Raw genomic sequence first — 53917 nt, 5'->3', positions numbered from 1 at the left:
GGGTGGCGGGGCGCCCAACTGGGCCTCGCGACAGGGGCGGCGGGGGGCGCGGCGGCCTGGCTGGGCGGGGGCGAGGCGCTGGGCGGGGCGGACGCGGCCGGTGGCGGCGGGGTGCCCGACCTCCCGTACCTCCTGGTGCCGACAGGTGGCGCCGTCCTCGCCTTCTGCCTGGTGCTGACCGTCCTGGACGGCGGCGTCCTCGCGACGGCCGAGAGGGTGCCCGTGCGGGCCGCGTGGCGGGGGCTGCTGGGACGGTCGCTCGTCTCGCACGCGGTGCACGGGCTGGTGGGGCTGATGATGGCGGTGCTGTGGCGGAGCCCGTACGGGTGGCCCGCCGCACTGTTCGCGCTGCTGCCCATGTTCATCACCGGCCGGGTCTTCGCGCAGTACCACCGCGAGCGCGCGGCCCACCAGGCGACGATCAGGGCCCTCGTCCAGGCCGTCGACCTGAAGGACACCTACACCCGTGGGCACAGCGAACGGGTGGGCCGCGCCTCCGTGCTGATCGGTCGTGAACTCGGCATGGACGAGGCGCGGCTGGAGACGCTCCGGTTCGCCGGCACGCTCCACGACGTCGGCAAACTGGGCGTCCCGACGCGGATCCTGCGCAAGGAGGGGCCGCTCACGGCGGAGGAGCGGCGGGTCGTCGAACTGCACCCCGAGTACGGGCACGAGATGGTGCGCGGCATCGGCTTCCTGGGCGAGGCGCGGGCGGCGATCCTCCACCACCACGAGCGGCTCGACGGCACCGGGTACCCGTACGGGCTGCGGGGCCCGGAGATCCCCGAGCTGGCACGGGTGGTCGCGGTGGCGGACGCGTTCGACGCGATGACCTCGACCCGGTCCTACCGGCGGGCCCGGCCCGTGGACGCGGCTCTGGACGAGCTGGCGCGGTGCTCGGGGCCGCAGTTCGACCCGGCGATGGTATGGGCGCTGACGCGGGCGCTGAGCCGCCACGGCTGGCAGACGGCGGTCACGTCCGACGAGCCGTTCGTTCCCCCGCCCCGCCCCCTCCCGCACCGTGGGGAACCGCCCTCCGGACCGCCGGCGACCCGGCCCGCCCGGCCTGCGCGGGCGGGCGCCGTTCCGGGGGTGCCCCCTCCAGAGAAGCGGAACGCGGGCCGGGGGGCGGAGCCACCGGCCCCGGGGAGAGGCGGGGCGGGGGAAGAACCGTGACCTTGATCGGCCCGTTCGTGCGGGGCGCGGCCCTCGCCGCGGGGGCGGGGAGCCTGGGGTGGACCCTGTGGCACGGGGTCACCCAGCCGGGTGTCGCGCTCGCCTTCGGCGTCCTCGTGGCCGTGGGGGAGGTGGCCCGGCGTCCTTCGGGCCGGGAGCCCGCCCCCCTGGGGGCCGCCGCGGCGCTCGCGTACGCGCTGCTCGGGCAGACCGCCGGGCAGCCGGCCGGGCACGGCGTCGCCCAGGTGGTGACCGTCGCCGTGGCGGGAGCGCTCGCCGGTGCCGTACCGCATCTGGCGCGGGGGCGCGGGCCGGGGCCGGACCAGGTGGCCCGCCGGGTGCTCACCACGGCGTTCGCCGCGCTCTGCTGGCAGCCGCTCGCCGCCTCCGGAGCCGTGCCGGCCGCTGCCGCCCAGGGGCCCGGGCACGCCCTGCTCCTGGCGCTGCTGCTCGTCCTGACCGCCCTGTGCGACGCCGTCCTCGCGGCCCTGCTGCACCGCGCCCGCACCGGGCACCCGTACGGGCCGCTGCTCAGGGACGAGCTGCGCGGGCTTCTCGGCATCGGGTCCGCGGTGTGCGCCACCGGCGCGGTCATGGCGCTGTCGGTGGCCGTCGCCGGGCTGTGGGCGCTGCCGGTCCTCGCGCTGCCGCTGCTCGTCACCCAGCTCGCCTTCGGGCGGTACGCCGCGGTGCGCCGCACCTACCGGCAGACCATCGCCTGCCTGGCCCGCGCCACCGAGGTCGCCGGGTACACCCCGCCCGGCCACGCCCACCGCGTCGCCGTCCTCAGCCGGGCCGTGGGCCGTGAGCTGGGACTGCCCCGCGAAGACCTGACCGTCCTGGAGTACGCGGCCCTCATGCACGACATCGGGCAGCTCTCCCTGGTCGATCCGGTACGCGAAGGGGCGACCGCGCTGCTCCCGCCCGAGGAGCAGCGGCGCATCGCCCTGCTCGGCGGTGCCGTGGTCCGGCAGACCGGTGTCCCCGCCGACGTCGCGGTCGTGGTGGAGCGGCAGGCCGACCCGTACCGCGCACAGCCGCCCGCCGCCCGGATCGTCCGCGTGGTCAACGCGTACGACGACCTTTCCGGGGAAACCGCTCAGGGAGGACTCCAGGCCCTGGAGCACCTCCGGCTCGGCACCGCCCGCGACTACCACCCGGCGGTTGTGGAAGCCCTCGGGCGGGTACTCGCCCGCGACGGGTACGTCCGCGTCGCGGGCCGGGTACCGGGGTAGGAGCGGGGTAACCCATGGGTAATGAGCGGGTGTGCGACCGGGCATGGTTGGATGCCAACTGAGAGGGAGTCCGGGGCAGAACCTTCAGCGACCGGCAGACCGGCAGGCGGGAATCGTGAGGATCTTCGGGAAGGTACGGCATCGGCCCTCCGCCTCGTGGCGGCAGGCCACCGACCGCGCGTTCACGCTGATCGGGGACGGGCGGTACGAGGACGCGGGCGCGCTGCTGACCCGTGCGGCGGACCTGGAGCCGTGGCTCTCGGAGTCCTGGTTCAACCTGGCCCTGCTGCACAAGTTCCGGCACGACTGGGAGCAGGCCCGGGCCGCCGGGCTGCGAGCGGTCGCGCTGCTCGACAGGGAGACCGGCGCTCCCGACTGGTGGAACGTCGGCATCGCCGCCACCGCCCTCCAGGACTGGCCGCTGGCCCGCCGCGCCTGGCAGGCGTACGGGCTGAAGGTGCCCGACCGGACCGCCCCGGGCGGCGAGCCCACCGGCATGGACCTCGGCAGCGCCGCCGTACGGCTGTCGCCGGAGGGCGAGGCCGAGGTGGTGTGGGGCCGCCGGCTCGACCCGGCACGGATAGAAGTGCTGTCCATCCCCCTGCCGTCCTCCGGCCGCCGCTGGGGCGAGGTCGTCCTTCACGACGGTGTCCCCAACGGGGAGCGCACCACCGCCACGGGCCACAGCTTCCCCGTGTTCGACGAGATCGAGCTGTGGGCCCCCTCGCCCGTCCCCACCTGGGTCGTCCTCCTGGAAGCCGCCACCGAGGCCGACCGGAACGCCCTGGAACAGCTCGCCGCGGACGCCGGATTCGCCGCCGAGGACTGGTCCTCCTCCGTACGGCTCCTGTGCCGGTCCTGCTCCGAGTCCCGGATGCCCAGCGCCGAGGGCGAGGGCGAGCACCTGGACCCGCACGACCACAGTGAGCCCGGCCACCCGGGGCCGCTCGGCCACCGCACCTCCGGCGACCTGTGGGTTCCGGAGCGGGAGTGCGGCATCGCCGCGCCCGCCGGGCTGGTGCGCGGTCTCCTCGACGGCTGGGTCGCGGACAGCCCGGACAGCCGTGAGTGGCGCGATCTGGAAGAAGTCTGCTGAGCCGGTGAAGCGGGTCGCCGGGGCCCCGTACCCTGTACGGGCACGACCCACACGGTGACTTCTCAGGGAAGGCGCGGACGACGGACATGGCGCAGCAGGAGACTCGGCAGCAGGGCGACGGCACCCTGCCCGTGGACGACGAGGGCTACATCGTCGACACGGAGGACTGCGAGGAGCGCGAGCGGGCCCACCGCGAACGCGGCACGTCCCGTCCCATCACGGTGGTCGGCAACCCGGTGCTGCACAAGGAGTGCAAGGACGTCACCGAGTTCGGGGACGAGCTGGCGCAGCTCGTCGACGACATGTTCGCCAGCCAGCGCACCGCCGAGGGCGTGGGCCTGGCCGCCAACCAGATCGGCGTCGACCTGAAGGTCTTCGTCTACGACTGCCCCGACGACGAGGGCGTCCGGCACACCGGCGTCGTGATCAACCCGGTCCTCCAGGAGCTTCCGGCCGAGCGCCGCGTCCTCGACGACTCCAACGAGGGCTGCCTGTCCGTCCCCACCGCGTACGCGGCGCTGGCCCGCCCCGACTACGCCGAGGTGCACGGGCAGGACGTGCACGGCAACCCGGTCAAGGTGCGCGGCACCGGCTACTTCGCCCGCTGCCTCCAGCACGAGACGGACCACCTGTACGGCTACCTGTACATCGACCGGCTGTCCAAGCGGGACCGCAAGGACGCGCTGCGGCAGATGGCGGAGGGCACGCCGCGCTACGAGACCGTCCCCAACGACTGACGTTCACGGCGCCGGCGGCGCCACGGCCGGCTGAGCACCGCCCAGCCGGCCGCCGCGCCGACCCCGTACCAGAAAAGGTCCGGGGTGTTGAAGGACGTCCCGAGCACCAGGCGGGCCGGGGTGCCGACGACCGGGTGCGCGGCCAGCGCCGCGGGCACCCCGGTCAGCTGGAACAGCTCCACCGCCCAGCTGATGCCCAGCGCCCACCCGGCCGCCGCCCACGGACGCAGCCGGGGCGCCACCAGCACCACCAGCGCCAGCACGAGCACCGTGTACAGAGCGTCGCCCGCGTACTTGGCGACGACACCCGTCGCCGCGGACCTGACACCCAGGCCCGCGGCGACGGTGAGCACGGCGGCGGCACCGGCCGCCGACCGCGTACGGAGCATCCTCAGAAGTCCTCGTCCAGGTCCACCGAACCCTCCACCGCCACCTGGTAGGCAGAGGGGCGGCGCTCGAAGAAGTTCGTCAGCTCCTGGACGCCCTGGAGCTCCATGAAGGCGAACGGGTTCTCGGAGCCGTACACCGGGGCGAAGCCGAGCCGCTGGAGGCGCTGGTCGGCCACGCACTCCAGGTACTGGCGCATGGAGTCGGTGTTCATGCCCGGCAGCCCGTCGCCGCACAGGTCGCGGGCGAACTGCAGCTCGGCCTCCACGGCCTCCTTGAGCATGTCGGTGACCTGCCGGCCAAGCTGCTCGTCGAACAGCTCCGGCTCCTCCTTGCGGACCGTGTCGACCACCTCGAACGCGAAGCTCATGTGCATCGTCTCGTCGCGGAACACCCAGTTGGTGCCGGTGGCCAGGCCGTGCAGCAGACCGCGCGACCGGAACCAGTACACGTACGCGAAGGCGCCGTAGAAGAACAGGCCCTCGATGCAGGCGGCGAAGCAGATCAGGTTGAGCAGGAAGCGGCGGCGGTCGGCCTGGGTCTCCAGCCGGTCCAGCTTCTCCACCGAGTCCATCCACTTGAAGCAGAAGGCTGCCTTCTCGCGGATGGACGGGATGTTCTCGACGGCGGCGAACGCGGCGGCGCGGTCCTCCGGGTCGGGGAGGTAGGTGTCGAGCAGCGTCAGATAGAACTGGACGTGCACGGCCTCCTCGAACAGCTGGCGGGACAGGTACAGCCGCGCCTCGGGCGAGTTGATGTGCTTGTAGAGCGTCAGCACCAGGTTGTTCGCCACGATCGAGTCGCCCGTCGCGAAGAACGCGACCAGGCGGCCGATGAGGTGCTGCTCACCGGGGCTGAGCTTCGCCAGGTCCGCGACGTCCGAGTGGAGGTCGACCTCCTCGACGGTCCAGGTGTTCTTGATCGCGTCCCGGTAGCGCTCGTAGAAGTCGGGGTAGCGCATCGGGCGCAGCGTCAGCTCGAAGCCGGGGTCGAGCAGGTTCTGGGAACTGACACCGCCGGCGCGAAGCGCCGTCGTTGAGGGGTGGTGCTCGGGCGACGGGTGGGCGGTCACTGGCATGCCTCGCAGGACTCGGGGTTCTCAAGGGAGCAGGCGACGGCCTCGGGGTCGGGCGTGCTCTGCTGTACGGGGACGGGGGTGGTGCCGGACGCCGCCCGCGCGATCCTCGTCGCGGGGCGGGACCGCAGGTAGTACGTGGTCTTCAGGCCCTGCTTCCAGGCGTACGCGTACATCGACGACAGCTTGCCGATCGTCGGCGTCTCCATGAACAGGTTCAGCGACTGCGACTGGTCCAGGAACGGGGTGCGGGCGGCCGCCATGTCGATCAGGCCGCGCTGCGGGATCTCCCACGCCGTGCGGTACAGCGCGCGGACGTCCGCCGGGACCCAGGTGAAGCCCTGCACCGAGCCGTTGGACTCGCGCAGCGCCTCCCGGGTCTGCGCGTCCCACACGCCGAGCTCCTTCAGCTCCTTCACCAGGTACGAGTTGACCTGGAGGAACTCCCCGGACAGCGTCTCGCGTTTGAACAGGTTCGACACCTGCGGCTCGATGCACTCGTACACACCGGCGATCGAGGCGATCGTCGCGGTCGGCGCGATGGCCAGCAGCAGCGAGTTGCGCATGCCGACGGCCGCGATCCGCTCGCGCAGCGCCGCCCACCGCTCCGGCCAGGAGAGTTCCGCGTCGTAGTGGTCGGGGTGCAGCACCCCGCGCGCCGCCCGGGTCTGCTCCCAGGCGGGCAGCGGCCCGTTGCGCTCGGCCAGGTCGGCCGACGCCTCGTACGCGGCGAGCATGATGCGCTCCGCGATCCGGGTCGACAGGGCCCGGGCCTCCGCCGAGTCGAAGGGCAGCCGCAGCTTGAAGAAGACGTCCTGGAGGCCCATCGCGCCCAGGCCCACCGGCCGCCAGCGGGCGTTGGAGCGGCCCGCCTGCTCGGTCGGGTAGAAGTTGATGTCGACGACCCGGTCGAGGAAGGTCACGGCGGTACGGACGGTCTCGTCCAGCCGCTTCCAGTCGATGTCACCGTCGGCGACGAACGCGCCGAGGTTCACCGACCCCAGGTTGCAGACCGCGGTCTCCCCGTCGTCCGTGACCTCCAGGATCTCGGTGCACAGGTTCGAGGAGTGGACCGTGTGCCCCGGCTCGGCGGTCTGGTTGGCGGTGCGGTTGGCGGCGTCCTTGAAGGTCATCCAGCCGTTGCCGGTCTGGGCCAGGGTCCGCATCATGCGGCCGTACAGGTCGCGGGCCGGCATCGTCTTGCGGGCCAGGCCCTTCGCCTCGGCGGCCCGGTACGCGGCGTCGAACTCCTCGCCCCACAGGTCGACCAGCTCGGGTACGTCCGACGGGGAGAACAGCGACCACTCGCGGTCCTCGTTGACCCGGCGCATGAACTCGTCCGGGATCCAGTGCGCCAGGTTGAGGTTGTGGGTGCGCCGGGCGTCCTCCCCGGTGTTGTCGCGCAGCTCCAGGAACTCCTCGATGTCCGCGTGCCAGGTCTCCAGGTACACGGCCGCCGCGCCCTTGCGGCGCCCGCCCTGGTTGACGGCGGCGACGGACGCGTCGAGGGTCTTCAGGAACGGCACGATGCCGTTGGAGTGCCCGTTGGTGCCGCGGATCAGCGAACCGCGCGCCCGGATGCGGGAGTACGACAGGCCGATGCCGCCCGCGTGCTTGGACAGCCGCGCGACCTGGTGGTAGCGGTCGTAGATGGAGTCCAGCTCGTCCTGCGGGGAGTCCAGCAGGTAGCAGGAGGACATCTGGGGGTGGCGGGTGCCGGAGTTGAAGAGCGTGGGGGAGGAGGGCAGGTAGTCGAGGCGGCTCATGAGCCCGTACAGCGCCATGACCTCCTCCAGCGCCCGTGCGCTGTCGTCCTCCGCGAGCCCGCAGGCCACGCGCAGCATGAACTGCTGCGGGGTCTCGACGACCTTGCGGGTGAGCGGGTGGCGCAGCAGGTAGCGGGAGTAGAGGGTGCGGAGCCCGAAGTAGCCGAAGCGGTCGTCGCCCACGGGGTCGACGACCCCGTCGAGGCGGTCGCCGTGGAGCTGTACGAACTCCGCCGTGCGGTCCGCGATGAGCCCCTCGCGGTGCCCGACGGCGACCGACGCGGAGAAGCCCGTCGCACCCTGCGAGGCCGCCTCCTCCACGATGGTGCGGGCCAGCAGCCGGGCGGCGAGCCGGGAGTACGCCGGGTCTTCGGAGATCAGCCCGGCGGCGGCCTCGGTGGCGAGGTCCCGCAGCTCCGCCTCGTCCGACCCGGCGTGCCGGCCGCGCAGCGCGGCGGCGGCGACCCGGCCCGGGTCGGTGTCCGGCAGATCGGCGGTGAGGTCGGTGAGGGTCCGGAGGAGTTCGGCGCCGCGGCCCGAAGGGCCTCCGTCGAGGGTGGTGGCGGGAGACGGGCGGGCCGTGCCCGGGGCGTCGCCCTCGGCGTCGACTCCGGTGGTCGCTGAGGCCGGATCCGCTGGCGCGATGGTCACGTGGGGGCTCTCCCTCGCTCGGCTCGGGGCCTGTTGCGGTGCGGGCGGCGGGGGAAGCGGCGGCAGGCATGCGTGACCGCGTCCACCGGCCCATTCCGCGAGGCCCGGACGTCTGGAGCACCCGGGCCGGACGGTCCGGGCGCACTGCGGCAGGTCATCGGACTGCGGGTGCGCGAAAGCACACCGATCACACCGTTGCGGGACAGTTCCGGATTCCCACCGGATTCCCCTGCGCGACAGCGAGGACGAGCATACATGTGGGGGGAGCCTGCTGCGTCGCCCCCCACATGTTGTGCCTTGGTGTCAGAAGGTGACGGTCGGAGGCTCGCTCGTAATGCGTTTCGTATGACACTGGGGCCATGACGCCGAAGGCCATCACCTTCCGACCCGACGCCGACACTCATCGTGAGCTCGAAGCGCTGGCCGCCCTCCGGGACGTGACGGCGTCGGACGCCATAAGAGCGGCGATTCACGAGGCGTACGTCCGTGAGCAGTACCGCGAGGCGGCCGCCGAGCTCGCCGCATGGCGGAACGACCCGGCCTACCAGACGGAACTCGCCGAGGTCCGGGCCGACATGGAGGAGCTCCGTGCGTGGTGACGTCCACCGGCTGAGGGTCCGTGAGGACGCGGTCGGCCATGAAGAGCGCGATACGCGCTATGCGGTCGTGCTCCAGACCGCGGCACTCGCCACGTCGACGCTGATCGTCGCTCCGACCTCGACGAGCGCCGCACCCGGGTTGCTTCACCCGAAGCTCGACATGAACGGCACGGCCACGGTGGTTCTCGTCGAGCAGATGGCGGCCGTCGACCCCACACGGCTGGGCGACTTCGCGGGCCGCGTCGACCCGGAGGAGTGGGTCGACGTCGAGCGGGCGGTCAAGCTGGTGCTGGGCCTGCTCTGAGGGCCCGCGGTGCTGGTCGCCGGGACGGCGGAGGGCCGCCGCACCACGGGTGCGGCGGCCCTCCGGGGTGCGGGGCTCAGTGGCCCGCGGGGACCTTCGGGGCGGGGGACCTCGACGTGTCCGCGTCCGCCGTGTAGTCCGACGCGGTCGTCTCGTCGACGCCCTCCGGGGCCTTCAGGGCGCGGAGGACGAACGTCAGCGCCACCGTCACCGCGAGGTTCAGGACGAACGCGGTCAGGCCGATGTAGCCGATCTCCCCGATACCGGGGATAGCCGCCGAGGACCCGCCGAAGTGCTTCTGCGTCGGGCTCGCCACGTTGTAGGCGGTCCACGTGCCGTACACCATGCCGACCGCCCAGCCGCCGAGCAGCGCCCAGCGGTGGAACCAGCGGGTGAACAGGCCGCCCACCAGCGCCGGGAAGGTCTGGAGGATCCAGATGCCGCCCAGCAGCTGGAAGTTGATCGCGACCGTCTTGTCCAGCGTCAGCACGAACGCCAGCGCGCCCACCTTCACCAGCAGCGACACCAGCTTCGACACCTTGGTCTCCTGCTCCGGTGTGGCGTCCGGCTTCAGGAAGTCCTTGTAGATGTTGCGGGTGAAGAGGTTGGCCGCGGCGATCGACATGATCGCCGCGGGCACCAGCGCGCCGATGCCGATGGCGGCGAACGCCACGCCCGCGAACCAGTCCGGGAACATGTTCTCGAACAGCTGAGGGATCGCCAGCTGGCCGTTCTCCACCTGCACTCCCGCGGCGATCGCCATGAACCCGAGCAGCGCCAGCAGGCCCAGCATCACCGAGTACAGCGGCAGGATCGTGGTGTTGCGGCGGATCACGTCACGGCTGCCGGACGACAGCGTGGCCGTGATCGAGTGCGGGTACATGAACAGCGCCAGCGCCGAGCCGAACGCCAGCGTGGCGTACGTCCACTGGCCTGCCTCGCCCGGCACCAGTGAGCCCTTGCCGCTGCTGGTGAACTTCTCGCTCGCCGCGCCGAAGATCGCGTCGAACCCGCCCAGCTTGACGGGGATGTAGACGATCGCCACCGCGATCACCAGGTAGATCAGCGTGTCCTTGACGAAGGCGATCAGGGCCGGGGCGCGCAGTCCGGACGAGTACGTGTAGGCCGCGAGCACACCGAACGCGATGAGCAGCGGCAGGTCCCGGACGAACCAGTGCGCGGACTCGCCGCCGCCGACGCCCATCACGTCCAGCACGGCCTGGATGCCGACCAGCTGGAGCGCGATGTACGGCATGGTGGCGAGGATGCCGGTGACGGCCACCGCCAGGGACAGCCCCCGGGAGCCCCAGCGTCCGCGCACGAAGTCGGAGGTGGTGACGTACCCGTGCTTGTGCGACACCGACCACAGCCGGGGCAGGAAGGTGAAGATCAGCGGGTAGACGAGGATCGTGTACGGCACGGCGAAGAACCCGGCCGCGCCCGCCGCGTAGATCGCCGCCGGGACCGCGACGAAGGTGTACGCCGTGTAGAGGTCGCCGCCGAGCAGGAACCAGGTGATCCAGGTGCCGAACGACCTCCCGCCGAGGCCCCATTCGTCGAGGCTGTTCTCGTTCGCGGCACGGCGCCAGCGCGCGGCCAGGAAGCCCAGGACCGTCACGAGGAGGAAGAAGAAGAGGAAGACGCCGAGCGCGACGCCGTTCACGCCGTCCTTCACCGCTCCGCACCCCCTTCGCGGGCGGCCTCGCGTGCACGCTGGTCACGGTGCCAGAGGCGGTACGCCAGCATCGTCAGCGCGGTCGAGACGACGACCCACAGCATCTGGTACCAGTAGAAGAACGGGACACCGCCCACCACCGGCTCCACCCGGGCGTACGAACTCACCCAGAGCATCGCCACGAACGGGGTTAACAGGCAGAGGGCGATCACCACCCGGACGGAGGTGACCACCGGCATGGGTGGCTGTTCCTGGTCCTGCGTCACTTCCGACATACGGTGAGCACCGTCCCCTCATGATCAGCCGTTCATGATCAGCCGTGCGATGCGGCGAATCTACGGGGACGGTCCGCTCCAGGGAAGGTGTCGCTCGATAACGTTGTGACTGCGGTGAGTTGCGAGGCGCGCGTGAATCTCAGTCGTCGGCCGGGCGCTTGAGGCGCGCCACGAACTTGTACCGGTCGCCCCGGTACACCGAACGCACCCACTCGACCGGGGCGCCCTGCTCGTCGTACGAGTGCCGGGACAGCATCAGCATCGGCAGCCCCACGTCCGTGCCCAGCAGGCCCGCCTCCCGGGGTGTCGCCAGCGAGGTCTCGATGGTCTCCTCGGCCTCCGCGAGCCGGACGTCGTACACCTCGGCCAGTGCCGTGTAGAGGGAGGTGTACTTGGCCAGCGAGCGGCGCAGCGCCGGGAAGCGCTTGGCCGACAGGTGGGTCGTCTCGATGGCCATCGGCTCCCCGCTGGCGAGCCGCAGCCGCTCGATCCGCAGGACCCGCCCGCCCGGCTGGATGTCGAGCAGGACGGCCAGGGTGTCGTCGGCGGTGACATAGCCGATGTCGAGGAGCTGCGAGGTCGGTTCGAGGCCCTGGGCGCGCATGTCCTCGGTGTACGAGGTGAGCTGCAGGGCCTGGGAGACCTTCGGTTTGGCGACGAACGTGCCCTTGCCCTGGATCCGCTCCAGGCGGCCCTCGACGACCAGTTCCTGGAGGGCCTGGCGGACGGTGGTCCGGGAGGTGTCGAACTCGGTGGCGAGGGTGCGCTCCGGCGGCACGGGCGTGCCGGGCGGCATCGTCTCGGTCATCTCCAGCAGGTGCCGCTTGAGCCGGTAGTACTTGGGTACGCGCGCGGAGCGGGTCGCCGTGCCGCTCTCCGGCGCGGTCGCCGTCGCGGATCCGCTCGCGGACCCGGACCCGCCGCCGGTCCTCTTCGCGGTCTCCGTACCGCCGCTCTGGGTGGCCATGGCCTGCCTTCCCGACTCCTGTGCTGCAGCCGTCACCGGCTCCTCCGTCTTTCGTGGCTCACATGGTGGCACGGACCGGTCACGGGTCGTCGCCCCTCCTCAGGTGTCGGTCCGATAACGGAGCCAACAGCCCCTCTTATACACCCTTGACACCCCCAAAGGTCTAGGCCAAGCTCCCGGTTACTGGTCTAAACCAATCAAGATCAGACCCAGCCCCACGAGCAGTACTCGTCGTTCGTCGTACGTCGCAGGTCGGTCTTCGCGGTGGGCAGGGGGGTTCCAGGCATCCCTGAGGAGGGTGGCGTGAAGCGCAAGCTCATCGCGGCTATCAGTGTCGCGGGCATGATGGTAGGCCTCGCCGCGTGCGGTACGGAGGACGGCAAGAGCGGCTCCACCGACGCCGACGGCAACAAGACGCTGACCGTCTGGGTCATGGACGGATCCGCTCCGGACGCCTGGATCAAGGAAGTCAACAAGGAGTTCGAGGCCAAGCACAAGAACGTCAAGGTCAAGGTCGAGGTCCAGCAGTGGAACGGCATCCAGGAGAAGGTGACCACGGCCCTCTCCGAGGACACCCCGCCGGACGTGCTTGAGCTGGGCAACACCCAGACCGCCGGCTACGCCGCCACCGGCGGGCTCGCCGACCTCACCGAGGACAAGGCGACGTTCGGCTACGACGGCTGGAACAAGGGCATGCTCGCGTCGAACGAGCTCGACGGCAAGCTCTACTCCGCCCCCTGGTACGCCGCCAGCCGCGTCGTGGTCTACGACAAGGCCGCCTACGCGAAGGCCGGGGTGAAGCCGCCGAAGACCCGCGAGGAGTGGATCGACGGCCTGAAGAAGATCAAGGACTCGGACTCCAAGGTCCAGCCGATCTACCTGCCCGGCCAGAGCTGGTACGTCTTCGCCGGCTTCCTGTGGGACGAGGGCGGCGACCTCGCCGTCAAGGACGGCGACCGGTGGAAGGGCACGCTCGCCACGCCCGAGGCCGCGGCCGCCGTCAACTTCTACAAGGAACTGCAGTCCTTCTCCACCGCCCCCAAGGACAAGGACGAGGCCACCCCGCAGCAGTCCACCGACATCGTGCCCAAGGGCGGCGTGGCCTCCTGGATCGGCCTCGGCTGGGAGGCCGGCGGCGCGGCCGCCGCCATCGAGAAGGCCGGCGGCAAGGCCGACTTCGGCTACTTCCCGATCCCGGGCAAGACCGCCGACAAGCCGGGCTCCGTCTTCCTCGGCGGCTCCAACCTCGCGATCGCCGAGCGCTCCCCGAACAAGGAGCTCGCCAAGGAGTGGCTGGCCCTCGCCGCAGGCAAGGACCACATGGCCAAGTACGCCGAGGCCACCGGCGGCGGACTGCTCCCGAACAACGACGCCGCCCAGTTCAAGCCGGAGGCCGGCTCCTTCGCGGAGGCCATGGCCCAGACCGCGCCCGTCGGCCGCATCACCCCGGTGACCCCGGGCTGGGCCAACGTCGAGACCGAGCCCAACCCGATCAAGGACTTCATGACCAAGGTCCTGAAGGGCGAGGACCCGAAGAAGGCCGGCGAGGCCGCGGACAAGATCATCACCGAGCGCGTCAACCAGCAGTAACCGGGGACCCCGCCCCCGGACCCCCGTGACCGAGCCTTCGGTGCTCGCCCTCAAGCTCCCTCGGGCTCTTCGAGCAGGGGACGGCCCCAGGGGCTGACATCAGCCCCTGGGGCGCTTGCGGAGCGGGGGGTCCGGGGCGGCGCCCCCCGATTCGGGACCCCGCACGCCCAAGAACCGCGAGGAAGAAGACCATGACCGTGGACTCCAAGGGAGCGGCGGCCACCGCTCCCCAGGACGCGCCCGGGAGGGCGGCGCAGACCCAGGAACGGACGCCGCCACCACCGACCGGACCGGCGGACACCCCGCGGGCTCCACGCGGAGGGCGCTCCCTGCCCGGCGGACTGCTGCCGTATCTGCTGATCGCACCAGCCGTCCTGTCCATGGCCGTGCTGCTGCTCTATCCGCTGATCCGGAACGTGATCCTCTCCTTCCAGCAGGTCAACCGGAAGGAACTGATCACCCGGACCTCCGAGTGGATCGGTTTCGACAACTACACGGCACTGCTCGGCGACCCGTCCTTCTGGGACGTCGTCGTCCGCAGCGTCGTCTTCACGGCGGTCAACGTCGTCGTGATCATGGGTCTCGGCACCCTGCTCGGGCTGCTGCTCAACCGCCTGGGCAAGAAGATGCGGCTGGTTCTGTCGCTCGCCCTGATCCTCGCCTGGGCCATGCCGATCGTCGCCTCCGTCACGGTCTTCCGGTGGCTGTTCGACGAGCAGTTCGGCGTCTTCAACTGGCTGATGCGCACCCTCGGCTTCGAGGGCTACGAGCAGCACAACTGGTTCGAGACCGGCACCTCCACCCTGGTCATCATCGCGGTCCTGATCATCTGGGGTTCCGTCCCCTTCGTCGCACTCAACATGTACGCGGGCCTCACCACCGTCGGCACCGAGCTGTACGAGGCCGCGAAGATGGACGGCGCCAACGGCTGGCGGACGTTCTGGTCCGTGGTCTTCCCGAACCTCAAGCCGTTCTTCCTGGTGACGACGTTCCTGGAGATCATCTGGGTGTTCAAGGCGTTCGCGCAGGTGTACGCCATGAACCAGGGCGGACCGGACCGCGGCTCCGAGACCCTCCCGGTCTTCGCGTACATCGAGGGCCAGAGCCAGGCCCACTACGGCCTCGCGGCGGCCATCTCCGTCCTCACGATCCTGATGCTGATCGCCGCCATGTCCTTCTACTTCCGCCTGATCCTGAAGCAGGAGGAGCAGCAGTGAGCACCGCCACCCGCCCCGCGAAGGCACAGAAGCTTCACGGGAAGCCGCTGAGGCCCGGCACCGTCCTCGCCAACCTGACCGCCCTCCTCCTGGCGGCGCTCTTCGCCTTCCCCGTGTACTGGATGATCAGCTCCTCGCTGAAGCCCCAGTCGGAGATCCTCACCAGGGACCCGGTGTTCCTCTTCACACCGACCTTCGAGAACTACCCCACCGCGACCGGTGTCGACCTGTTCTGGACGTACGTCGCCAACAGCCTCACGGTCACCGTCGGCGCCGTCCTGCTCGCGCTGCTCGTCGCCCTCGCCGCGAGCTTCGCGATCGCCCGGATGAAGTTCCGGGGGCGCAAGGGGCTCGTCCTCGGCGTGATGATGGCCCAGATGGCCCCGTGGGAGGTCATGGTCATCGTCATGTACATCAGCGTCCGGGACCTCGACCTGCTGAACAGCCTCCCGATGCTGACCGCCATCTACTTCGTGATGGTGCTGCCCTTCACCATCTGGACCCTGCGCGGCTTCATCGCCGCCGTCCCGGTGGAACTGGAGGAGGCCGCCCAGATCGACGGCTGCACCCGCGGCCAGGCCTTCCGCAAGGTGATCTTCCCGCTGCTCGCGCCGGGCCTCATGTCGACCTCGCTCTTCGGCTTCATCACCGCCTGGAACGAGTTCGCGATGGTCCTGATCCTCCACAAGGACAAGGAAGCCCAGACCCTGCCGTTGTGGCTGACCCAGTTCCAGACCGCCTTCGGCAGCGACTGGGGGGCCACCATGGCCGCTTCCACGCTCTTCGCGCTGCCCGTCCTCGTGGTCTTCCTCTTTCTCCAGCGACGGGCCGTCGGCGGCATGACCGCCGGCGCCGTGAAGGGATGACGCCGCACATGACCACCACCCTGCGCGGCAGCACCGACACGCTCACCCGCGACGCGCTCACCGTCCTCCAGCCCGGTTTCCCCGGCACGACTCCGCCCGACTGGCTGCTGCGCCGGATCGGGGAGGGCCTCGCCTCCGTCGGCCTGTTCGGCCGGAACATCGCCTCGCCCGAGCAGCTCACCGCGCTCACCGCCCGGCTGCGGGCCGAGAACGGGGACATGCTGGTCGCCATCGACGAGGAGGGCGGCGACGTCACCCGGCTGGAGGCCCGGCACGGCTCCTCCTTCCCCGGCAACCTCGCCCTCGGCACCGTCGACGACCCAGGCCTGACCCGGGCCGTCGCCCACGAGCTGGGCCGTCGCCTCGCAGCCTGCGGAGTCGACTTCAACTGGGCGCCCTCCGCCGACGCCAACTCCAACCCGGACAACCCGGTCATCGGTGTCCGGTCCTTCGGCGCCGATCCCGCACTGGTCGCCCGGCACACCGTGGCGTACGTCGAGGGGCTCCAGGCCGCCGGTGTCGCCGCCTGCGTCAAGCACTTCCCCGGACACGGCGACACGAATGTGGACTCGCACCTCGCGACCCCCCGCATCGATGTGGACCTGGACACACTGCACGCCCGTGAGCTGGCCTCTTTCCGCGCGGCCATCGCCGCGGGTTCCAAATCGGTGATGAGCGCGCATATCCTTCTGCCCGCGCTCGACCCCGATCGCCCCGCCACCCTCAGCCCGCGGATCCTCACCGGACTGCTGCGCGAGGAGCTGGGCTTCGACGGCCTGATCGTCACCGACGGCATCGAAATGCGGGCCATCGCATCGACGTACGGGATCGAGCGCGGCTCCGTCCTCGCGATCGCGGCGGGCGCCGACGCCATCTGCGTCGGCGGCGGCATGGCCGACGAGGGGACCGTGCTGCGACTGCGCGACGCGCTGGTGACCGCGGTACGGAGCGGCGACCTGCCCGAGGAGCGCCTGGCCGACGCGGCGGCGCGCGTGCGCGCGCTGGCGTCCTGGACCCGGGCGCACCGGGCCGGGGGGGCTCAGACGGGGCCGGGCGCGGCGGTGCAGGAGGGGACCGCGCCCGGCACCGACACGGACACCGGCTCCGGCGGGTACACGGAGATCGGCCTGGTGGCGGCGCGGCGCGCGCTGACGGTCACGCCGGGGGAGAAGCCCTACGAGCCGCTCACCGAGCCTCCGTACGTGGCGTCCTTCGCACCCGTCGCGAACATCGCGGTGGGTGACGAGACACCCTGGGGTGTCGGCCCCGAACTGGCCCGGCTGCTGCCGGGCACCGAGACCGGGACGTACGGCACGGAGGCCGGCGTCGAGGATGTGCTGCGGGCGGCGGGGGAGCGCCGGATCGTGGCCGTCGTGCGCGACGCGCACCGTCACGCCTGGATGAGGGAGGCGCTGGACGGGCTGCTGGCCGCCCGCCCCGACACGATCGTGGTGGAGATGGGCCTGAACCAGGCTCCGCCGCGCGGGGCCCTGCACATCGCGACGCACGGTGCGGCGCGGGTGTGCGGGACGGCGGCGGCGGAGGTCGTCACCGGCGGGTGAGCGCACGGGTACGAGAAGGGGGCCGGCGCCTGGAACGGGCGCCGGCCCCCTTCTCGTACCCCCGGGGTGTTACAGCCCCTGCCAGGCGGGCTTGTGGGCGTACGTGTGACGGAAGTAGTCCGCGAGCTTCAGCTTGGACGCGGCGGCCTCGTCGACGACGACCGTGGCGTGCGGGTGCAACTGGAGCGCGGAGGCGGGGACCAGCGCGGAGACGGGGCCTTCGACGGTCTGGGCGACGGCCTCCGCCTTGCCCTCGCCGGTGGCGAGGAGCACCAGGTGGCGGGCCTCCAGGATGGTGCCGATGCCCTGGGTGACGACGTGGTGCGGGACCTGGTCGATGTCGCCTTCGAAGAAGCGCGCGTTGTCGACGCGGGTCTGCTCGGTGAGCGTCTTGATGCGGGTGCGGGACGCGAGGGACGAGCAGGGCTCGTTGAAGCCGATGTGCCCGTCGGTGCCTATGCCGAGTATCTGGAGGTCCACGCCTCCGGCCTCGGCCAGCGCCGTGTCGTACGCCTCGCAGGCCGCCTGGACGTCCTCGGCGGAGCCGTCCGGGCCCATGAAGGCGTCCTGGCCGAGCCCGAGCGGCTCCACGACCTGGCGCAGCACGGTGGAGCGGTACGACTCGGGGTGCCCGGCGGGCAGCCCGACGTACTCGTCCAGCTGGGCGATCCGGGCGCGCGAGACGTCGACGGCGCCGGAGCGGACCTTCGCGGTGAGGGCGTCGTAGACGGGCAGCGGCGTCGAGCCGGTGGCCACACCGAGCAGGGCGTCGGGCTTGCGGCGCAGGAGGGCCGCGATGGCCTCCGCGATGAGTTCGCCGCCTGCCGTGGCGTCCGGGACGATGACAACTTCCACGCTGGGCCTGCCGATCTGGAGAGTGGTGGTCACGGTGGGGAGGGCGGTGGTGCACGACTCCGCATAGTGGTATAGACCAATCTAGCAGAACGGGGGCCTGAGGCCCACGGCTGGCGAGCGGCTGTGAACCCTGCTCGACTGGCACCATGAACGACGAGGAGCGGGGCCGGATGATGGCCGCCGAGATGGCGGAGCAGCCCGGGGTGCTCCGCCGGATCCTGGACCGGGCCGCGCCGGAGATCCGCGGGGTGGCAGGGCGCATCGCGGAGCGGCGTCCGAGGTTCGTCCTGCTCACCGCGCGGGGCACCTCCGACAACGCGGCGCTGTACGCGAAGTACCTGCTGGAGATCCGGCTGGGCCTGCCCTGCGGGCTGACCTCCATGTCGACGACCACGGCGTACGGGGCGCGGCCGGACCTCACGGACGTCCTGGTCGTCACCGTGAGCCAGTCCGGCGGGTCTCCGGACCTGGTCGCCTCCACGCGGGCGGCGCGGGAAGCCGGGGCGATCACCCTGGCGGTCACCAACAACCCGGACTCGCCGCTCGCCGCGGTCGCGGAGTACCACGCCGACATGCTGGCGGGCCCGGAGAAGGCGCTGCCCGCGACCAAGACGTACACCGCGTCGCTGCTGGCGCTGTACCTCTTCACCGAGGGGCTGCGCGGCGGTGACGGCGCGGACGCGGAGCCGCTGCCTGAGCTGGCGGCACAGATCCTGGCCCGCCGTGAGGAGGTACGGGCACTGGCGGCCCGCTACCGCTTCGCGGAACGCATGGTGATCACGTCGCGCGGCTACGGCTACCCGACGGCGAAGGAGGCCGCGCTGAAGCTGATGGAGACCAGCTACATCCCGGCGCTCTCGTACTCCGGCGCGGACCTGCTGCACGGGCCGCTGGCGATGGTCGACAACGTCTCGCCCGTCATCGCGGTCGTCACGGCCGGCCGTGGCGGAGAGGCGCTCCGCCCGGTCCTGGACCGGCTGCGTGCCCGGGGCGCGGACCTCTTCGTGGTGGGCCCGGAGGCGCGGGTGGCCGAGGCGTCGGCGGGCTTCGTCCTCCCGGTCGAGGGTGTCCCCGAGGAACTCCAGCCGATCCTGGAGATCCTCCCCCTCCAGCTCCTCGCGTACGAGACCGCCATCGCGAGGGGCCAGGACCCGGACGCGCCCAGGGCCCTGGCGAAGGTGACGGAGACCCGCTGACGTCCCGGGCCGGACCCGCCGGCCGTGTTCCGCCCCCCGGCGGCGACGGCGCCCTGCGCGCGGAACCGGAGGCGGTGGCTGAGACGGTGGCGGCCTTCCGGCCGTAAGAGACGGCAGGGCGCGCAAGAGGCGCGGAGAGCGGAGGAGGCGCGGAAGGGCGGCGAAGGGCGCGGAAACCCGCGGGCCGCGGCGCCGGTACGGGACCCTCAACCCGTACGCCGGCACCGCAGCCCGGAGTAGCAACGGCCAGGCGGGTGTGCGGTCCCGCGGCCGTGGTGAGGCACCGGCGCAGTCAGGGCAGAGAGCCCGGTACCTCGGTCCACCCTCCTGTGCGGGGAGGGTGGAAGTCTTGACTTGTCCATTGTGGACTAGACCATTCGGGCCTGTCCATCCACGCGTCCGTATCCGTCCCGGCGGGTGCGCGCGCTGGTCCATCCTCCACCAAGGACCGGCAAAGCACCAGGTACCCGCACGCGGGTACGCTCACAGACGTGCCCTCCATGAACGATCTCGTACGCCAGCACACCGCGCTCAGCGAGTCAGACCTCGAATGGCTCCACCTGCTGGTGTCGGAGTGGCAGCTGCTCTCCGACCTCTCCTTCGCGGACCTCGTCCTGTGGGTCCCCACCCGCGACGGTACCCGCTATGTGTCGGTCGCACAGATGCGCCCCAACACCGGGCCCACCTCCTACCAGGACGACATGGTCGGCCATCTCGTGCCCCGCGGGCGCCGCCCGCTGCTGGACGCCGCCCTGGACGAAGGACGCATCGTACGCGAAGGCGACCCGGAATGGCGCGAGGAGGTCCCCGTACGCGTCGAGTCGATCCCCGTGCGGCGCGAGGGCCGTGTCCTCGGAGTCATCGCCCGCAACACCAACCTGCTCACCGTCCGCACCCCCTCCCGGCTGGAGCTGACCTACCTCCAGTCGGCCTCCGACCTGGCCCAGATGATCGCTGCGGGCAGCTTCCCGTTCCCCGAGCAGCAGGTCGACATGGACGCCTCGCCGCGCGCCGGCGACGGCCTGATCAGGCTCGACGCGGACGGTGTCGTCCAGTACGCCTCGCCCAACGCGCTGTCCGCGTACCACCGTCTCGGTCTCGCCGCCGACCTCGTCGGCCAGCACCTCGGCCAGGCCACCGCCGAGCTCGCCCCTTCCCGCGGCCCCGTCGACGAGGCCCTCGCCAAGCTCGCCAGCGGCTATGCCCCCCGCGAGACCGAGGTCGAGGGAAACGGCGGCGTCATCCAGCTCCGGGTCATCCCGCTCAAGCCCAAGGGCACCCGCATCGGCTCCCTCGTCCTGCTCCGCGACGTCACGGAACTGCGCCGCAGGGAACGCGAGTTGATCACCAAGGACGCCACCATCCGGGAGATCCACCACCGGGTGAAGAACAACCTCCAGACCGTCGCCGCCCTGCTCCGCCTCCAGGCCCGCCGGATGGATTCCGACCGGGGCCGTGAGGCGCTCAACGAGGCCGTCCGCCGCGTCGGCTCCATCGCGATCGTCCATGAGACGCTGTCCCAGAATCTGGACGAGCGGGTCGAGTTCGACGACATCGCGGACCGGGTCATCTCGATGGTGGCGGAGATCTCACCCGGCAAGGTCGCCTGCCGGCGCAACGGCCGCTTCGGCATTCTGGACGCGGAGGTCGCCACACCGCTGTCCATGGTCCTCACCGAGGTGCTCCAGAACGCCCTGGAGCACGCCTTCGCCCCGGGCGAGCACGGCACGGTGGAGGTCACCGCCGTCCGCGGCGACACCCGCGCCCCGGACGCCCGGCTGCTCATCACCGTCCAGGACGACGGCCGCGGACTGCCCGTCGGCTTCGACCCGCAGAGCGCCGGAAACCTCGGCCTGCAGATCGTACGGACCCTGGTGGAAGGGGAGTTGGGCGGTACGTTCGACATGCGCCCGGCGCCGGAGCGCGGCACGCGCGTGGTGCTGGACATCCCCGTACGCCCGCAGAAGTAGGGGCCGTTCACAACAGCAGCGAGCCCCGGGCCGTTTCGTCACGGCCCGGGGCTCGAATGCTGTGGGGTACTGCTACTGCTGCGCGCTGCTGTTCGGGAGGCGCGTTGGCGGTGCTCAGGCGCTGGCGTTGCGTGCCCGGTTACGAGCGGCGCGGCGCTTCATCGCGCGGCGCTCGTCCTCGCTGAGGCCGCCCCAGACACCCGAGTCCTGACCGGTCTCGAGCGCCCACTGCAGGCACTGCTCCATCACGGGGCAGCGACGGCAGACAGCCTTGGCTTCCTCGATCTGCAGCAGCGCAGGACCGGTGTTGCCGATGGGGAAGAACAGCTCGGGGTCTTCCTCACGACAAACGGCGTTGTGACGCCAGTCCATGGCTGCTACCTCTCCTTGGTGTTGCATGCAAGTTGCTTGTGAATGTGAACGCTTTCACGAATCCCTCCGCAAGGGAAGGGCCGACAGCCAGACAGACGTCTGGAGGTGGGTCCTGAGATGAGGAGGGGTTCTGGCTCTCAGTGGAGGCCGGTGTTGCGGGCCGTCCCGATCGCCATGTAGAGATTCGCAAACCTCGGCTGCGGATACAACCCCTTCCGGGAAGTTTTTTTGGATTCCTCGGTGTCGGCTCCGTCACAGCCGTACTTCTTAGGGGTGGACCCCAGCCCATACGTTCGAGATAAAGGGCCGAGGGCCCTTCCACTCACACAATCACACCCAGTGCACGGCGATGGCCTGTGAACTTCACGCTCATTCGAAGGCCGAGGTGGTCTCCGTCCATCTGGAACGGCAATGGGACCTTCGAATGCAAGGTGAACTCGGTCTGGTCATGAAGCGACACCGCGTGCCTGCCGTGCGGGCCGCGTTCCGGCGTCGAGGTGAGCAGCTGTGTCGCGTACCGGGCCACCGCCGCGGTGGACAGCCGCCGGAGTCCGAGCACGTCGAGCGCGGTGTCGAAGGAGGCGCCGGGCGCCGCGTAGACCGGGCGGTTTCCGAGGTACGTCCAGGGCGCGGTGTTGCAGATGATCGACAGGACCAGGTCCTCGACCGGCTCCTGCCCCGGGCGCTCCAGTGTGATCGTCCCGTGCCGCCGGTGCGGGTCACCGAGCAGCTGCCGGAACACCTGACGCAGATACAGCGCATGCGTGGAGCGCTTGCCCAGCTCCCGCTGCTTCTCGACCCGCCCGACGACCCCGGCGTCGAAGCCGAGTCCCGCGCAGAACGTGAACCAGCGGGCGGGCACCCCCTCGTCCTCGGTACCGGGGGCACCGGCGGCCAGCCCCAGGCCGACCGTACGGCTCCGCCGCTCCCGCAGCGCGTCCAGGATCGCGCCGGTCGCCTCCACTGCGTCGTTCGGCAGCCCCAGGGCACGCGCGAACACGTTCGTCGACCCGCCCGGTACGACGGCGAGCCTCGGCAGCCGGTCCGGATCGGGGCCCCCGTGCAGCAGCCCGTTGACGACCTCGTTGACGGTGCCGTCGCCGCCGAGCGCCACCACCAGGTCGATGTCCTCGGACTCGGCGGCCCGCCGGGCCAGGTCCCGGGCGTGCCCCCGGTACTCGGTGGTCACCGCCTCCAGCTTCATCTCGCTGGCCAGCGCGTGGATCAGTACGTCGCGGGTGCGGGCACTCGTGGTGGTGGCTGCCGGGTTGACCACGAGAAGTGCACGCATGACGGCCAGGGTACCTACCGCTTGGTACCGGGCGAAGGGGGCCCTGGTGGCGGGGCCGCTACCCTGCTGGGGTGAGCACCGAGCCGAACCCCACCGACGCGCCCGCCTCCCGCCCGACCTCCGTGACGGCCGCCGCGGCGGTGGCCGGGTCCGAGGCGCTGGCGCTGTTCGCCGGAGGCCTGTACGTCCTGGTGAGCACGCTGACCGGCAGCCCCGACGATGTCACCCAGGCCCTCACGGGCGGGGCGACGCTGCTCGCGCTGGGCGTGATTCCGCTGGTGGCCGCACGGGGGCTGCTGGGCCTGCGGCGCTGGAGCCGAGGGCCGGCGATCATCACGCAGATCATGGCGCTTCCGGTCGCCTGGACCCTTCTGGGCGCGGGCCCCCTCGCCATGGCGGCGGGCGCGGCCCTGGGCCTGGCGGCGGTGGCCGCGCTGGTGCTGCTCCTCCACCCGGCGACGCCGAGGTCCCTGGGCATCACGCCTCCCGGCGCCTGAGGCCCCCGCAGGCCGAGGCGCCGCGTCCGGCGCCCGTCCTCGGGGCGCGGGGCCAGGTCCGGCCCGCGCGCCGCCGCGGCGGGCCCGTGCACCAGCAGAAGGCGACGCCCGTCTGCGGACCGCAGCCGCCGCACCGGCGGGGCGCATTACCCGCAGCCGCCGGTCCGGTCCGCTGACGCGACGGCCCGCAGCCCGCACCGGACGAACCGCCGGGGGCGGGCGCGGCGTCCCGCTACTCCTCCACCAGCAGGCGCTCCCGCAGCTGTGCCAGGGTCCGGGCCAGCAGCCGCGAGACATGCATCTGGGAGATGCCCACCTCCTGGGCGATCTGCGACTGGGTCATGTTGCCGAAGAACCGCAGCAGCAGGATCCGCTTCTCCCGCGGCGGCAGATCCTCCAGCAGCGGCTTCAGGGACTCCCGGTACTCGACCCCCTCCAGGGCCTCGTCCTCCGCGCCCAGCGTGTCCGCCACCGCCGGTGCCTCGTCGTCGGTGTCGGGTACGTCCAGGGACAGCGTGGAGTACGCGTTCGCGGACTCCAGGCCCTCCAGGACCTCCTCCTCCGAGATGCCCAGCTTCTCCGCCAGCTCGTGCACGGTCGGTGACCGCCCATTGAGCTGGGACAGCTCCGCGGTGGCCGTCGTCAGGGACAGCCGCAGCTCCTGGAGCCGCCGCGGCACCCGCACCGCCCAGCCCTTGTCGCGGAAGTGGCGCTTGATCTCGCCCACCACCGTCGGCGTCGCATAGGTGGAGAACTCGACGCCCCGCTCCGGGTCGAACCGGTCCACGGACTTGATCAGCCCGATCGTGGCGACCTGGGTCAGGTCGTCCAGCGGCTCCCCCCGGTTGCGGAAGCGCCGCGCCAGGTGTTCGACGAGCGGCAGATGCATCCGGACCAGCTGGTTCCGCAGCTCGGCCTTCTCGGGTGAGCCGTCCGGAAGCTCCCTCAGCGTGACGAACATCGCCCGCGCGTTGCTCCGGTCCTGCGGATCGGCGGCATGCTGGTGAGCCCGCGAGGCGCCGTCCGCCCGCGGAGTGCGATCCGGCCGTGCACGGCCGTCCGACCGGGGGCCGCCGTCCACCCGCGGACCGTCACCGTCCCGCCGCTGCTCGTTCTCGCTGCCGCTGTCGCTCATCTGCGCCGCCCGCTTCGCCCGCGCCTCGTACGGCGCCTCCGCAAGACCGTCCTCAGGGTGTGGCCGCGCCTGCTGTTCCGGGATGCCCGGGCCCTCCGCCGTGCGGGGCGCCCTGGGGCCGCGCTCCTCGTTCCGCACCGGACCGCCCCCGTCCCTCACGCCGGCCCGGGACCCGCGCCGCGCTGTTTGTACAGGCTGATGGACACGGTCCGGTCCTCCGCGACCGACGAGTCCACCTTGCCGGCCAGCGCCGACAGCACCGTCCACGCGAAGGTGTCGCGCTCAGGCGCCCGCCCGTCGGTCGTCGGCGCGGACACCGTGACCTCCAGGGAGTCGTCGATGAGCCGGAACACACAGCTGAGCACCGAGCCGGACACGGCCTGCTGCAGCAGGATCGCGCACGCCTCGTCGACGGCGATGCGCAGGTCCTCGATCTCGTCGAGGGTGAAGTCCAAACGCGCCGCCAGGCCGGCCGTGGCCGTACGCAGCACGGACAGGTAGGCACCCGCAGCGGGCAGCCGGACTTCCACGAAGTCCTGGGACCCGGGCTCGCCTGCGATCTGGGACACCCTCACCTCCAAGGTGGCACAAACTCTTTCGGGGCCCGGGGGGACGCGGATGATCCTCCGCGGTTCCTCCCCGGAACCGTGCGGTACGCAGGAGTGCGTAGTCGCCGTGACGCTATCGCGATCCATGATGCCGTGTCGCCGGGGCCCCCGATCGAGTGCCCGTCACTCATAGTAGGCATACGGGTACACACGGTGGCTAGGGGTCTGCGGCATCCAATCCGGAGGAACCGGCGGAGGGTTGACGTACCCAGCCGCCGCCCGCTCGAACCGCCCGGATTCCGCCACTTCTCCCATACGGCTCCGGACTCCCCGTGACCACCCCCGCCACGGCGGTGCCCCGGGGGAACGCGCCCTCCTCCGCCAGGCGTACCAGTCCGTACAGCATCTTGGCCACGTATACGCGCTCGACGGCGAGTCCGTGCCGCGCGGCGAAGTCGTCGGCGAACGCCTCCAGCTCGGGCGGCACGCGCGCGAAGCCCCCGAAGTGGAACCGCTCCTCCAGATTCCACGCACCCGCGGGTCCCCCGAAGGCCCCCTCCTGAAGGGCTCGTATCTCCGCGCCCAGGAACCCGCCCCTCAGGGCGGGGAACCCCAGCACCCGCTGCCCCGGCCCCAGACCGGCCGCCAGTCCGGCCAGTGTCCCGCCGGTTCCGCAGGCCACCGCCACCACGTCCGCCCGGCCGCGCAGTTCCCGGCCCAACGCCACGCACCCGCGCACCGCCAGCGCGTTGCTGCCCCCCTCGGGCACCACGACCGTGCCCTGAGGCGCGTCCCGCAGCAGCCGGGCCCGCACCTCGGGGTCGTCCTTCGCCCGGTAGGTCGCCCGGTCCACGAACACCAGCCGCATCCCGTCCGCCGCGCACTGCTCCAGCGAGGGGTTCAGCGGCCGCGCGGCCAGTTCCTCGCCCCGTACGACCCCGATGGTCGCCACGCCCAGCAGCCGCCCCGCGGCGGCCGTGGCCCGCAGGTGGTTGGAGTAGGCGCCGCCGAACGTCAGCAGGGGGAGCCCGGCCGAGGCGGCCAGGTTCGGCGCCAGCTTGCGCCACTTGTTGCCGACCAGGTCGGGGTGGATCAGGTCGTCCCGCTTCAGCAGCAGTCTCAGCCCTCGGCGGGTGAACCGTTCGTCCTCGACGGCCTCCAGCGGCGAGGGCGTCCGCGCCCCGAGATCCCCGGGGCCCCCCGCGTCCCCGGCCGCCCCGAGGTCGTGCGTCTCCTTCATCCGTCCATTGTCCCGCCGGGGATGCCCGGGTGGGCCGTGCCGGGGCCGGGGGTCATCCCCCGGGGGAGCGTGGCAGCCGCTCCTCCACCCGGGCCCGCAGCGCGTCCATGGTGAAGCCGCGCGGATCGACCTTGCCCGGCTGCCACTCCAGGTGGCCGATCACCGAGCGGGCGGTCCACCTGTGGCGGCGGCAGATCGCCGCCGAGACCCGGGCGACCGCGTCCAGCTGGGCCTCCGGCCACGGGTCGGCGCCGTCCCCGGCGTTCTCGCACTCGAAGCCGTAGAAATGCCGGTTACCGTCCGTGTTCGCCTCGTCGTCCGGCGGCGGCGCCTTCTCCGCGATCACCGCGCGCAGGACGTCGTCGTCGCCCCGCCCCGCGTGGTTGGCGCGCCCATGGCCGACCAGGTGCACCCGGCCGTCCTTGGTGATCACGCCGTGGCACAGCGGGCCCGGCAGTCCGGGCCATCCGTCCCGGCAGATCACGACCGTGCGCGAGGAGCCCCGGGTCGCCGTGTGATGGATCATCACCCCGTGGACCGGGCCCCAGTGGCCCACATGGTTCCGGTTGTGGGTGCGCCAGCCGCCGATCTCGACGACCCTGACGCCTTCGTCGCGCAGGGCCTTCAGCAACGTGCCTGCGGAAAGGGGAGTGGCCATGACCGCAGGGTGCCCGCTTCACCACTGTCCGGATTCGGTGTGCGAAGAATTCCGGACACATGAATAACTTTGCGTCGCGAACGTCTGCTCTGCGCCGCGCCTGTTCGAAAAACCTGTGTTCCCTGCCCTGTTTATCTGTTCTTCAGTCCCACTCATTTGTGTAATGGCGGCCTCACGCCAGGTGCTGAAAGCATCCTTCTCGCAGGTGATCACAGTTGAACCGAGAGGGAAGTCCATGTCGGTTGGTTCGGTTGGTTCGGTCGGCGACGAGGTGCGGAGCGCTCAGGCGCCGGCGCAGCAGAGCCTCGGCACCGCGGCGGCGCGGAACCTGGCCACCACCACCAAGTCGGTGCCCCAGATGCAGGAGATCACCTCCCGGTGGCTCCTGAAGATGCTTCCCTGGGTCCAGGTCCAGGGCGGCGCGTACCGGGTGAACCGGCGCCTCGCGTACAGCATCGGAGACGGCCGCGTCACCTTCGTCCAGACCGGCGAACAGGTCCAGGTCATCCCGAACGAGCTGCGCGAACTGCCCGTTCTGCGCACCTACGAGGACGAGGCCGCCCTCACGGAGCTGGCGAACCGCTGCGCCCGGCGCGCCTTCGAGCCCGGCCAGACCGTCACCGAGGCCGGAACGCCCAAGGACCGGGTCTTCCTCCTCGCCCACGGCCGGGTCGAGAAGATCGGCACCGGTCCGTACGGCGACGAGGCCGTCGTCGACGTGCTCGCGGACGGCGCGTACTTCGGGGACACCTCCCTCGTCGACCCCGACGGCACCTGGGAGTACACCCACCGGGCCGCCACGGCCTGCGTGATGCTGGAGCTGACCCGCGCCGACGTGCGCAACCTGGCCGAGCGGGTCGAGGGGCTGGCCGCCCACCTCGCCCATGTCGCTTCCGTCCCGCACCAGCGTGCCAACAACTACGGCGAGAAGGAGATCGACCTCGCCGCCGGCCACAGCGGCGAGCCGGTCATCCCGCACACCTTCGTCGACTACGACCCGGCCCCCCGCGAGTACGAGCTGAGCGTCGCGCAGACCGTGCTGAAGGTGCACACGCGTGTGGCGGACCTCTACAACAAGCCGATGAACCAGACCGAGCAGCAGCTGAGGCTCACGGTCGAGGCGCTGCGCGAGCGCCAGGAGAACGAGCTGATCAACAACCCCGAGTTCGGTCTGCTCTCCAACTGCGACTACGGGCAGCGCCTCCAGCCGCACGACGGCGTCCCCAGCCCGGACGACATGGACGAGCTGCTGTCCCGCCGCCGCGGCAGCAAGCTGTTCCTCGCCCACCCCAAGGCCATCGCCGCTTTCGGGCGCGAGTGCAACCGGCGCGGCCTGGTCCCCGAGAGCATCGACGTCGGCGGCCACCGCATCCCGACCTGGCGCGGCGTGCCGATCTTCCCGAGCAACAAGATCCCGATCAGTGACGCCCGTACCACGTCGATCCTCTGCATGCGTACGGGCGAGGCCGACCAGGGCGTCGTCGGCCTCCACCAGACGGGTCTGCCGGACGAGATCGAGCCCAGCCTGTCCTGCCGGTTCATGGGCATCGACGAGCAGGCGATCATCTCGTACCTCGTGACGGCCTACTACTCCGCCGCGATCCTGGTGCCCGACGCGCTCGGCGTGCTGGAGAACGTCGAGGTCAACCGCTGGCGGTGAGCGGACCGGTACGGGCGGGGGCGCTCTGCACCGGCGCTCCCGCCCGTACCCCTGCCTCCGCGCGCCCGTGTGCGGACCGAGGCCGGGGGAAGCCGGGAGGGGAAGAGGACGAGGCGGAGGAGGAGAACCATGACCATGACCAGCCCGGACAGGACCGGGACAGGGGCAGGGGCCGCCGCGCGACGACAGAACAGCGACGGCCCCGGTGCCGCGGCGCTCCTCGGCCGCACCCGCGCCACCGTCGACCCCGTGCTGCGCTCCGCCGTCGGCGCGCTGCCCGGGCCGCTGCGGCGGATCGCGGCGTACCACTTCGGCTGGCAGCACGCCGACGGCACCCCGGCCGACGGCCCGGCGGGCAAGGCCATCCGCCCCGCGCTGGTGCTCGCCTCGGCCCGCGCCCTGGGCGGCGAACCGGGGGCCGCGGTGCGCGCGGCGGCCGCCGTCGAGCTGACGCACAACTTCACCCTGCTGCACGACGACATCGTCGACGAGGACGCCACCCGGCGGAACCGGCCCACCGCGTGGACGGTCTTCGGGATGCCGGACGCCCTCGTCGCCGGGGACGCGATGCTCGCCCTCGCCCTGCGGGTCCTCGCCGACGACGGCCACCAGCAGGCCACGGCCGCGTCCGCGCGGCTCTCCGGCTGTGTCATCGAGCTGTGCGCCGGCCAGCAGGCCGACTGCGCCTTCGAGAGCCGCGACCCGCTGACCGTGTCCCTGGACGAGTGCCTCACCATGGCCTCCGCGAAGACGGGCGCCCTCCTCGGCTGCGCCTGCGCCCTGGGCGCGCTGTACGCGGACGCGGGGGAGGCGGAGGTCACCGCGCTGGACGCCTTCGGCCGGGAGGCCGGGCTGGCCTTCCAGCTGATCGACGACCTGATCGGCATCTGGGGCGACCCCGAGCGGACCGGCAAACCGGCCGGTGCCGACCTGGCCGCCCACAAGAAGTCCCTCCCGGTCGTCGCCGCGCTGACCTCCGGCACCTCCGAGGGCGAGGAGCTGGCCGAGCTGTACCGGCGGCCGTTCCTGGAGGAGGAGGACGTGCGCCGCGCCGCCGAGGTGGTGGAGCGCGCGGGTGGCCGCGACTGGGCCCAGGCGGAGGCGGGGGATCGCATGGCGCGGGCGCTGCACCACCTGTCCCGCGCGGTACCGGACCTGGCGGCGGCGGGGGACCTGCTGGCGCTGGCGGAGTTCGTGACGCGGCGCAGCAGGTAGGGGGCGTACGCCGGTCCCCGGAGGCCGCACCTCAGGTGCCGGACGGGCGCGGGCCGGACTCGTCCGGCACCTGAGGGCCGCGGCTCCCACGAGTTCGGAGTGCAGGGGCCCGAGAGCGCGGCAGGGGCCGAGGGGGCGCAGCCGTCGGCTCCGGGAAGGGGACGGGGCCGGGGTATCTCACCGCTCAGGCACGGTCCGTCGCACCAGGTCCTCCACCACCCGCTCCAGCTCCGCCTCCCCCAGCACCCCCGGCAACGTCAGGTGCTCGAGCAGCAGTCCCGTCATCGCCAGATACAGCGCCCGCACGGTGTCCGCGTCCCCCGGCAGCCCCGCCTCCAGATGGAACCGGATGTTCCGCTCCAGCTCCCCCCGCACCGCCCGGTTCAGCTCGGCCTGCAGGGCCGGTCGCCGGGTCGCCTCCAGCCGTAGTTCCAGCATCGCCAGGTATCCGGTCCGCTCCTGCGAAACCCGCCGGACCAGCCACTTCATCAGCTCCGCGACCAGCTCCCGGCTGGGCTCCGGCCGCATGGCCGTGTCGATCTGCTCGGCCGCCGGCGTCATCCGTACGGTGATCCGCGACCCTGCTTGGGTGAGCAGGTCGTCGCGGTTCGCGAAGTAGTTGGACGCCGTCCCCGCCGGGACCCCCGCCTGCGCGTCCACCGCCCGGAACGTCAGCCCCCGAGCCCCCTCGCGGGCCAGTACGTCGATGGCGGCGTCGAGCAGCGCCAGCCGCCGCCCGGGATTCCTTGCCATGGGCTCACCTCCTGATCAAGTCACTGGATGAAGTCACATGCGGGGCCGCTGAAACAAGCCACTCGAAAACGCTTGCTCAACCACTACGCATGGAGCACTCTATTCGTAGTGGTTGCCGCAGTCCGGTGGCGCCAGACTCCAGCGAAGGATCGCGTTTGCGCACTCTGACCTACTTCGTCGCCTGCTCGCTCGACGGCTTCATCGGGGACCCGCGAGGGGACGCGTCCCCGATGCTCACGTACGTGGACGAGGATTACCTCGGCTTCCTGGTGGCCGAGTACCCCGACACCCTTCCCACCGCCGCCCGCGCCGCCCTCGGGCTGACCGGCGCGGAGAACCGGCGTTTCGACACCGTCGTCCAGGGCCGCGCCAGCTATCGGCTCGCCCTCGACCAAGGGGTCACCAGCCCGTACGCGCACCTGCGCGAGATCGTCGCCTCCCGCACCCTGACCGAGTCGCCCGACCCGAACGTGGAGATCGTCTCCGGCGACCTCGCAGCCCGGATACGCGCCCTCAAGGCGGAAGGCGGCCCGCTGGGCATCTGGCTGTGCGGCGGCGCCGAGATCGCGGGGCAACTGCGGGACGAGATCGACGAGCTGGTGATCAAGACATACCCGCAGGTGTACGGCTCGGGCATGCCCATGTTCGCGGGCGCCGGATTCGAGGTCTCGGAGTTCGCCCTGGACGAGGTGCGCACGTTCGGCAACGGTGTGCTCGTCCGCACCTACCGCCGCAAGAGGTCATAAGCGGCGAGGCGCAATACCCTGGACGCATGGGCAAGGAAGGACGCCGGGCCGTCCGGAGTCCGCAGGCGACCCAGGAGCCTGTCTGTCCCGCCTGCGGGCAGCCGGTCGGCACGACCATCAAACGACACAAGGTGCTCGGCGCGTGGGTCCCCACCTGGCACCCCCGTCCGTGCCGCAACCCCGACTGCGCGCTTTTCGGCAGGACTCCCAAGGAGCCGGGGGACTGGGAGCACGCCAGGCGAGCCAGGAAGCATCGGCGGCGGGACGCCGGGAAGGCGCCGGACGGCAGGGAAGGCCCGGAGGGGCCGGAGGGGCCGGGAGGACGCGCCGCCGAGGGCGAGCCGGGCAACAGCACCAAGATCGGCTGAAGCCGGGCTCACGGGGTGTCCGGCGGTATGCCGGAGACGGTCGTACCGCTACAGTCCGCGCCATGTCATCGGAAGTCTCTGAGGAAGTCTCCGAAAAGCTCCCCGCGCGGTCCGACGTCGTGACCGACGTCTGGACCGGCTGGTACCGGGACCACCGGGGCGCGGAGGCGATCGTCATCACAGCGGACGGTCGGAGCGTCACCACCCGCGTCAGGGGAGTCGCGTACACGGGTGGGAGCTTCGCTCTGCTGCACGCCGCCGAGGAGAGCGGCGGCCTGCCGCTCACAGGCTGCGTCCTGGAGTGGGATCTGCCGCTCCCCGTCGCCGTCGACGGCGACACCCCCCAACCGGGCACGCTGAGCTGTCTCCTGGGGCTGGGGGAGGCGCTGCCCGACGGGGCGCCCGAGCGGGTGGACCTCCGGCTGACGCTGCACTGGGGAGGCGCCGCCTACGAATCGGGGGTCACCGGCGGTGACTTCGACCGGGCCCTGGGGCGCATCCTGCGCCAGCTGCCGCCGGGTGCGCGCTTCGCCCGGCGGCTGCTCGCCGCGGCCTGAGGCCCCCGCCCCGGTACGACGAGCGGCGCCCCGCGCGGGAAGCGCGGGGCGCCGGCACGTCACCTGCGGCGCGGAAGGCTCAGGAGGCCTTCGCCAGGGCCTGCGTCAGCCCGTAGCGCCACAGGTAGTCGACCCGTGACCGCTCCTGGCTGTTCGGGACGGCGTTCTGGCAGGACGGGCCGGGCCCGCCGCCGGACATGAGTTCGCTGCACGGACCCGAGTAGTGGTCCGGCAGACCCAGGACGTGCCCGGTCTCGTGCGCGGTGACCCGCGTCGAGTTGTAGATCTGGTTCTGCCGGTAGTCGAGGAAGATGTAGCCCCGCCCGTGCCCGTCGGTGCTGGCGTACGAGCCGCGCGAGTCGTTGCCCTCGTAGTACCGGAAGTCCGGGTTGCTGCCCTCCACCAGCCGGACATTGCCGACGGAGCTGTTCCAGATCTGCGTGGAACGGGCTATCTGGGTGCGGAAGCTCGGGGCGTTGGCGGCCGAGTAGGTGACGGTGACCGCCTGCGCGCCCGGGGTGGCGGCCCGCTTCTTCGCCACCGACTCCATGACGGCCTCGAAGAAGGCCCGGTTGGCCTTCGTGTCCTCGGCGGACCCGGCGTACGCCGCGTACCCGGTGGTGACGGCCGGGGCCGCGGGCGGGGCGGCGGACGTGGCCGCGGCGGTGGCGGGGACGGCGGCGAGGGTGGCGGCGAGGCCCATGGCGGCGGCCAGCGCGGCCCGTACGTATCGGGTGGGGGGCTTCACGAAGGTCTCCTTCTGGTGGGGGACCCGTCCCGGGACGGCTGGGTGGGCACGTCCGGGTGACGGGGTGTCGGGAGAGTGCTGGGAGAGAGTGTCCGGGAGCCCCGGGTCCCTGCGGATGATGCCAAGCGGCGATAGCACGACCCCATCACCGCCTCAACTCCCTTCGGACTGACCGAAAACGACGGGGTCGAAGCGACCGGAGAAGCGTCTGGTGCGCCGTGCGGTGACCGCCCTACGCTCGGTGCATGGAGCTGGAGGTGAGGCATCTGCGGGCGCTGTGCGCCATCGCGGACGCGGGCAGCCTGCACAAGGCCGCCCGATGCCTGGGCATGACCCAGCCCTCACTGACCACCCAGCTCCAGCGGATCGAACACGCCCTCGGCGGAGCCCTGTTCACCCGGGACCGCACCGGCTGCCGCCCCACCCCCCTGGGCCGCACCGTGCTGGGCCGTGCCCGGCCTCTGGTCGCGCAGATGGCCCTGCTGGTCACCGAGACCCGCGCCGCCTCCCACGCCGACGGGGCCCGGCTGCGGATCGGATCCACCGCCAGCCGCGCGCTCGCCGGCTGGCTGCGGCGGCTGCGGCAGCGGCTGCCGGGCACGGAGGCGACCCTGCACATGGACGTGTCGGCCAACGCCCTGCTCCAGGCGGTCGCGGCGGGCCAGCTGGACGTCGCGTTCGTGCACGAGGTGGAGGGGTTCCCGCTGCGCGTGCCGTACGGGCTGGTCGGCCGGGTGCTCGTCGCGAGGGAGCCGCAGTTCGTCTCCATGGCGCGGGACCACCCGGCCGCCGCCGCGCCGGTCGTCGACCTCGCGGACCTGGCGGAGGACCGGTGGATCGTCGACCCGACCGTGGACGGCGAGTGGGACGGGCTGCGCCGGGTCCTCGGGGCGGCCGGGATCGACCCGCCCCTGCTGCACGCGGACTACCACACGGCGGCCTCGCTGATCGTCGTGGGCGAGGCGGTCGCACCCTGCCAGCCCACGTCGGGCCCGCGCGACGACATGGCGATCCGGCCGCTGCGGGACGACCCGCTGGCCGTACGGCTGCTGCTGTACCACCGGCCGCCCGGCGACGCGGAGCGCCCGCTGTACGACACCGCGTACGCCGAACTCGCCGCCGCCTACCGCGAAGCGGCCCTGCGCACCACCGCGTACCGCCAGTGGCTCCGGCGCCACGGCAGCCCGCTGCTACCCGCGGGCTGACGTGAGGTGGTCCACCACCCAGTCGGCGGTCGCGGGCAGCCAGTCCGCGCGGGCGTTGCCCACCAGGTGGTCGCCGTGCGGCACGGTCAGCAGCGTGCCGTCCGGCACGGCCGCGGACAGCCCCACCCCGTTCGCGACGCCCGGGACGACGTCCGTACCGCCCTCGACGACCAGCAGCGGACAGCGCAGGCCGCCCGCCACGTCGCGCAGGTCCACACCCCGCGCGAACTCCCGCGCGGCCCCGGCGCTCCCGCACCGCAGGGTCAGCGTGTCCGTCACGAACAGCGGCAGCTCGTCCCAGGTCAGGAAGTACGGCCCGCTGACCGCCACGGCCGCCCGGACCCGCGGATCATGGGCCGCCGAGACCGTGGCGTAGTACCCGCCGAGGCTCATTCCGACGAGCCCGGCGGACCGCGTCTCCAGATCGGGGTGCGCGTCCTCCAGGCTGTCGAGCAGTTCGGCCACCACCACCTGATAGTCGGCCCGCTTGCGGGACGTGGCCGCGCGGACGCCCTGCCCCGGCCCGTCGATCGCGCACACCGCCGCCCCGCGCGCCAGCAGTGCGTCGACGACCCCGTGGAACTCCTCCTTGGAGGAGTCGAGCCCCGGAATCACCACCGCCAACGGAAGCCGCCCCTCCGCCGCCCCCCGCTCGGGCCTGCGCAGCCACCCCGCGAAGGTGTCCCCTTCCACCCGCGCGGCCCCGGGGTCGAGATACCCGAGCGCGCGCCGCATGGTGTCGTCGGCCTCGGCGGCGGTCCGGCCGAGAAGCTCCCGGTCCGGATGGGGGAGCAGCGTCGCGAAGTGGAACCAGCGAGCGGCGGTGCGCAGCGCCTCCCCGGCCGAGAGCCGATGCCCACCGGCGGCGTACCCCTCGGCGGCGCCCACCAGCCCCTCCGCGACCTCACGGAGCGCGGAGGGCCACCGGTACAGGGAGTCGAGCCCTCCGGTCACCCGCTCGTACACGAACGGATCGAGCCCGCCCCCGAAGGCACGGGAGCGGTTGCCGTCGACAAAGGGCCCCAGAACACCGGGCGTTTCAAGGAAGGAGGTCATGGCCTGTGACAACTCCGGCGCACCCGCCGGGATTTCCTCATCGCCCCCGGGGTGAGGGGTGCCACACGGGCGGACTCCGCACACCGCCGGCTGTCCGGTGGACGCAACAGGCGGGGCGAGGCTGCGGCTTCGGCGTGCCGGCCGTGGTGGCGGAGCGGGGCGGGCGGCTTCCGGTGGGCGTCGGCCGCGTCCGCGCAGCCCGTACCGCAACGGCCACCGGGCACCGTTCGGTTCGACCACTGACGCCATACGCCTTCGTGCGGGGGCGGTCGGGGGCTGATGGCCCAGGGGGTACAGGCGGGCGACGCCGTGACGAACGGCTCCCCGGCGGGGCCACGCTCCGCGACCTCGGCCTGGAGCCGCCGGGGCACCGGTCCGTGGAGATCTCGGCCCGTGTCCGCTCCGGCCGGGCCACGGACCACGTCCGTGACTTCCAGGCGGCGCCCCGGGCCGAGACACAGCGCAGGGGCCCGACCGGACCGGCGGTGCCGGTGGTCCGGCCGGGCCCTTGAGGCGCCCGGAAGGCTGAGGAGTCTCAGGCCTTCTTGGTCTCCCAGAAGATGCGGTCGATCTCGGCGATCAGCTCGAGGGCCTTCTCGCCGGTCTTCGGGTCCGTGGACGCCTTGGCGGCCGACAGGGCCTTCAGGGTGTCGTTGACCAGGACGTGCAGCTCCGGGTACTTCTCGAAGTGCGGCGGCTTGAAGTAGTCGCTCCACAGCACCGACACGTGGTGCTTGGCGAGCTCGGCGCGCTGCTCCTTGATGACCGTGGCGCGGGCCTGGAAGTGCGGGTCGTCGTTGGCCGCCATCTTCTCCTGGACGGCCTTGACCGACTCGGCCTCGATGCGGGCCTGGGCCGGGTCGTAGACACCGCAGGGAAGGTCGCAGTGCGCGCTGACCTTCACCTTGGGGGCAAACAGGCGGGAGAGCATGAAGCTGTCCTTCCTCGTGATCGTCTTCTCAGGGGGGACATTACTCGGTGAAGGACGGGTTTTCGCGGGTGGCCCCTGCGGCTTAGGACAAAAGTCCAGGGGGATCATGGGTCTCGTGGAGGAAGAGCACGAAGGGAGACCGGGATGACGGCGGAGGACCGGCGGGCGGTGCGCGGGCCGTTGCTGCCCTTCGGGGCCGCCGAGGTGACCGGGCCCTCCATGCTGCCGACGCTGCGGCACGGGGACCGGCTGCTCGTGCGGTACGGGGCGGTGCCGAAGCCCGGAACGGTGGCCGTGCTGCGCCATCCGTTCCAGCAGGACCTGCTGATCGTCAAGCGGCTCGTGGGGCGGCGGGACGGCGGCTGGTGGGTGCTGGGGGACAACCGGGAGGCCGCCGAGGCCGTGGACAGCAGGGTTTTCGGAGCCGTGCCCGAGGCGATGGTGCTGGGGCGGGTGATCGTGCGGTACCGGGGGATCCGGGCGGGGCGTCAGCGGTCGCTGGGAGCCGTGGTCGCGTGGCTGGCGTCGGCGCCCGTACGGCCCGTGCTCGCGCTCTCCTGGCGTTTGCGGGCCCGGTAGGCCGCCACGTTCGCACGGGTCGCGCAGCGGTCCGAGCAGTAGCGGCGGGAACGGTTCGTGGACGTGTCCAGGTACGCGTTGCGGCAGGGCGCCGCCTGGCACAGGCCCAGCCGGTCGGCGCCCAGTTCCGTCAGGTGGAACGCCAGGCCCATGGCCGCGATCGCCGCGTAGCCGGCCGTCGCGTTCGACGGGTGCTCGGCCAGGTGCATGTGCCAGCGCGGGCGCCCCTCGTCGTCCAGCAGGTCGTGGCCGGAGATCTGCGGGCTCACCGGGAACTCCAGGAGCAGGGAGTTGAGGAGGTCCACCGCCCGTGCGTGGTCGCCCTCGTCGGCCGAGGTGAACACCGCCCGCAGCCGTCCCCGTACCGCGCGGAAGCGGGTCAGGTCGGCGTCCGTGGCCCGGCGGGCCATCTGCGTCATCGGGCCGAACAGTTCACGGACCGCCTCCACCGAGGTGAGCGTGTCCTTGTTGCGCGCCGGTTCCTCGGTGTTCACCAGACGCACGGCGTAGTCCGAGTAATAGGCCAATTCCACTTGTAGTCCTTACCGGGGCGGGCTAGGGTTCGACAGGTCAAGGGTAAGAGATGGATGCGCGATCCGGGTGTTACGGAGGGTGTTATGAGCGAAGCCGTCACCACCACCGACTGGGCCGCCTGGCAGGACAGCTGGGACCGGCAGCAGCAGTGGTACATGCCCGACCGGGAGGAGCGGTTCTCCGTCATGCTCGACATGGTCGAGGCGTGTGCCGGAACCGCCCCCAGGGTGCTCGATCTCGCGTGCGGCACGGGGAGTATCACGAAGCGGCTGCTCGAACGGTTCCCGGACGCCACCAGCGTCGGGGTCGATCTCGACCCCGCTCTGCTGGCCATCGCCGAGGGGTACTTCGCCGGGGACTCCCGGGCGCGGTTCGTACGGGGCGACCTCACCGATCCCGCGTGGACCGCGCGCCTCCCGCACACCTCGTACGACGCCGTCCTCACCGCCACCGCTCTGCACTGGCTCCGGCGCGAACCGCTCGCCGCGCTGTACGGGAGGCTCGCCGGGCTCCTGCGCGAAGGCGGTGTGTTCATGAACGCCGACCGCATGGCCGACGAGACCACGCCCCGCATCAACGCGGCCGAACGCGCCCGGCGGCACGCGGCCATGGACCGTGCCAAGGCCCGCGGAGACGTCCTCGACTGGGCCGAGTGGTGGCAGGTCGCCGCCCAGGACCCGGTGCTCGCCGCGCCCACCGCCGAGCGGTTCGCGATCTACGGTGAGCACGCGGACGGCGAGACCCCCTCGGCGCAGTGGCACGTCCGTACGCTGCTGGGCGCGGGCTTCGCGGAGGCCAGGCCCGTCTGGGCGTCGCCCTCCGACACCCTGGTGCTGGGCCTGCGCTGAGCCCCGTCCGCCGCGTCCAGGCGCGGGAGAGGGGCGGTACGGGTGCGAACCACCCGTACCGCCCCTCCTGCGTGAGATCCCCGAGATCACAGCACCTTGGACAGGAACGCCTTCGTCCGCTCGTGCTGCGGGTCCGTCAGGACGTCCCGCGGGTTGCCGGACTCGACGACCACGCCGCCGTCCATGAACACCAGCGAGTCACCGACCTCGCGGGCGAAGCCCATCTCGTGCGTGACGACCACCATCGTCATGCCCGACTCGGCCAGGTCCCGCATGACGTCCAGGACGTCACCGACCAGCTCCGGGTCCAGCGCCGAGGTGGGCTCGTCGAACAGCATCAGCTTCGGCTCCATCGCCAGCGCCCGGGCGATCGCGACCCGCTGCTGCTGGCCGCCGGAGAGCTGCGACGGGTAGTGCGTGGCCCGGTCGGCCAGACCCACCTTGTTCAGCAGCTCCAGCGCCTGGAGCCTGGCCTCCGACTTGGAGACCCGCTTGACCTGGACCGGCGCCTCCATGACGTTCTCGACGGCCGTCATGTGCGGGAACAGGTTGAAGCGCTGGAACACCATGCCGATGTCCCGCCGCTTCAGCGCGACCTCGCTGTCCTTCAGCTCGTAGAGCTTGTCGCCCTTCTGGCGGTAGCCGACCAGCTCGCCGTCGACGTAGAGCCGTCCGGCGCTGATCTGCTCCAGGTGGTTGATGCAGCGCAGGAACGTCGACTTGCCGGAGCCGGACGGGCCGACGAGGCAGAACACCTCGCCGTTCTGCACCTCGAGGTCGATGCCCCTGAGGATGTGAGCCGGGCCGAAGGACTTGTGGACGCCCTCGGCCTTCACCATGGGGTGGCCGGTCGTGGAACTCATGCGCTTGTCCCTTCGGCCTCGCTGCGCACACGGAAGGTGGTGAGATGTGTCTTGATCCGCTGCAGCGGTGTCTTCGGGAGGGCGCGGTTGGAACCGCGGGCGTAGTACCGCTCCAGGTAGTACTGGCCGATGCTGAAGATCGTGGTCAGCGCCAGGTACCAGAGGGAGACGACGATGTAGCCCTCCATGATGGCCAGCGTACGCGAGCCGAACTCGCGGCCCCGGAGGAACAGCTCGCCGTAGCCGATGGCGAACGCCAGCGACGAGGTCTTCAGCATGTTGATGAACTCGTTGCCGGTCGGCGGGATGATCACCCGCATCGCCTGCGGCAGCACGATCCGCCGCATGGTCTTGCTGCCCTTCATGCCGAGCGCGTGTGCCGCCTCGGTCTGGCCCTGGTCGACCGACTGGATGCCCGCCCGGCAGATCTCGGCCATGTACGCGGCCTCGTTGAGGCCCAGCGCGAGGAGCGCCGCCACGAAGGGCGTCATGACCTCGTTCATCTCGTTCTTGTAGATGAACCCGAGGTTCAGGACCTCGAAGATCAGGGACAGGTTGAACCACAGCAGGATCTGGACGATCACCGGTGTGCCGCGGAAGAACCAGATGTACGCCCAGGCCACCGACGACAGCACCCAGTTCGGGGACAGCCGCATCACGGCGAGGATCGTGCCGAGGACCACACCGATCAGCATCGAGAAGATGGTGATCTTCAGGGTCTCCCAGGCACCCCAGGCGAAGGTGCCGTTGGTGATCTGTTCGCCGACCACGCTCCACTGGATCTGCGCGTTCGCGAACGCGTTCACCAGCAGGGCGACCAGCACCAGGACGACGACGCTGCCGATCCAGCGGCCGTAGTGGCGGACGGGGATGGCCTTGATGGATTCCGGCGCGGCCGGTTCCTTGGAGACGGAGACGGTTCCAGCGTCCTGGGAGTCCCCAGGGGCGGAGTCCCCGCCGCCGGCCTCTGAACCGGCGGCGGAGTCCTTCTTGAGGGGGTCAGTCACGGAGTTGCCTTACGTGGTGAAGGGGTCGAGCGGTGGCGCCTCACTGGCCTGCGTTGACCGTGGCCTTCTCGATGGCGCCGGACTCAGCCTTCCACTTCTTCAGCACCTCGCCGTAGGTGCCGTCGTCGATGATCTTCTGGACGGCGGCCTGGATGGCGTCGCGCAGCTCGGGGTTCTTCTTGCTGACCGCGATGCCGTACGGCGCGGCGTCGATCTGGTCGCCCACGACCTCGAACAGCTTGCCGCCGCCGGCCTCCAGCTCGTTGTACAGCGCCACCGGGAAGTCCGTGATCACGGCGTCGGCGCGCTTGGTCTGGAGCTGGGTGATGGAGTCGGTGTCCTGGTCGGAGATGAACTCCTTGATCTTCTTGTCGCCGCACTTCTTCTGCTGGTCCTTCAGCAGCTCCTCGTTGGCCGTGCCGCGCTGGGCGGCGACGGTGAGGCCGCAGAGGTCGTCGAGGCCGCCGATCTCCTTGGGGTTGCCCTTCTGGGTCAGGATCGCGGAGCCGGCCTTGAAGTAGTTGACGAAGTCCGCGCCGCCCTTGGCGTCCTCGGTGGCGCCCTGCTGGCGCTCCTTGGTGTCCGTCATGGAGGACATGACGACGTCGTGCCGGTTGTTGTTCATGCCCAGGACGAGCTGGTCGAAGGTGGCGTTCTGGAACTTGAACTCCACGCCGAGGACCTTGCCCAGCTCCTTGCCGAGGTCCACGTCCACACCGGCGGGCTGGTTGTTCTCGTCCATGAACTCCATCGGCGCGTACGCGATGTCCGAACCGACCGTGATGACGCCCTTGTCGAGGATCTCCTTCGGCAGCTTGTCGGCCAGAGGAGCGGCGGACGCCTTCGTCCCGGTGTCCTTCTCCTTCGTCCCGGCGTCGTTCGTCTGGTCGCCACACGCGGTGAGCAGCATGGCGCCGGCGACCGCGGTCGCTGCGAGCACGGCGGTCCGGGACGTCCGCAGCGTCCGGGTCTTCGCGGCGATCGAGCGGCGGGTGGTGCTTGCGGTCATGGTCGGTTTCCTCCGGCGGGTGAAAGGAATGCCAATGGGGTCGGGCACGCACCTTCGGGTGTCGCGACCTCGTGTGATTAGGGCATCTTGCCATTCGGACCACCCGTAACAAGGGGCTCAGCATGTCAAAATCGGGTAACGGGTGACCCCCGAACCTCAACGACGCCGTGCCTGTGGGCCGAACCTTCTGCGGAGGCCGGGTGGAAGGGCCGGAAAATCTCCGGTGGATCTCGCCATCCGGACACGATTACGGCCGCAATCCAGACGTACTGCCGACTTGTCCAGATATTCGCCTATGAGTCACGTCACGGTGATGGCGTCTTGTTACCCCGTCGTTGTGCACGCTGCGTGACCGTGTGGCGGCGTCCCGGTGGGGCGCCGCACGCCGCTCCCGTGCCCCGGCGGGGCAGGAACGCGGGAAACCGACTCGTCTGCGGTGGCCTCCTTCAGGTAAGAAGGATCCTTACACCCCTCATCCGGGGCTCAGGGCGCGTTGTGCGGCGCGCCCGCGCGTACGTATCCATCCCTGCCGGGACGGGCCAACCGTTCGGCGCAGGGCACGTAGGCGGTGCCTCCCCACCCCTCCTCAACCAGGAGTGGCAACCCTCAAACGATGAAGACTTAAGGGGTCAACCCAATATGGCAGCGGAGATCGTCAACCCTCGCAGCGACAGCGATACCCGGACCGGCACGGACACCGACGCCGACGGCGGTACGCAGCACGCTTCCGACGAGCCCTTCGATCCGGCGTTCGCCCTCCACCGGGGCGGCAAGATGGCGGTGCAGGCCACCGTCCCCGTCCGTGACAAGGACGACCTGTCCCTCGCGTACACCCCCGGTGTCGCCAAGGTGTGCAGCGCGATCGCGGAGCAGCCCGAACTCGTCCACGACTACACCTGGAAGTCCCAGGTCGTCGCCGTCGTCACGGACGGCACGGCGGTGCTGGGCCTCGGTGACATCGGGCCCGAGGCCTCCCTCCCCGTGATGGAGGGCAAGGCCATCCTGTTCAAGCAGTTCGGCGGCGTGGACGCGGTGCCCATCGCGCTCGCCACCACCGACGCCGACGAGATCGTCGACACCGTCGTCCGGCTCGCCCCGTCCTTCGGCGGCGTGAACCTGGAGGACATCTCGGCGCCCCGGTGCTTCGAGATCGAGCGGAAGCTCCAGGAGCGGCTCGACATCCCGGTCTTCCACGACGACCAGCACGGCACGGCGATCGTCACGCTCGCCGCGCTGCGCAACGCCGCGAAGCTGACCGGCCGGACCCTCGGGGACCTGCGCGCCGTCATCTCCGGCGCGGGCGCGGCCGGTGCGGCCATCGCGCGGTTCCTGCTGGAGGCCGGTATCGGCGACGTGGCGGTCTCGGACCGCAAGGGCATCGTCAGCCGGGACCGGGACGACCTGACGCCGGTCAAGCGGGAGCTGGCCGAGATCACCAACAAGGCCGGGCTGTCCGGCTCCCTGGAGTCCGCGCTGGCCGGGGCAGACGTGTTCATCGGCGTCTCCGGCGGTACGGTCCCGGAGCCGGCGGTCGCGTCGATGGCGCCGGACGCGTTCGTGTTCGCCATGGCGAACCCGAACCCCGAGGTGCACCCGGACATCGCCCACAAGTACGCGGCGGTCGTCGCGACCGGGCGGTCCGACTTCCCGAACCAGATCAACAACGTGCTGGCGTTCCCCGGGATCTTCGCGGGTGCGCTGCAGGTGCGGGCCTCCCGGATCACGGAGGGGATGAAGATCGCGGCGGCGAACGCGCTGGCCGACGTGGTGGGTGAGCAGCTCGCCGCGGACTACGTGATCCCGTCGCCGTTCGACGAGCGGGTCGCCCCGGCGGTGACTGCGGCGGTCGCGGCGGCGGCGCGGGCGGAGGGTGTCGCCCGGCGCTGACACCCGGCGCCTGACGGCAGACTGACCGGGCCGTGTCGTGCCCCCTGGCGGGGGCGCGGCGCGGCCCGGGTGCGTCGGGGGCAGGAGGCCCCCGACGGGTTCTCCGCCTCCCCTGTCCCGGCTGTGCCGGAATGCGGCTCCGCCGTGAGTGGGCCCCGGGTCCCTACAGTCGCGCCTGAACGGCGCCCGTCCTCAAACGCCGCGCGGGCCGGGGAGGTGTCCGCCGGTGCTCGTCCTCGCGCGCCCGACGGGCTGAATTGGTGGTTCCGCCGTCCGCTGTTCACCCCCGGCTGGTCCCATACGCACGCCCCACCACCCACCGACTCGGGAGGCGCGTGTGAATCTGGTCGTGAACGGGGACGCCGAGACCGGTCCGGGCGGGACGCCTGAGCCCGTCGCCGCCGTCACCGGCTGGCGCGTCCTGCAAGGGGCGCCCGCGCTCATCGCGTACAGCCACGGCGGCGGGTATCCGGGGCCCAAGGACCCCGGCCCGACCCCGCGCGGCAGCAGGTTCTTCGGGGGCGGGAACTCCGCCAGGACCGTGCTGGTCCAGGACGTCGCCCTGCCGGAGGGCGGCGCCACCGGGCACGCCGCCGTCGACGCGCGGCGCGTCCGGTACGCCGTCACCGCCTGGCTCGGTGGCTACGCGGCGCAGGAGGACGGCGCCCGGCTGTCCGTCGAGTTCCGGGACGGTCGCGGCACCCCGCTCGCGCTGAGCGTGCTCGGGCCCGTCACCGCCGGGGAGCGGCGCGGGCGGACCGGCCTGGTGGAACGTTCCGCCGCCGCCGCCGTCCCGCCCGGCTCCCGCACCGCGCGTGTGCTGCTCGTGCTCACCCGCAGCGGTGGTACCTCCAATGACGGGTACGCCGACCAGATCAGCCTCAGCCTCGCCTCGACCGCCGCCGGGAGCGCCCAGTGAGCCTCGACCGACGTGACCTGCTGAAGGCGGCCGGTGCCGCCGGAGCCCTCAACCTGGTCTGGCCGCTCGCCGCCGGGCTCTCACCCGCGCAGGCCCGCGAGGCCGCCGAGACGCTGGGCGCCGACTACGACCCCGCACCGTTCACCCTCGGCGTCGGGTCCGGCGACCCGCAGCCCACCAGCGTCGTCCTGTGGACCCGCCTCGCCCCCGAGCCGTTCGGGGACGTCACCGAGCAGGGGCTGCCGGAGATCGTCGAGGTGGAGTGGACCCTGGCCGAGGACCCCGCCCTGTCCCGCGTCGTCGCGCGCGGCACCCATCCCGCCTCGGCCACCCTCGGCCACAGCGTCCACGTCCCGGTCCACGGCCTCACCCCGGGACGTGCCTACTGGTACGCCTTCCGCGCCCTCGGCGCCACCAGCCGCACCGGCCGTACCAGGACCGCGCCGGCCGGGCCCGTGCCGTCCGTCCGCTTCGCCTCCGCCAACTGCCAGCACTTCGCTTCCGGCCACTACGCCGCCCACCGCGCCATCGCCCGAGAGGACCTCGACTTCGTCGTCCACCTCGGGGACTACATCTACGAGGGCGGGCCCGGCGGCAGCGGCCCCCGCGACCACAACACCCCCGACCCGCACACCGTCGCGGACTACCGCAGGCGCCACGCCCTCTACAAGGGCGACCGCTCCCTGCGCGAGGCGCACGCCGCGCACCCGTGGTTCCTCACCTGGGACGACCACGAGGTCGTCAACGACTACAGCAGCGCGGGCATGGGCGCGCCCCTCCTGCACCGCCGCGCCGCCGCCTACCAGGCCTGGTTCGAGCACATGCCGCACCGCGACGGCACCCCCGGCGCCCTGGAGTCCGCGCTGCCCGATCCCGTCATCCACCGCCGCCGCACCTGGGGCGACCTGCTGGAGCTGACGGTCCTGGACCTGCGCTCCCACCGTTCCGCGCAGAACCTCGCCGAAGGGACCATCCTGGGCGCCGAGCAGAAGGCCTGGCTCAAGCAGGGCGTCAGCCGGGCGCCCGACACCTGGCATGTGTGGGCGAACTCCATCATGCTCAGCCAGCTGCGTGCCTCCCCGGGCGGCCGGTACATGTTCACGGACCAGTGGGACGGCTTCCTCGCGGAGCGGAAGGAGGTCCTCACCCACGTCCACGACAGCGCCCTCGAGGACCTCGTCGTCATCACCGGCGACTGGCACTCCGCCTTCGTCGACGACATCCGGCCCGACTTCGACGATCCCTCCTCGCCCGTCGTCGGCACCGAGTTCACCGCCCACTCGGTGTCCTCCTCCGCCTACTCCGCCTCCTGGAACGCCGCCAACGGGCCCGTCATGGGCCGCGCCAACCCGCACCTCAAGTACTTCGAGGGCAACCGGTACGGCTACGACGTGTACGAGGTGACGCCGGAACGGTTCAGCACCCATATGCGGGTCGTGGCCGACCGGCAGGACCCGCGGTCGCCCGTGACCACCCTGACCACCTTCCACGTGGACCGGGGCCGGGCGGGCTCGTACGAGGACCCGGCGACGAGGAACTCGCCCGCCCAGTGGCGCAGGGACGCGTAGCGGCAGGCGGGACGCGCGTCACACCGGTGTGTGGTTCCGCCACACACCGGTGCGACCTAGGGTCAGGGCCATGTTCGCTGCCTACGCCGCACGTATCGACCGCGACCAGCCCCTCGACGGGCTCGAACTGGGCGACCGCCCCGAGCCCGAGGCGCGCCCCGGGTGGACCACCGTCACGGTCCGGGCCGCCTCCCTCAACCACCACGACCTGTGGTCCCTGCGCGGGGTCGGCCTGGCCGAGGACAAGCTGCCGATGATCCTCGGCTGCGACGCCGCCGGGATCGACGAGGACGGCAACGAGGTCGTCCTGCACTCCGTCATCGGCCAGACCGGCCACGGCGTCGGGCCGCACGAGCCCCGCTCCATCCTGACCGAGCGCTACCAGGGAACCTTCGCGGAGCGGGTCTCCGTGCCGACGTGGAACGTGCTGCCGAAGCCGAGTGAGCTCAGCTTCGAGGAGGCCGCCTGCCTGCCGACCGCCTGGCTCACGGCGTACCGGATGCTCTTCACCAACGCGGGTGTACGGCCCGGGGACTCGGTCCTCGTGCAGGGCGCGGGCGGCGGTGTCGCGACCGCAGCGATCGTGCTCGGCAAGGCCGCCGGGCTGCGGGTCTTCGCCACCAGCCGCGACGAGGCCAAGCGCAAGCGGGCGGTCGAGCTGGGAGCGGTCGACGCGTTCGAGCCGGGCGCCCGGCTTCCGCAGCGCGTGGACGCGGTGATCGAGACCGTCGGCGCCGCCACCTGGTCGCACTCCGTCAAGTCCCTGAGGCCCGGCGGCACGCTGGTCATCTCGGGTGCCACCAGCGGCGACCGGCCGTCGCACGCAGAGCTGACCCGTATCTTCTTCCTGGAGCTGAGGGTCGTCGGCTCGACCATGGGCTCCAAGGACGAGCTGGAGGACCTGCTGTCCTTCTGTGCGACGACGGGCGTCCGGCCGGTGATCGACGAGGTGCTGCCGCTGGACCGGGCGCGGCAGGGCTTCGAGAAGATGGAGTCGGGCGAGCTGTTCGGGAAGGTCGTGCTCAAGCCGACCGGCTGAGTTCCCGGCGCACGGCTCTTGATGGGCCGTCAGTTCTGCTGATGGGATCTCCGGCGTCGCGTCCACGCCGTGCCGGAGGTCTTCTCATGCGTACCGCCGTCAGCGCCGCCGCAGCACTCTCCGCTCTCCTGGCGGCGGGCCTCGCGCCCGCGCCCGCCCCCTCATCCGTCGCCGAACCCGGCATACCGCCCCTCACCGACCACCGCGGCCGGGTCCTCACCCTGCGGGGCTGGAACGTCGAGGACAAGACCCACCGCGGTGACGCCGCCCTCTCCGCCATCACCGAGCGCCACTTCCGCGACCTGCGGGCGCAGGGCTTCGGCTTCGCCCGGCTGCTGGTCTTCTGGGACGACCTGGAGCCCCGGCGCGGTCAGTACAGCGAGCGGTACCTGCGCAGGATCGAGCGCGTGCTGGGCTGGGCGCACCGGTACCGCATCCGGGTCGTCCTCGACGCCCACCAGGACGTCTTCGGCCCCGCGTTCGGACACCGCGGCATTCCGGAGTGGGCCACCCGCACGGACGGGCTGCCCTTCACCCCGCACCCCGACGACTGGTTCTCCGAGTACTTCGAGCCCGCCGTCCAGCGCGCCTTCACCCACCTGTACGAGGACGAGGACCTGCGCCGCGCCCAGGCGGCCATGTGGCGGGTGCTGGCCGACCGCTTCGACGACCACCCGGCCGTGCTCGGCTACGACCTGATCAACGAGCCCATGGGCGAGCTGCGCGCGGGCGAGGAACTGCCGGAGGCGGCCCGCAGGATCGAGTCGGGACAGCTGACCGCCATGTACAACCGCCTCGCCCGGGCGGTCCGCTCCGTGGACGAGGACGCCTGGCTGTTCGTCGAGCCGACCCCCCTCGTGGGGGAGGGCGTCCCGACGGCGCTGGGGAGGATCGAGGACCCCAGGGTGGTGTACGCCCCGCACTTCTACAACACGGCGATGGAGGCGGGCGCGGACTACGACCCGGATGCCCGCTGGATCGAGGCGTACGAGGCGGCGGTCGTCGCGTACCCGAAGGAGTACAAGGTCCCGGTGGTGGTCGGGGAGTGGGGACCGCTGAACAACTCCCTGCCCAACATGGGCCGTTTCTACGAGGACGCCCTCACCTCACTGAACCGCTACAGCTCCGGCTGGGCGGGCTACGTGTGGTGCTACGGGGGCGGGTACTGCGCCGTGGACGGGGAGGGCCGGTTCCGTACGAACAAGGAGCGGACCGCCGCGCCCTATGCGGAGGCGGTGGCCGGCACCGTACGGGAGGAGCGGCACGGGCAGCGCTCGTACCGGCTCGTGTACCGGGCCGGGCGCGGCGTCACGGAGCTGTCCCTGCCGCCCGCCCCGCGCGGCTGGCGGGTGGAGGTGACGGGCGCCCGCGCCCGGTCCCGTACGGCGGTGGGCGCGGCGACCCGGGTGGCGGTGGGGGCGGTGCCCGGCGCGACGGTGACGGTCACCGTCAGCCGGAGGTGACCCCGTCAGCCCGCAGCAGCGCGGTGATACGAGCCGCCGCCGCGGCGAGATGGGCGCGGGCCTCGGTGAGCCGGGCCTCCGTCACACCGTGGTCGCGGGCCGCGTCCCGGACGTCGTCGCGGAACCGGTCCAGCAGCCGTTCCAGCTCACGCGCCGGGTCGTCGCCGGGGCCCTCCTCATGCGCCCAGCCCGGGAGGTAGGGCTCCGCGCCGTACGGCTCCGGGGGCGTGCCCGCGCCGGGCGGCGCCGTGCCGTCGGCCGGGTGCTTGGCCGTGCCGTTGCCGGGACCGGGGGCACCGGGCCCGGCGAACAGGCCGCCCAGGCGGGACGTCAGGTCCGTCAGACCGTCCCGTACGCCCTTCGGCCAGTCGCCCTGGGCCACGCGTTCCTGGACCTGCTGGGTCAGGCGCTGCATCTCCTGGCGGGCCCGGTCCTGGGCCTCCTTGGCCTGGCGGCGCGCGTTCTGGGCCTCCTCGCGGGCGCGGCGCGACTCGTCCCTCGCGCGCCGCGTCTGCTCCTTCCACTCCTGCTTGGCCCGCCGCAGCTCCTCCTTGGCGCTGCGCCACGCCTCCCACTCGGGCCCGCCGCCCGGCTGCCGGGTCTCGCTCGCCGCCGCGCGCATCTCGCTGCGCAGCCGCCCCGCCGCCCCCCGTACGTCGTCCCGGATCTCCGAGGCCAGCTCCGACACCGACTCGCGGATCTCCTGCTCCAGGTCGGCCAGCTCGCCGCTGCGCGCCGCCAGTTCGGCGCGGCCCGCCTCGGTGATCGAGTACACCTTGCGCCCGCCCTCGGAGGCGTGCGTGACCAGCCCCTCGGCCTCCAGCTTGGCGAGCCGGGGGTACACGGTCCCCGCGGAAGGCGCGTACAGGCCCTGGAAGCGCTCCTCCAGCAGCCGGATCACCTCGTACCCGTGGCGGGGGGCCTCGTCGAGCAGCTTCAGCAGGTAGAGGCGCAGCCTGCCGTGGGCGAAGACGGGGGGCATGTTCAGAGCGCCTTTCCGGAGGCGGCGTCGGTGGAGGCGGCGGCCGGGGCGTCGGCGTCCTCGGGGCGGCGCAGCAGGGCGATCGCGCCGGACACCGTCGTCGCCTTGAGCGTGCCGGTGCCCGCGCCCAGGGTGCCGGTGATCTGTTTGGCGCCCCACATGCCGCCGACCCTCAGTCCCTCGAAGGCGTTGGACACGCTGCCGCTGGTGGTGTTGGCCTCGACATGAGCGTCCGCGCGGTGCGGCAGCCGGATCGCGACCTCGCCCGACACGGAGGTGACCTGGATGTCCGTCGGACCCCCGGCCGGTTCCACGTCCACGGCCAGGTCGCCGCTCACGGAGTCCGCCCGAACGGCCGCGCCCGAGCCGTCGACGACCGTCAGGTCGCCGGACACGGAGCGGAAGCGCAGGTCGCCGGTGACCGCCTGGGCCTCCAGGGCGCCGGAGACCGTCTCGGCCCTGACGGGCCCGGAGAGCCGGGCGAGCGTGGTGTCGCCGGAGACGCCCTGGACCTCCGTACGGCCCCGGAGGCCGGAGACCGTGGCGGTCGCGGCGACGGTGCCGACCTGCACGTCCGTCCCCGCCGGGACGGTGACCGTGACGACGGCGCTGCGGTTCCTGGCGCCGCGCTTCAGCCAGCCCTTGAGGCCCGCCCAGGTCAGGTCCTCGTACGTGACGGTGAGGGTCCGGTCTTCGAGGGTGACGAGCAGCGGCGGGCCGTGCAGGGCGGAGACCTCCAGCCGGGCGGGCGTGCCGTCGTCCTCGGTGCCGATGACGTTGACCGCGCCGTTCACCACACGGACGCGCAGTGCGCCGAGCGGGTCGTCGAAGGTGAGTTTCACGGGCTCGTTGACGGTCCACTGGGTCATGGCGGGCCTCCTGGGCGGGCACGGTATGACGCGGCATATCGCGTCTTCTCCAATACACGATATATCGCGGTAGTACGAAGTCAAGGCCGCCGTTCCTCCGTCTGTCGGACCTGGAGTCGGCCATACCGGGGCAAACTGGCCTAGCGTATGGCTCATGAACGCGACGGGTGTGCTGCTGCTGTGCCGGGCCGAGTGCGAGGCCGTCGCGGCCCCGGCGTACGTACTGCGCGAGCGGGTGGTGCTCGCCCCCGCGGGGCCCGGGTGGACCGTGCTGGTCCCGGAGGGCGGGCCCTGGCGGGACGGCGTCGAATCCGTCGAGCGGGTCGCGTCCGGGTGGGCCTCTGCGCTGGCTGTGGGAGCGTCCCGGCCGGTGCTGGCGCTGTGGTGGGACCTGGTGCACGCGGGGTTCACCCTGGCGTCGGGCTTCCGGCGGCCCGTCGGCTACACGTGGCTGGCCGACGGGACGCCCGCGGGGGAGGACGAGGCCCTGCTGACGTTCGCGGAGCGGCTCGGGCTGGACCCGGTGCTGGACGTCCAGGCCCTGCAGACGCTGACCCGGGACGTCAGGGAGGCCGATGCGCACACGCGGCTGGTGGGACTGACCGCCGTGCTGTCCCGGCTCGGGCTGGCCCTGCCGGACGGGGTCCACCCGGGGCGGCCCGGTGCGGGCCTGCCGGGTGCCGTCGAGGCCGTGCCCGGCGCGCGGCACGTCGCGGGGCACGGCTGGCGGGACGCGGTGCGGGGGGAGCTTGCGGCGGTCGAGGGCGGGCGGCGGCTGGCGGGTGCGCAGTTGGCCGTGGGCCTGCCGCTGCTGGTCTGGGCGCTGCTGCCCGGGCGGGTGCGGCCCGGGTGGGCCGTGGCGGGGGCGGTGCTGGCGGTGCAGGGTGCGCTCGGGCTCGTGGGCCGTTCCGCCGCCCCGCCTCGTCCCGACCGTGCCGGCACGCGGTCCCGCCGGGCGGGGGGCTTCGCCCGGGACCCGCACCGCGCCTGAACAGCGCTGCTGCTCACGCTCTCCCGAGCCCTGCGAGCGGGGGGTACCCCCGGGGGCCTACTCGTCGTCCTCGTCGTCCAGCCGGGCCAGCCATGTGGCCAGGCGTTCCACCGGGACCTCGAAGTCCGGGTTCAGGTCGACGAACGTGCGGAGCTGCTCGGCCAGCCACTCGAACGTGACCTCCTCCTCGCCACGTCGCTTCTCCAGCTCCTCGATGCCACGGTCGGTGAAGTACAAGACACGCTCCTGATTCGGCGGGGCTCGCCCCGGGTTCCCCCTCAGGGTAGGTCGCCCGGCCGACCGGTTCGACAATCGGCCGGTTTTGTTCGTGTGACTCCCTCCTCACGCCGCGTCCATACCAGTAGCCTCGCTCTCCGGATCGTCTGCGGCGACGGGGGAGTGCACAATGAGCGGTCAGATTCGCCGGATCGAACTCGGCAACGGCGAGGTCGTGTATGCCCGGATCAGCGCGGCCCCCGGCTTTGGCGCGGCCGACCGCGACGTCGGCGTCACCGACCGCGCAGCCGCCAGGCTGGAGCATCTCACCGAACTCGTCCAGCGCGTCGGCGGCACGGTCCTCGACGCCGCGGCCGCCCTGAAGCCCGACGAGGCGTCGATCTCCTTCGGTGTGGAGCTCGCCGCCAAGTCCGGCGCGGTGCTGGCCGTCCTGGCCGAAGGCGAGGCCAAGACATCCCTTCAGGTCACCCTGACCTGGCAGCTCGGCGACCGAGGCGGCTCGCCGGTGCCCGGACCGGCCGGTGAATGACTGACCACCGCGCCGATCTCGATCCCCTCGTCCAGGCCGCCACGGTCCGCTTCCTGCCCGCGGACCCGTCCGATTCCCGCATGTGGGGCAGCGGATTCTTCATCGCGCCCGGGTGGGTACTGACCTGCGCACATGTGCTGCGGCCCCATCTGGGCGAGGAGCCGGGCGCCGAGTTCCACGTCGCGGGCTCGGAGACATACCACGGCATCGCGCCGGTGCGGGCGAGGCTGGAGCGGTGGCTTCTCGGCGACTCGTGGGCCGAGGCGATCCCGCCGCACGAGGACCTGGCACTGGTGAGGCTGCTTGACGACTGCGTGCCCCATGAGTGTGTCTGGGCCGGGGACCAGACCCTGCCGCAGACCGGGGACCGCCGGCGCGTCTTCGGCTTCCGTCCCGAGGCGGCGTACGGCGACGCCGAGCCGTATGACCTCTGGAGCTGCGACATCGAGAGCAACGTCCTCGACGGGTTCTGCGGCATCCGCTTCGCTCCCGCCGCCTACTTCCCAGGCGGGGTGTCCGGAGGACCGGTGCTTGACCTGGCGACCGGCGCCGTCGTGGCCCTGACCAAGTCCGGCCGCGACGGCATGGACGGCGGCCTTGCCGTGTCGCTCAGTGCTCTGCGAGGCTTCGGCGACCTGTACCGCGAGGTCATGGGGGCCCACGACCGCTGGCACGCCGAGCGTGCCGAGGCCGTCGGTCCCGCCGACTGGCTTGTCCACCAGCAGCGTCTGGTCGGCCCCGCGCCGGGAGGCTCCGAGGAGTGGCTGCCGGAAGACCGCATCAAAGCCCTGGGCCTGCTGGCCCGGCTTCCCGTGCCGCCGCCCCTGCCACGCGCTGTGGAGGTCCTGGCACGGCACGCCCACAACGACGAGCGCCAACCCCGTCCGAAGCTGCCGCTCCTTGCCTGGCGCGACGGCCACGGGCTGCTGCGTGCGAGCAGTGCCGGCCGCCTCCCCGCCATCACGTATCTCCGCTACCTGCGACTGGTCGTACTCCTCGTACAGGAGCACGCGGGCCCCGATGCCGTCGCCCCGTCCGTCAGCGAGCTGGACGCCTGGATCAAGGAACGGATGCACCGCGTCCATTCCTGGCAGCACTCGCTCGTGACGGAAGCGTCCCTGCCCGCGGGGCTGGGTGCGAAGGCGGACCCGATCGACCTGGTCGGCGGCGACACGGCGTGCGTTGCGCCCGGGCGCGTGGTCATCCCGTATCCGCGTTCGGGGGACAAGAACAGTGTCGTCGTGGTGGAGATCGAACCCCTCCCGTACCAGAATGTGCACTGGCAGATCCGGATCGACGACGGCAGTAGCGACGACGAGATCTTCGACGCGGAACGCGATCCCGACGGCGTGGCACCCGACCGGCTCCTGGAACGGCTGCGCCAGCCGCTGGGCCTGGCCTTCCAGGTCGCTGACGAAGCCGGTGAATACCCGGCGCCGTGCGAAGTCGTGCTGCCAGCATACGAGTTCGACCGGCCCGTCCACCGCTGGCAGCTTGCCGAGATCGCCCGCCTCGGGGACGCCGCACACCTCCCGCTCGGCGTGCGCCGCCGCGTGGTCCTCCGCGACCTGGGCCGCCGCGGTACACGCGACGCTGCATGGGAGTCCCGGTGGAACGCGACGGCCGGCGCCGGACGCCTCTCCGCGGTGCCCACGAGCCCCGCGCACGCGCGTCGCCGCCATTTCGAGGACATGCCGCCCTCCGCGATCCCCGTCCTGTGCCACCGGGCAGCGCACGGCGCCGGCCGCAAAGCCATGGAACTGGCGCTCGAAACCGGCCACGGCATCGCACTCTGGCACATCGAGGGCCACCCGCACTCCGCCACCTGCGCGGGCGACTGCGCGGACTTCCACCGCGGCATCGCCGCACTCCTCTCCGACGTCGGGGCGGCCGATGAACTCCCCGAGCGCCTCCGTCGTATCAGAGAAGAGCTACACGAACGCGGCGACCAGGCGCACTGGGCCGAAGGCCTGGCCGTGCTCTACGACGACCCCAACAGGCCCGTGCCCGCGGATCCGTCGGCGTTCTGGAGCTCGCCGGCATGACGGGCACACAGCGCAGGGAACATATGAACAGTTGGCCGGAAATCGGCCTTTACGGGCCGTCAGGCGGGTACGTTCACAGGTGCCCGTTGCGGGCGCACACTACCCCCGTCGGCCAGCGCCCGGGAACCCACAGCACGCCGACGAGGAGCAGGACATGGACAGCTGGCTGATCTACCGGGGCGAAGGGGAGCCGGACCCCGACCGGATCGCCCGTCTCCCCGAGGCGCCCCCCTGGCGCCGGTTCGGCGGCGACGCCCTGGACGTACCGGTGCCCCCCGTCGACGCCAGCACCACCCGCAGGCTCGGACAGCGCGCACCCCTGCCCATCCAGGACGACGAGGCGCTCCAGCTCATCAATGCCGCCCTGTA

The 53917-nt window shown here is 71.9% G+C and carries 54 protein-coding genes and 1 riboswitch (1 of these 55 running past the window's edge); of the genes, 30 read left to right on the top strand and 24 right to left on the bottom strand.

The features are described from left to right. The 4 genes from I3F58_RS01720 to def form a co-directional block, all read left to right on the top strand. On the top strand, window positions 1–1176 hold a 1176-nt coding region (locus I3F58_RS01720; RefSeq protein ID WP_240106306.1), incomplete at its 5' end, for an HD-GYP domain-containing protein. Next, the gene (locus I3F58_RS01715) at window positions 1173–2411 is read left to right on the top strand and encodes an HD-GYP domain-containing protein (protein ID WP_374207885.1); all 1239 of its coding nucleotides are present in this window, start codon (window positions 1173–1175) and stop codon (window positions 2409–2411) included. The genes I3F58_RS01720 and I3F58_RS01715, both read left to right, overlap by 4 nt. Window positions 2412–2526: 115 nt before the next feature. After that, window positions 2527–3507: a hypothetical protein gene (locus I3F58_RS01710; protein ID WP_240106305.1), complete on the top strand. Its 981-nt coding sequence runs from the start codon at window positions 2527–2529 to the stop codon at window positions 3505–3507. Window positions 3508–3593: 86 nt separating this feature from the next. Beyond that, window positions 3594–4244 (top strand): peptide deformylase, encoded by a 651-nt coding sequence (gene def / locus I3F58_RS01705; protein WP_240106304.1) that lies wholly within the window; start codon window positions 3594–3596, stop codon window positions 4242–4244. Here def and I3F58_RS01700 read toward each other — a convergent pair. The 3 genes from I3F58_RS01700 to I3F58_RS01690 are packed head-to-tail and all read right to left on the bottom strand — an operon-like array spanning window position 4220 to window position 8123. Then, the gene (locus I3F58_RS01700) at window positions 4220–4633 is read right to left on the bottom strand and encodes a DUF2809 domain-containing protein (protein ID WP_240106303.1); all 414 of its coding nucleotides are present in this window, start codon (window positions 4631–4633) and stop codon (window positions 4220–4222) included. The genes def and I3F58_RS01700 overlap by 25 nt on opposite strands. A 2-nt stretch (window positions 4634–4635) precedes the next feature. Continuing rightward, window positions 4636–5709: a ribonucleotide-diphosphate reductase subunit beta gene (locus I3F58_RS01695; RefSeq protein WP_374207884.1), complete on the bottom strand. Its 1074-nt coding sequence runs from the start codon at window positions 5707–5709 to the stop codon at window positions 4636–4638. Next, entirely contained in the window at window positions 5700–8123 is a 2424-nt protein-coding gene (locus I3F58_RS01690; protein WP_240106302.1) for a ribonucleoside-diphosphate reductase subunit alpha, read from the bottom strand. Before I3F58_RS01690 ends, I3F58_RS01695 begins: the two co-directional genes overlap by 10 nt. Before the next feature lie 152 nt (window positions 8124–8275). Further along, window positions 8276–8352, bottom strand: a riboswitch (cobalamin riboswitch). 130 nt (window positions 8353–8482) lie between these two features. Here I3F58_RS01690 and I3F58_RS01685 point away from each other — a divergent pair. Both I3F58_RS01685 and I3F58_RS01680 read left to right on the top strand, forming a co-directional pair. Beyond that, window positions 8483–8722: a ribbon-helix-helix protein, CopG family gene (locus I3F58_RS01685; protein ID WP_240106301.1), complete on the top strand. Its 240-nt coding sequence runs from the start codon at window positions 8483–8485 to the stop codon at window positions 8720–8722. Beyond that, the gene (locus I3F58_RS01680; protein ID WP_240106300.1) at window positions 8712–9026 is read left to right on the top strand and encodes a type II toxin-antitoxin system PemK/MazF family toxin; all 315 of its coding nucleotides are present in this window, start codon (window positions 8712–8714) and stop codon (window positions 9024–9026) included. Before I3F58_RS01685 ends, I3F58_RS01680 begins: the two co-directional genes overlap by 11 nt. Window positions 9027–9102: 76 nt before the next feature. Here the strand turns inward: I3F58_RS01680 and mctP are convergent, their stop codons facing one another. The 3 genes from mctP to I3F58_RS01665 form a co-directional block, all read right to left on the bottom strand. Next, window positions 9103–10701 (bottom strand): monocarboxylate uptake permease MctP, encoded by a 1599-nt coding sequence (gene mctP / locus I3F58_RS01675; protein WP_240106299.1) that lies wholly within the window; start codon window positions 10699–10701, stop codon window positions 9103–9105. Next, on the bottom strand, window positions 10698–10976 hold the full coding sequence (locus I3F58_RS01670; protein ID WP_240106298.1) for a DUF3311 domain-containing protein: 279 nt from the start codon (window positions 10974–10976) through the stop codon (window positions 10698–10700). Before I3F58_RS01670 ends, mctP begins: the two co-directional genes overlap by 4 nt. Before the next feature lie 139 nt (window positions 10977–11115). After that, window positions 11116–11943, bottom strand: a complete 828-nt coding sequence (locus tag I3F58_RS01665) for a GntR family transcriptional regulator (RefSeq protein ID WP_240106338.1) — start codon at window positions 11941–11943, stop codon at window positions 11116–11118. Window positions 11944–12246: 303 nt separating this feature from the next. On the opposite strand from I3F58_RS01665, the gene I3F58_RS01660 reads away from it, so the two are divergent. The 4 genes from I3F58_RS01660 to I3F58_RS01645 all read left to right on the top strand — a co-directional run bounded on the left by I3F58_RS01660 (window position 12247) and on the right by I3F58_RS01645 (window position 17178). Then, window positions 12247–13533 (top strand): extracellular solute-binding protein, encoded by a 1287-nt coding sequence (locus I3F58_RS01660; protein WP_240106297.1) that lies wholly within the window; start codon window positions 12247–12249, stop codon window positions 13531–13533. A gap of 191 nt (window positions 13534–13724) precedes the next feature. Further along, the gene (locus tag I3F58_RS01655) at window positions 13725–14750 is read left to right on the top strand and encodes a carbohydrate ABC transporter permease (protein ID WP_240106296.1); all 1026 of its coding nucleotides are present in this window, start codon (window positions 13725–13727) and stop codon (window positions 14748–14750) included. After that, window positions 14747–15616, top strand: a complete 870-nt coding sequence (locus I3F58_RS01650; protein WP_374207883.1) for a carbohydrate ABC transporter permease — start codon at window positions 14747–14749, stop codon at window positions 15614–15616. Before I3F58_RS01655 ends, I3F58_RS01650 begins: the two co-directional genes overlap by 4 nt. 8 nt (window positions 15617–15624) lie before the next feature. After that, on the top strand, window positions 15625–17178 hold the full coding sequence (locus tag I3F58_RS01645) for a glycoside hydrolase family 3 protein (RefSeq protein WP_240106295.1): 1554 nt from the start codon (window positions 15625–15627) through the stop codon (window positions 17176–17178). 69 nt (window positions 17179–17247) lie between these two features. Here I3F58_RS01645 and nagB read toward each other — a convergent pair whose 3' ends face one another. After that, complete coding sequence (gene nagB / locus I3F58_RS01640) at window positions 17248–18033, bottom strand: glucosamine-6-phosphate deaminase (RefSeq protein ID WP_240106336.1); 786 nt, start codon at window positions 18031–18033, stop codon at window positions 17248–17250. Window positions 18034–18179: 146 nt separating this feature from the next. Between nagB and I3F58_RS01635 the strand changes: the two genes are divergently transcribed. Next, complete coding sequence (locus I3F58_RS01635; protein ID WP_240106294.1) at window positions 18180–19229, top strand: SIS domain-containing protein; 1050 nt, start codon at window positions 18180–18182, stop codon at window positions 19227–19229. 500 nt (window positions 19230–19729) lie between these two features. After that, window positions 19730–21199, top strand: coding sequence for a sensor histidine kinase (locus tag I3F58_RS01630; protein ID WP_240106335.1), 1470 nt, complete (start codon window positions 19730–19732; stop codon window positions 21197–21199). Window positions 21200–21313: 114 nt separating this feature from the next. On the opposite strand, the gene I3F58_RS01625 is transcribed toward I3F58_RS01630, so the two are convergent. Together I3F58_RS01625 and I3F58_RS01620 are read right to left on the bottom strand one after the other, a co-directional pair. Beyond that, entirely contained in the window at window positions 21314–21571 is a 258-nt protein-coding gene (locus tag I3F58_RS01625) for a WhiB family transcriptional regulator (RefSeq protein WP_071269594.1), read from the bottom strand. Window positions 21572–21893: 322 nt separating this feature from the next. Further along, window positions 21894–22862, bottom strand: coding sequence for a diacylglycerol kinase family protein (locus I3F58_RS01620; RefSeq protein WP_240106293.1), 969 nt, complete (start codon window positions 22860–22862; stop codon window positions 21894–21896). 71 nt (window positions 22863–22933) lie between these two features. On the opposite strand from I3F58_RS01620, the gene I3F58_RS01615 reads away from it, so the two are divergent. Then, window positions 22934–23359 carry a hypothetical protein gene (locus tag I3F58_RS01615; RefSeq protein WP_240106292.1) on the top strand — a complete coding sequence of 142 codons (426 nt, stop codon included), beginning with the start codon at window positions 22934–22936 and terminating at the stop codon, window positions 23357–23359. 232 nt (window positions 23360–23591) lie between these two features. Here I3F58_RS01615 and I3F58_RS01610 read toward each other — a convergent pair whose 3' ends face one another. The 4 genes from I3F58_RS01610 to I3F58_RS01595 all read right to left on the bottom strand — a co-directional run bounded on the left by I3F58_RS01610 (window position 23592) and on the right by I3F58_RS01595 (window position 26940). Beyond that, complete coding sequence (locus I3F58_RS01610) at window positions 23592–24653, bottom strand: RNA polymerase sigma factor SigF (RefSeq protein ID WP_240106291.1); 1062 nt, start codon at window positions 24651–24653, stop codon at window positions 23592–23594. Beyond that, entirely contained in the window at window positions 24650–25063 is a 414-nt protein-coding gene (locus tag I3F58_RS01605; RefSeq protein WP_240106290.1) for an anti-sigma regulatory factor, read from the bottom strand. Before I3F58_RS01605 ends, I3F58_RS01610 begins: the two co-directional genes overlap by 4 nt. Before the next feature lie 196 nt (window positions 25064–25259). Next, entirely contained in the window at window positions 25260–26282 is a 1023-nt protein-coding gene (locus I3F58_RS01600) for a 1-aminocyclopropane-1-carboxylate deaminase/D-cysteine desulfhydrase (RefSeq protein WP_240106289.1), read from the bottom strand. A gap of 52 nt (window positions 26283–26334) precedes the next feature. Next, complete coding sequence (locus I3F58_RS01595; RefSeq protein WP_240106288.1) at window positions 26335–26940, bottom strand: N-acetylmuramoyl-L-alanine amidase; 606 nt, start codon at window positions 26938–26940, stop codon at window positions 26335–26337. A 235-nt stretch (window positions 26941–27175) separates the two neighbouring features. Between I3F58_RS01595 and I3F58_RS01590 the strand changes: the two genes are divergently transcribed. Further along, window positions 27176–28600, top strand: coding sequence for a family 2B encapsulin nanocompartment shell protein (locus I3F58_RS01590; RefSeq protein WP_240106287.1), 1425 nt, complete (start codon window positions 27176–27178; stop codon window positions 28598–28600). A gap of 129 nt (window positions 28601–28729) precedes the next feature. Next, window positions 28730–29815: a family 2 encapsulin nanocompartment cargo protein polyprenyl transferase gene (locus tag I3F58_RS01585; RefSeq protein WP_374207882.1), complete on the top strand. Its 1086-nt coding sequence runs from the start codon at window positions 28730–28732 to the stop codon at window positions 29813–29815. Between the two features lie 177 nt (window positions 29816–29992). On the opposite strand, the gene I3F58_RS01580 is transcribed toward I3F58_RS01585, so the two are convergent. Continuing rightward, entirely contained in the window at window positions 29993–30568 is a 576-nt protein-coding gene (locus tag I3F58_RS01580; protein ID WP_240106286.1) for a TetR/AcrR family transcriptional regulator, read from the bottom strand. Window positions 30569–30723: 155 nt separating this feature from the next. Here I3F58_RS01580 and I3F58_RS01575 point away from each other — a divergent pair, with 155 nt between their 5' ends. From I3F58_RS01575 to I3F58_RS01565, 3 genes are all read left to right on the top strand, one after another. Next, window positions 30724–31314, top strand: a complete 591-nt coding sequence (locus I3F58_RS01575) for a dihydrofolate reductase family protein (RefSeq protein ID WP_240106285.1) — start codon at window positions 30724–30726, stop codon at window positions 31312–31314. A gap of 26 nt (window positions 31315–31340) precedes the next feature. Then, on the top strand, window positions 31341–31682 hold the full coding sequence (locus I3F58_RS01570) for a hypothetical protein (protein WP_240106341.1): 342 nt from the start codon (window positions 31341–31343) through the stop codon (window positions 31680–31682). A gap of 62 nt (window positions 31683–31744) precedes the next feature. Further along, window positions 31745–32239, top strand: coding sequence for a DUF6304 family protein (locus I3F58_RS01565; RefSeq protein ID WP_240106284.1), 495 nt, complete (start codon window positions 31745–31747; stop codon window positions 32237–32239). A gap of 79 nt (window positions 32240–32318) precedes the next feature. Here I3F58_RS01565 and snpA read toward each other — a convergent pair whose 3' ends face one another. Next, a complete protein-coding gene (snpA, locus tag I3F58_RS01560) occupies window positions 32319–32942 on the bottom strand; it encodes a snapalysin (protein WP_240106333.1) in 624 nt (207 codons plus the stop codon). 290 nt (window positions 32943–33232) lie between these two features. Here snpA and I3F58_RS01555 point away from each other — a divergent pair, with 290 nt between their 5' ends. Then, window positions 33233–34192: a LysR family transcriptional regulator gene (locus I3F58_RS01555; protein WP_240106283.1), complete on the top strand. Its 960-nt coding sequence runs from the start codon at window positions 33233–33235 to the stop codon at window positions 34190–34192. Here the strand turns inward: I3F58_RS01555 and I3F58_RS01550 are convergent. Both I3F58_RS01550 and sodN read right to left on the bottom strand, forming a co-directional pair. Then, the gene (locus tag I3F58_RS01550; RefSeq protein WP_240106282.1) at window positions 34178–35248 is read right to left on the bottom strand and encodes a S9 family peptidase; all 1071 of its coding nucleotides are present in this window, start codon (window positions 35246–35248) and stop codon (window positions 34178–34180) included. The two genes, I3F58_RS01555 and I3F58_RS01550, sit on opposite strands and share 15 nt — an antisense overlap. Window positions 35249–35783: 535 nt before the next feature. Next, window positions 35784–36179 (bottom strand): superoxide dismutase, Ni, encoded by a 396-nt coding sequence (sodN, locus tag I3F58_RS01545; protein WP_093780820.1) that lies wholly within the window; start codon window positions 36177–36179, stop codon window positions 35784–35786. A 144-nt stretch (window positions 36180–36323) separates the two neighbouring features. Between sodN and sodX the strand changes: the two genes are divergently transcribed. Beyond that, complete coding sequence (sodX, locus tag I3F58_RS01540) at window positions 36324–36758, top strand: nickel-type superoxide dismutase maturation protease (RefSeq protein ID WP_240106281.1); 435 nt, start codon at window positions 36324–36326, stop codon at window positions 36756–36758. Here the strand turns inward: sodX and I3F58_RS01535 are convergent. After that, window positions 36668–37291, bottom strand: coding sequence for an ABATE domain-containing protein (locus I3F58_RS01535; protein ID WP_240106280.1), 624 nt, complete (start codon window positions 37289–37291; stop codon window positions 36668–36670). The two genes, sodX and I3F58_RS01535, sit on opposite strands and share 91 nt — an antisense overlap. 84 nt (window positions 37292–37375) lie before the next feature. Between I3F58_RS01535 and I3F58_RS01530 the strand changes: the two genes are divergently transcribed. Next, window positions 37376–38140: a trans-aconitate 2-methyltransferase gene (locus I3F58_RS01530; protein WP_240106279.1), complete on the top strand. Its 765-nt coding sequence runs from the start codon at window positions 37376–37378 to the stop codon at window positions 38138–38140. Window positions 38141–38226: 86 nt separating this feature from the next. Here I3F58_RS01530 and I3F58_RS01525 read toward each other — a convergent pair whose 3' ends face one another. From I3F58_RS01525 to I3F58_RS01515, 3 genes are read right to left on the bottom strand one after another with little or no spacing between them, the layout of a single operon-like run. Then, on the bottom strand, window positions 38227–39003 hold the full coding sequence (locus tag I3F58_RS01525) for an amino acid ABC transporter ATP-binding protein (RefSeq protein WP_275677952.1): 777 nt from the start codon (window positions 39001–39003) through the stop codon (window positions 38227–38229). Next, window positions 39000–40010: an amino acid ABC transporter permease gene (locus I3F58_RS01520; protein ID WP_374207881.1), complete on the bottom strand. Its 1011-nt coding sequence runs from the start codon at window positions 40008–40010 to the stop codon at window positions 39000–39002. The genes I3F58_RS01525 and I3F58_RS01520 overlap by 4 nt, the downstream gene beginning before the upstream one ends. Window positions 40011–40050: 40 nt before the next feature. Further along, window positions 40051–41019, bottom strand: a complete 969-nt coding sequence (locus I3F58_RS01515) for an ABC transporter substrate-binding protein (protein WP_240106278.1) — start codon at window positions 41017–41019, stop codon at window positions 40051–40053. 639 nt (window positions 41020–41658) lie between these two features. Here I3F58_RS01515 and I3F58_RS01510 point away from each other — a divergent pair. The 5 genes from I3F58_RS01510 to I3F58_RS01490 all read left to right on the top strand — a co-directional run bounded on the left by I3F58_RS01510 (window position 41659) and on the right by I3F58_RS01490 (window position 47895). Beyond that, entirely contained in the window at window positions 41659–42906 is a 1248-nt protein-coding gene (locus tag I3F58_RS01510) for an NADP-dependent malic enzyme (RefSeq protein ID WP_240106277.1), read from the top strand. 337 nt (window positions 42907–43243) lie between these two features. Beyond that, window positions 43244–43825, top strand: a complete 582-nt coding sequence (locus I3F58_RS01505) for a phosphoesterase (RefSeq protein ID WP_240106276.1) — start codon at window positions 43244–43246, stop codon at window positions 43823–43825. After that, window positions 43822–45393: an alkaline phosphatase gene (locus tag I3F58_RS01500; RefSeq protein ID WP_240106275.1), complete on the top strand. Its 1572-nt coding sequence runs from the start codon at window positions 43822–43824 to the stop codon at window positions 45391–45393. The genes I3F58_RS01505 and I3F58_RS01500 overlap by 4 nt, the downstream gene beginning before the upstream one ends. A gap of 70 nt (window positions 45394–45463) precedes the next feature. Beyond that, a complete protein-coding gene (locus I3F58_RS01495) occupies window positions 45464–46432 on the top strand; it encodes a zinc-binding dehydrogenase (protein WP_240106274.1) in 969 nt (322 codons plus the stop codon). Between the two features lie 86 nt (window positions 46433–46518). Continuing rightward, window positions 46519–47895, top strand: a complete 1377-nt coding sequence (locus I3F58_RS01490) for a glycoside hydrolase family 5 protein (protein ID WP_240106273.1) — start codon at window positions 46519–46521, stop codon at window positions 47893–47895. Here I3F58_RS01490 and I3F58_RS01485 read toward each other — a convergent pair. Beyond that, window positions 47882–48877 (bottom strand): helix-turn-helix transcriptional regulator, encoded by a 996-nt coding sequence (locus I3F58_RS01485; protein WP_240106272.1) that lies wholly within the window; start codon window positions 48875–48877, stop codon window positions 47882–47884. The genes I3F58_RS01490 and I3F58_RS01485 overlap by 14 nt on opposite strands. Before the next feature lie 2 nt (window positions 48878–48879). Next, on the bottom strand, window positions 48880–49746 hold the full coding sequence (locus tag I3F58_RS01480) for a DUF4097 family beta strand repeat-containing protein (protein ID WP_240106271.1): 867 nt from the start codon (window positions 49744–49746) through the stop codon (window positions 48880–48882). A 154-nt stretch (window positions 49747–49900) separates the two neighbouring features. On the opposite strand from I3F58_RS01480, the gene I3F58_RS01475 reads away from it, so the two are divergent. Next, window positions 49901–50737, top strand: coding sequence for a hypothetical protein (locus I3F58_RS01475; RefSeq protein WP_240106270.1), 837 nt, complete (start codon window positions 49901–49903; stop codon window positions 50735–50737). A 57-nt stretch (window positions 50738–50794) separates the two neighbouring features. Here the strand turns inward: I3F58_RS01475 and I3F58_RS01470 are convergent, their stop codons facing one another. Next, window positions 50795–50974: a DUF6104 family protein gene (locus tag I3F58_RS01470; RefSeq protein WP_003992906.1), complete on the bottom strand. Its 180-nt coding sequence runs from the start codon at window positions 50972–50974 to the stop codon at window positions 50795–50797. Between the two features lie 169 nt (window positions 50975–51143). Between I3F58_RS01470 and I3F58_RS01465 the strand changes: the two genes are divergently transcribed. From I3F58_RS01465 to I3F58_RS01455, 3 genes are all read left to right on the top strand, one after another. Further along, window positions 51144–51503, top strand: coding sequence for a CU044_2847 family protein (locus I3F58_RS01465; RefSeq protein WP_240106269.1), 360 nt, complete (start codon window positions 51144–51146; stop codon window positions 51501–51503). After that, window positions 51500–53548: a trypsin-like peptidase domain-containing protein gene (locus I3F58_RS01460; protein ID WP_240106268.1), complete on the top strand. Its 2049-nt coding sequence runs from the start codon at window positions 51500–51502 to the stop codon at window positions 53546–53548. Before I3F58_RS01465 ends, I3F58_RS01460 begins: the two co-directional genes overlap by 4 nt. Before the next feature lie 154 nt (window positions 53549–53702). Further along, window positions 53703–53917, top strand: the 5' portion of a protein-coding gene (locus I3F58_RS01455; RefSeq protein WP_240106267.1) for a MoxR family ATPase. 820 nt of this gene lie beyond the right edge of the window; 215 of the gene's 1035 nt are visible here — the first part of the coding sequence; its start codon is at window positions 53703–53705; the stop codon falls past the right edge of the window.

The organism is Streptomyces sp. MUM 203J (genome assembly GCF_022414595.1).
Lineage (GTDB): Bacteria > Actinomycetota > Actinomycetes > Streptomycetales > Streptomycetaceae > Streptomyces.
This window is presented reverse-complemented; position numbering and strand designations above follow the sequence as displayed.

Excerpts from the sequence above, each read along its gene's own strand:
- I3F58_RS01600 (WP_240106289.1), bottom strand. The coding sequence starts at position 26,282 with ATGAAGGAGACGCACGACCTCGGGGCGGCCGGGGACGCGGGGGGCCCC.
- snpA (WP_240106333.1), bottom strand. The coding sequence starts at position 32,942 with ATGGGCCTCGCCGCCACCCTCGCCGCCGTCCCCGCCACCGCCGCGGCC.
- I3F58_RS01595 (WP_240106288.1), bottom strand. The coding sequence starts at position 26,940 with ATGGCCACTCCCCTTTCCGCAGGCACGTTGCTGAAGGCCCTGCGCGAC.
- I3F58_RS01570 (WP_240106341.1), top strand. The coding sequence starts at position 31,341 with ATGGGCAAGGAAGGACGCCGGGCCGTCCGGAGTCCGCAGGCGACCCAG.
- I3F58_RS01460 (WP_240106268.1), top strand. The coding sequence starts at position 51,500 with ATGACTGACCACCGCGCCGATCTCGATCCCCTCGTCCAGGCCGCCACG.
- I3F58_RS01585 (WP_374207882.1), top strand. The coding sequence starts at position 28,730 with ATGACCATGACCAGCCCGGACAGGACCGGGACAGGGGCAGGGGCCGCC.
- I3F58_RS01665 (WP_240106338.1), bottom strand. The coding sequence starts at position 11,943 with ATGGCCACCCAGAGCGGCGGTACGGAGACCGCGAAGAGGACCGGCGGC.
- I3F58_RS01495 (WP_240106274.1), top strand. The coding sequence starts at position 45,464 with ATGTTCGCTGCCTACGCCGCACGTATCGACCGCGACCAGCCCCTCGAC.
- I3F58_RS01490 (WP_240106273.1), top strand. The coding sequence starts at position 46,519 with ATGCGTACCGCCGTCAGCGCCGCCGCAGCACTCTCCGCTCTCCTGGCG.
- I3F58_RS01630 (WP_240106335.1), top strand. The coding sequence starts at position 19,730 with ATGAACGATCTCGTACGCCAGCACACCGCGCTCAGCGAGTCAGACCTC.
- I3F58_RS01510 (WP_240106277.1), top strand. The coding sequence starts at position 41,659 with ATGGCAGCGGAGATCGTCAACCCTCGCAGCGACAGCGATACCCGGACC.
- I3F58_RS01670 (WP_240106298.1), bottom strand. The coding sequence starts at position 10,976 with ATGTCGGAAGTGACGCAGGACCAGGAACAGCCACCCATGCCGGTGGTC.
- I3F58_RS01655 (WP_240106296.1), top strand. The coding sequence starts at position 13,725 with ATGACCGTGGACTCCAAGGGAGCGGCGGCCACCGCTCCCCAGGACGCG.
- sodX (WP_240106281.1), top strand. The coding sequence starts at position 36,324 with ATGACGGCGGAGGACCGGCGGGCGGTGCGCGGGCCGTTGCTGCCCTTC.
- I3F58_RS01530 (WP_240106279.1), top strand. The coding sequence starts at position 37,376 with ATGAGCGAAGCCGTCACCACCACCGACTGGGCCGCCTGGCAGGACAGC.
- I3F58_RS01480 (WP_240106271.1), bottom strand. The coding sequence starts at position 49,746 with ATGACCCAGTGGACCGTCAACGAGCCCGTGAAACTCACCTTCGACGAC.
- I3F58_RS01485 (WP_240106272.1), bottom strand. The coding sequence starts at position 48,877 with ATGCCCCCCGTCTTCGCCCACGGCAGGCTGCGCCTCTACCTGCTGAAG.
- I3F58_RS01635 (WP_240106294.1), top strand. The coding sequence starts at position 18,180 with ATGAACGACGAGGAGCGGGGCCGGATGATGGCCGCCGAGATGGCGGAG.
- sodN (WP_093780820.1), bottom strand. The coding sequence starts at position 36,179 with ATGCTCTCCCGCCTGTTTGCCCCCAAGGTGAAGGTCAGCGCGCACTGC.
- I3F58_RS01475 (WP_240106270.1), top strand. The coding sequence starts at position 49,901 with ATGAACGCGACGGGTGTGCTGCTGCTGTGCCGGGCCGAGTGCGAGGCC.
- I3F58_RS01550 (WP_240106282.1), bottom strand. The coding sequence starts at position 35,248 with ATGACCTCCTTCCTTGAAACGCCCGGTGTTCTGGGGCCCTTTGTCGAC.
- def (WP_240106304.1), top strand. The coding sequence starts at position 3,594 with ATGGCGCAGCAGGAGACTCGGCAGCAGGGCGACGGCACCCTGCCCGTG.
- I3F58_RS01555 (WP_240106283.1), top strand. The coding sequence starts at position 33,233 with ATGGAGCTGGAGGTGAGGCATCTGCGGGCGCTGTGCGCCATCGCGGAC.
- I3F58_RS01590 (WP_240106287.1), top strand. The coding sequence starts at position 27,176 with ATGTCGGTTGGTTCGGTTGGTTCGGTCGGCGACGAGGTGCGGAGCGCT.
- I3F58_RS01700 (WP_240106303.1), bottom strand. The coding sequence starts at position 4,633 with ATGCTCCGTACGCGGTCGGCGGCCGGTGCCGCCGCCGTGCTCACCGTC.
- I3F58_RS01465 (WP_240106269.1), top strand. The coding sequence starts at position 51,144 with ATGAGCGGTCAGATTCGCCGGATCGAACTCGGCAACGGCGAGGTCGTG.
- I3F58_RS01515 (WP_240106278.1), bottom strand. The coding sequence starts at position 41,019 with ATGACCGCAAGCACCACCCGCCGCTCGATCGCCGCGAAGACCCGGACG.
- I3F58_RS01620 (WP_240106293.1), bottom strand. The coding sequence starts at position 22,862 with ATGCGTGCACTTCTCGTGGTCAACCCGGCAGCCACCACCACGAGTGCC.
- I3F58_RS01645 (WP_240106295.1), top strand. The coding sequence starts at position 15,625 with ATGACCACCACCCTGCGCGGCAGCACCGACACGCTCACCCGCGACGCG.
- I3F58_RS01565 (WP_240106284.1), top strand. The coding sequence starts at position 31,745 with ATGTCATCGGAAGTCTCTGAGGAAGTCTCCGAAAAGCTCCCCGCGCGG.
- I3F58_RS01580 (WP_240106286.1), bottom strand. The coding sequence starts at position 30,568 with ATGGCAAGGAATCCCGGGCGGCGGCTGGCGCTGCTCGACGCCGCCATC.
- I3F58_RS01625 (WP_071269594.1), bottom strand. The coding sequence starts at position 21,571 with ATGGACTGGCGTCACAACGCCGTTTGTCGTGAGGAAGACCCCGAGCTG.
- I3F58_RS01695 (WP_374207884.1), bottom strand. The coding sequence starts at position 5,709 with ATGCCAGTGACCGCCCACCCGTCGCCCGAGCACCACCCCTCAACGACG.
- I3F58_RS01685 (WP_240106301.1), top strand. The coding sequence starts at position 8,483 with ATGACGCCGAAGGCCATCACCTTCCGACCCGACGCCGACACTCATCGT.
- I3F58_RS01525 (WP_275677952.1), bottom strand. The coding sequence starts at position 39,003 with ATGAGTTCCACGACCGGCCACCCCATGGTGAAGGCCGAGGGCGTCCAC.